Annotated in this window: 52 protein-coding genes (2 of these 52 cut by a window edge); 33 read left to right on the forward strand and 19 right to left on the reverse strand. The window is 72.6% G+C overall.

What is annotated here, in order from left to right:
- Positions 1-48, reverse strand: partial view of an SGNH hydrolase domain-containing protein gene (locus AC3EUJ_RS14420; protein WP_431961590.1) — the start only. The gene continues 729 nt to the left of window position 1, outside the view; only the first 48 of its 777 coding nucleotides appear in the window; the start codon lies at positions 46-48; its stop codon lies off the left edge, out of view.
- Between the two features lie 140 nt (positions 49-188).
- Between AC3EUJ_RS14420 and AC3EUJ_RS14425 the strand changes: the two genes are divergently transcribed.
- Positions 189-641: a universal stress protein gene (locus AC3EUJ_RS14425; protein ID WP_431961591.1), complete on the forward strand. Its 453-nt coding sequence runs from the start codon at positions 189-191 to the stop codon at positions 639-641.
- A 477-nt stretch (positions 642-1118) separates the two neighbouring features.
- Here AC3EUJ_RS14425 and AC3EUJ_RS14430 read toward each other — a convergent pair whose 3' ends face one another.
- The 3 genes from AC3EUJ_RS14430 to AC3EUJ_RS14440 form a co-directional block, all read right to left on the reverse strand.
- Positions 1119-1319 (reverse strand): helix-turn-helix domain-containing protein, encoded by a 201-nt coding sequence (locus AC3EUJ_RS14430; RefSeq protein ID WP_431961592.1) that lies wholly within the window; start codon positions 1317-1319, stop codon positions 1119-1121.
- A 652-nt stretch (positions 1320-1971) separates the two neighbouring features.
- Positions 1972-3426, reverse strand: coding sequence for a dihydrolipoyl dehydrogenase family protein (locus tag AC3EUJ_RS14435; RefSeq protein WP_431961593.1), 1455 nt, complete (start codon positions 3424-3426; stop codon positions 1972-1974).
- A gap of 158 nt (positions 3427-3584) precedes the next feature.
- Positions 3585-4028 carry a VOC family protein gene (locus AC3EUJ_RS14440; RefSeq protein ID WP_431961594.1) on the reverse strand — a complete coding sequence of 148 codons (444 nt, stop codon included), beginning with the start codon at positions 4026-4028 and terminating at the stop codon, positions 3585-3587.
- A gap of 180 nt (positions 4029-4208) precedes the next feature.
- Between AC3EUJ_RS14440 and AC3EUJ_RS14445 the strand changes: the two genes are divergently transcribed.
- Both AC3EUJ_RS14445 and AC3EUJ_RS14450 read left to right on the forward strand, forming a co-directional pair.
- Positions 4209-4970 (forward strand): GNAT family N-acetyltransferase, encoded by a 762-nt coding sequence (locus AC3EUJ_RS14445; protein ID WP_431961665.1) that lies wholly within the window; start codon positions 4209-4211, stop codon positions 4968-4970.
- A gap of 269 nt (positions 4971-5239) precedes the next feature.
- Entirely contained in the window at positions 5240-7537 is a 2298-nt protein-coding gene (locus AC3EUJ_RS14450) for a SpoIIE family protein phosphatase (RefSeq protein WP_431961595.1), read from the forward strand.
- A gap of 496 nt (positions 7538-8033) precedes the next feature.
- On the opposite strand, the gene wrbA is transcribed toward AC3EUJ_RS14450, so the two are convergent.
- Positions 8034-8645 (reverse strand): NAD(P)H:quinone oxidoreductase, encoded by a 612-nt coding sequence (gene wrbA / locus AC3EUJ_RS14455; protein WP_431961596.1) that lies wholly within the window; start codon positions 8643-8645, stop codon positions 8034-8036.
- Between the two features lie 474 nt (positions 8646-9119).
- Between wrbA and AC3EUJ_RS14460 the strand changes: the two genes are divergently transcribed.
- Both AC3EUJ_RS14460 and AC3EUJ_RS14465 read left to right on the forward strand, forming a co-directional pair.
- Complete coding sequence (locus AC3EUJ_RS14460) at positions 9120-10118, forward strand: helix-turn-helix transcriptional regulator (RefSeq protein ID WP_431961597.1); 999 nt, start codon at positions 9120-9122, stop codon at positions 10116-10118.
- A gap of 226 nt (positions 10119-10344) precedes the next feature.
- Entirely contained in the window at positions 10345-14808 is a 4464-nt protein-coding gene (locus AC3EUJ_RS14465) for a S8 family serine peptidase (protein ID WP_431961598.1), read from the forward strand.
- Between the two features lie 196 nt (positions 14809-15004).
- Here the strand turns inward: AC3EUJ_RS14465 and AC3EUJ_RS14470 are convergent, their stop codons facing one another.
- Positions 15005-16030 (reverse strand): cytochrome d ubiquinol oxidase subunit II, encoded by a 1026-nt coding sequence (locus AC3EUJ_RS14470; RefSeq protein WP_431961599.1) that lies wholly within the window; start codon positions 16028-16030, stop codon positions 15005-15007.
- On the reverse strand, positions 16027-17457 hold the full coding sequence (locus AC3EUJ_RS14475; RefSeq protein ID WP_431961600.1) for a cytochrome ubiquinol oxidase subunit I: 1431 nt from the start codon (positions 17455-17457) through the stop codon (positions 16027-16029). Before AC3EUJ_RS14475 ends, AC3EUJ_RS14470 begins: the two co-directional genes overlap by 4 nt.
- A gap of 279 nt (positions 17458-17736) precedes the next feature.
- On the opposite strand from AC3EUJ_RS14475, the gene AC3EUJ_RS14480 reads away from it, so the two are divergent.
- Positions 17737-18840: a hypothetical protein gene (locus tag AC3EUJ_RS14480; protein WP_431961601.1), complete on the forward strand. Its 1104-nt coding sequence runs from the start codon at positions 17737-17739 to the stop codon at positions 18838-18840.
- Positions 18837-20147, forward strand: coding sequence for a hypothetical protein (locus tag AC3EUJ_RS14485; RefSeq protein ID WP_431961602.1), 1311 nt, complete (start codon positions 18837-18839; stop codon positions 20145-20147). Before AC3EUJ_RS14480 ends, AC3EUJ_RS14485 begins: the two co-directional genes overlap by 4 nt.
- A 122-nt stretch (positions 20148-20269) precedes the next feature.
- Here AC3EUJ_RS14485 and AC3EUJ_RS14490 read toward each other — a convergent pair whose 3' ends face one another.
- Positions 20270-20926 (reverse strand): TetR/AcrR family transcriptional regulator, encoded by a 657-nt coding sequence (locus tag AC3EUJ_RS14490; RefSeq protein WP_431961603.1) that lies wholly within the window; start codon positions 20924-20926, stop codon positions 20270-20272.
- 116 nt (positions 20927-21042) lie between these two features.
- On the opposite strand from AC3EUJ_RS14490, the gene AC3EUJ_RS14495 reads away from it, so the two are divergent.
- Positions 21043-22053: a hypothetical protein gene (locus tag AC3EUJ_RS14495; protein WP_431961604.1), complete on the forward strand. Its 1011-nt coding sequence runs from the start codon at positions 21043-21045 to the stop codon at positions 22051-22053.
- 345 nt (positions 22054-22398) lie between these two features.
- Here the strand turns inward: AC3EUJ_RS14495 and AC3EUJ_RS14500 are convergent, their stop codons facing one another.
- Both AC3EUJ_RS14500 and AC3EUJ_RS14505 read right to left on the reverse strand, forming a co-directional pair.
- On the reverse strand, positions 22399-22791 hold the full coding sequence (locus AC3EUJ_RS14500) for a dienelactone hydrolase family protein (protein ID WP_431961605.1): 393 nt from the start codon (positions 22789-22791) through the stop codon (positions 22399-22401).
- A 206-nt stretch (positions 22792-22997) separates the two neighbouring features.
- The gene (locus AC3EUJ_RS14505; RefSeq protein WP_431961606.1) at positions 22998-24425 is read right to left on the reverse strand and encodes a cellulose binding domain-containing protein; all 1428 of its coding nucleotides are present in this window, start codon (positions 24423-24425) and stop codon (positions 22998-23000) included.
- Positions 24426-24657: 232 nt separating this feature from the next.
- On the opposite strand from AC3EUJ_RS14505, the gene AC3EUJ_RS14510 reads away from it, so the two are divergent.
- The 5 genes from AC3EUJ_RS14510 (at position 24658) to AC3EUJ_RS14530 (ending at position 27338) form a co-directional block, all read left to right on the forward strand.
- A complete protein-coding gene (locus AC3EUJ_RS14510) occupies positions 24658-25500 on the forward strand; it encodes a GntR family transcriptional regulator (RefSeq protein WP_431961607.1) in 843 nt (280 codons plus the stop codon).
- Positions 25501-25599: 99 nt separating this feature from the next.
- Complete coding sequence (locus tag AC3EUJ_RS14515) at positions 25600-25842, forward strand: hypothetical protein (protein ID WP_431961608.1); 243 nt, start codon at positions 25600-25602, stop codon at positions 25840-25842.
- A gap of 14 nt (positions 25843-25856) precedes the next feature.
- A complete protein-coding gene (locus tag AC3EUJ_RS14520) occupies positions 25857-26588 on the forward strand; it encodes a PhzF family phenazine biosynthesis protein (protein WP_431961609.1) in 732 nt (243 codons plus the stop codon).
- Between the two features lie 21 nt (positions 26589-26609).
- Positions 26610-26738: a DUF5959 family protein gene (locus tag AC3EUJ_RS14525; RefSeq protein ID WP_431961610.1), complete on the forward strand. Its 129-nt coding sequence runs from the start codon at positions 26610-26612 to the stop codon at positions 26736-26738.
- A gap of 183 nt (positions 26739-26921) precedes the next feature.
- Positions 26922-27338 carry a hypothetical protein gene (locus tag AC3EUJ_RS14530; protein WP_431961666.1) on the forward strand — a complete coding sequence of 139 codons (417 nt, stop codon included), beginning with the start codon at positions 26922-26924 and terminating at the stop codon, positions 27336-27338.
- A gap of 186 nt (positions 27339-27524) precedes the next feature.
- On the opposite strand, the gene AC3EUJ_RS14535 is transcribed toward AC3EUJ_RS14530, so the two are convergent.
- Complete coding sequence (locus AC3EUJ_RS14535) at positions 27525-27908, reverse strand: hypothetical protein (protein ID WP_431961611.1); 384 nt, start codon at positions 27906-27908, stop codon at positions 27525-27527.
- A 178-nt stretch (positions 27909-28086) separates the two neighbouring features.
- On the opposite strand from AC3EUJ_RS14535, the gene sigJ reads away from it, so the two are divergent.
- Positions 28087-29040: an RNA polymerase sigma factor SigJ gene (gene sigJ / locus AC3EUJ_RS14540; RefSeq protein WP_431961612.1), complete on the forward strand. Its 954-nt coding sequence runs from the start codon at positions 28087-28089 to the stop codon at positions 29038-29040.
- Positions 29041-29049: 9 nt separating this feature from the next.
- Here the strand turns inward: sigJ and AC3EUJ_RS14545 are convergent, their stop codons facing one another.
- From AC3EUJ_RS14545 to AC3EUJ_RS14560, 4 genes are all read right to left on the reverse strand, one after another.
- Positions 29050-29409, reverse strand: coding sequence for a nuclear transport factor 2 family protein (locus tag AC3EUJ_RS14545; RefSeq protein ID WP_431961613.1), 360 nt, complete (start codon positions 29407-29409; stop codon positions 29050-29052).
- Between the two features lie 77 nt (positions 29410-29486).
- Entirely contained in the window at positions 29487-31139 is a 1653-nt protein-coding gene (locus tag AC3EUJ_RS14550; RefSeq protein ID WP_431961614.1) for a M4 family metallopeptidase, read from the reverse strand.
- Between the two features lie 242 nt (positions 31140-31381).
- Positions 31382-32155: a crotonase/enoyl-CoA hydratase family protein gene (locus AC3EUJ_RS14555; RefSeq protein ID WP_431961615.1), complete on the reverse strand. Its 774-nt coding sequence runs from the start codon at positions 32153-32155 to the stop codon at positions 31382-31384.
- Positions 32156-32191: 36 nt separating this feature from the next.
- Entirely contained in the window at positions 32192-33388 is a 1197-nt protein-coding gene (locus AC3EUJ_RS14560; protein WP_431961616.1) for an alginate lyase family protein, read from the reverse strand.
- A 294-nt stretch (positions 33389-33682) separates the two neighbouring features.
- Here AC3EUJ_RS14560 and AC3EUJ_RS14565 point away from each other — a divergent pair, with 294 nt between their 5' ends.
- Positions 33683-34477 carry an SDR family NAD(P)-dependent oxidoreductase gene (locus AC3EUJ_RS14565; protein WP_431961617.1) on the forward strand — a complete coding sequence of 265 codons (795 nt, stop codon included), beginning with the start codon at positions 33683-33685 and terminating at the stop codon, positions 34475-34477.
- Positions 34478-34591: 114 nt separating this feature from the next.
- Here the strand turns inward: AC3EUJ_RS14565 and AC3EUJ_RS14570 are convergent, their stop codons facing one another.
- Together AC3EUJ_RS14570 and AC3EUJ_RS14575 are read right to left on the reverse strand one after the other, a co-directional pair.
- The gene (locus AC3EUJ_RS14570; protein WP_431961618.1) at positions 34592-35029 is read right to left on the reverse strand and encodes a subtilase-type protease inhibitor; all 438 of its coding nucleotides are present in this window, start codon (positions 35027-35029) and stop codon (positions 34592-34594) included.
- A 311-nt stretch (positions 35030-35340) separates the two neighbouring features.
- Positions 35341-36909: a cellulose binding domain-containing protein gene (locus tag AC3EUJ_RS14575; protein WP_431961619.1), complete on the reverse strand. Its 1569-nt coding sequence runs from the start codon at positions 36907-36909 to the stop codon at positions 35341-35343.
- A 262-nt stretch (positions 36910-37171) separates the two neighbouring features.
- On the opposite strand from AC3EUJ_RS14575, the gene AC3EUJ_RS14580 reads away from it, so the two are divergent.
- The 18 genes from AC3EUJ_RS14580 (at position 37172) to AC3EUJ_RS14665 (ending at position 53914) form a co-directional block, all read left to right on the forward strand.
- Positions 37172-38887 (forward strand): hydrogenase maturation protein, encoded by a 1716-nt coding sequence (locus AC3EUJ_RS14580; RefSeq protein WP_431961620.1) that lies wholly within the window; start codon positions 37172-37174, stop codon positions 38885-38887.
- A 222-nt stretch (positions 38888-39109) separates the two neighbouring features.
- Positions 39110-40195, forward strand: coding sequence for an NADH-quinone oxidoreductase subunit B family protein (locus AC3EUJ_RS14585; protein WP_431961621.1), 1086 nt, complete (start codon positions 39110-39112; stop codon positions 40193-40195).
- Positions 40196-40259: 64 nt separating this feature from the next.
- Entirely contained in the window at positions 40260-42044 is a 1785-nt protein-coding gene (locus AC3EUJ_RS14590; RefSeq protein ID WP_431961622.1) for a nickel-dependent hydrogenase large subunit, read from the forward strand.
- Positions 42041-42562 carry a hypothetical protein gene (locus tag AC3EUJ_RS14595; RefSeq protein WP_431961623.1) on the forward strand — a complete coding sequence of 174 codons (522 nt, stop codon included), beginning with the start codon at positions 42041-42043 and terminating at the stop codon, positions 42560-42562. Before AC3EUJ_RS14590 ends, AC3EUJ_RS14595 begins: the two co-directional genes overlap by 4 nt.
- Entirely contained in the window at positions 42559-43206 is a 648-nt protein-coding gene (locus tag AC3EUJ_RS14600) for a DUF5947 family protein (protein ID WP_431961624.1), read from the forward strand. The genes AC3EUJ_RS14595 and AC3EUJ_RS14600 overlap by 4 nt, the downstream gene beginning before the upstream one ends.
- On the forward strand, positions 43203-43850 hold the full coding sequence (locus AC3EUJ_RS14605; RefSeq protein ID WP_431961625.1) for a DUF6084 family protein: 648 nt from the start codon (positions 43203-43205) through the stop codon (positions 43848-43850). The genes AC3EUJ_RS14600 and AC3EUJ_RS14605 overlap by 4 nt, the downstream gene beginning before the upstream one ends.
- Positions 43847-45211 carry a hypothetical protein gene (locus AC3EUJ_RS14610; RefSeq protein ID WP_431961626.1) on the forward strand — a complete coding sequence of 455 codons (1365 nt, stop codon included), beginning with the start codon at positions 43847-43849 and terminating at the stop codon, positions 45209-45211. Before AC3EUJ_RS14605 ends, AC3EUJ_RS14610 begins: the two co-directional genes overlap by 4 nt.
- Complete coding sequence (locus AC3EUJ_RS14615) at positions 45208-45726, forward strand: hydrogenase maturation protease (protein ID WP_431961627.1); 519 nt, start codon at positions 45208-45210, stop codon at positions 45724-45726. The genes AC3EUJ_RS14610 and AC3EUJ_RS14615 overlap by 4 nt, the downstream gene beginning before the upstream one ends.
- Positions 45727-45778: 52 nt before the next feature.
- Positions 45779-45883 carry a DUF6893 family small protein gene (locus AC3EUJ_RS14620; protein WP_431961628.1) on the forward strand — a complete coding sequence of 35 codons (105 nt, stop codon included), beginning with the start codon at positions 45779-45781 and terminating at the stop codon, positions 45881-45883.
- Positions 45884-46056: 173 nt separating this feature from the next.
- Complete coding sequence (locus AC3EUJ_RS14625; RefSeq protein WP_431961629.1) at positions 46057-46455, forward strand: hydrogenase maturation nickel metallochaperone HypA/HybF; 399 nt, start codon at positions 46057-46059, stop codon at positions 46453-46455.
- 5 nt (positions 46456-46460) lie between these two features.
- Positions 46461-47258 carry a hydrogenase nickel incorporation protein HypB gene (gene hypB / locus AC3EUJ_RS14630; RefSeq protein ID WP_431961630.1) on the forward strand — a complete coding sequence of 266 codons (798 nt, stop codon included), beginning with the start codon at positions 46461-46463 and terminating at the stop codon, positions 47256-47258.
- Positions 47258-49630: a carbamoyltransferase HypF gene (hypF, locus tag AC3EUJ_RS14635; protein ID WP_431961631.1), complete on the forward strand. Its 2373-nt coding sequence runs from the start codon at positions 47258-47260 to the stop codon at positions 49628-49630. Before hypB ends, hypF begins: the two co-directional genes overlap by 1 nt.
- Positions 49630-49929 (forward strand): HypC/HybG/HupF family hydrogenase formation chaperone, encoded by a 300-nt coding sequence (locus AC3EUJ_RS14640; RefSeq protein WP_431961632.1) that lies wholly within the window; start codon positions 49630-49632, stop codon positions 49927-49929. Before hypF ends, AC3EUJ_RS14640 begins: the two co-directional genes overlap by 1 nt.
- Positions 49926-51050 carry a hydrogenase formation protein HypD gene (gene hypD, locus AC3EUJ_RS14645; RefSeq protein ID WP_431961633.1) on the forward strand — a complete coding sequence of 375 codons (1125 nt, stop codon included), beginning with the start codon at positions 49926-49928 and terminating at the stop codon, positions 51048-51050. Before AC3EUJ_RS14640 ends, hypD begins: the two co-directional genes overlap by 4 nt.
- A gap of 79 nt (positions 51051-51129) precedes the next feature.
- On the forward strand, positions 51130-52119 hold the full coding sequence (gene hypE, locus AC3EUJ_RS14650) for a hydrogenase expression/formation protein HypE (protein WP_431961667.1): 990 nt from the start codon (positions 51130-51132) through the stop codon (positions 52117-52119).
- A gap of 95 nt (positions 52120-52214) precedes the next feature.
- Positions 52215-52472, forward strand: coding sequence for a hypothetical protein (locus AC3EUJ_RS14655; RefSeq protein ID WP_431961634.1), 258 nt, complete (start codon positions 52215-52217; stop codon positions 52470-52472).
- Between the two features lie 307 nt (positions 52473-52779).
- Complete coding sequence (locus AC3EUJ_RS14660) at positions 52780-53205, forward strand: hypothetical protein (protein WP_431961635.1); 426 nt, start codon at positions 52780-52782, stop codon at positions 53203-53205.
- A gap of 247 nt (positions 53206-53452) precedes the next feature.
- Positions 53453-53914 (forward strand): DUF5709 domain-containing protein, encoded by a 462-nt coding sequence (locus AC3EUJ_RS14665; protein ID WP_431961636.1) that lies wholly within the window; start codon positions 53453-53455, stop codon positions 53912-53914.
- A gap of 22 nt (positions 53915-53936) precedes the next feature.
- Here AC3EUJ_RS14665 and AC3EUJ_RS14670 read toward each other — a convergent pair whose 3' ends face one another.
- Positions 53937-55511 (reverse strand): MFS transporter, encoded by a 1575-nt coding sequence (locus tag AC3EUJ_RS14670; RefSeq protein WP_431961637.1) that lies wholly within the window; start codon positions 55509-55511, stop codon positions 53937-53939.
- Between the two features lie 645 nt (positions 55512-56156).
- Positions 56157-56399: the 3' portion of a hypothetical protein gene (locus tag AC3EUJ_RS14675; RefSeq protein ID WP_431961638.1), read on the reverse strand. Its footprint extends 180 nt past the window's final position; the window shows 243 of its 423 coding nt (coding positions 181-423); the start codon falls outside the window, past its right edge — the gene reads right to left on this strand; it ends in the stop codon at positions 56157-56159.

Genomic DNA, 56399 nt, shown 5'->3' on the forward strand with positions numbered 1-56399 from the left:
TGGCGGGGCGGAGGGTACGGCAGAGACCGGGCACGAGGGCTCCGCCACGGACGGCCCCGCCGGTCGGCGCACACTGTGAACGGAATATTCACGCCATACGACAGCGCTGGTCAGGGATGCCCCACCAGCGCGGGCCTCCACTGAGTCCGCGAACCCTGTTCAGCCCTGGAAGAAGAGAAAAGGTATCCATGTACCAGCGCATCCTGGTTGCCGTCGACTCGAGCCCCTCCCGCCAGACCGTCCTGCGCACGGCCGGGGACATGGCCCGGCTTACCGGCGCCGCGGTGCACGTCGTGCACGTGCTCGCCTCGACGGTCGCCTTCGACACCGTCATGGACCTGGAGGAGGACTCGGCCGCCGGCGCGGTGGTCGACGAGGCCGTCGCCACGCTGCGCGGCATGGGCGTCGAGGAGGCCGACGGTGAGCTCGTCCGCGACGTGACCACGCAGGAGGTCGCCCGTGCGATCTCCGCCGCGGCGGAGCAGTTCAAGGCAGACCTCCTGGTCCTCAGCCCCCACCACCGGGGTTCGTTCGCGGCCCTCTTCAACCCCCGTGTCAGCGACGCCGTCGCCCACACCAGCCGCATCGCGGTGCTGCTCGTCCCCGAGGAGCGGGCCGAGGGCGACGGCTCAGCCGCCTGACCAGCCGGGTCGCCCCGTCCGGCTCCGGCGGGCCGGACGGGTGGGCCCGGGTCAGCGGCGGCCGCGCCGCCGGGTGCCGCGGATGAGCCGCCGCGCGGCGAGGTGTCCCGAGCCGCCGAGGCCGGGGCCGGGTGGGCGGAGGCGCGGATGTGCCACAGCCGGGGGACGGGTGTGGCGTGCCGGGAGGCGCCGGGCAGCGGGCGCCGCAGGAGGCTCTGGTCGATTTCAGCGGAGCCTCCGCAGGGGTCGCCTGACACCGCGTCGGGGTTGTGGCCCACAAGGTCGGCGGGAGTGACGGTGTCCCAGGCGAGCACCTTCCCGGGCAGGTCGGAGGCGTGGCGGGCGACCCGGGCCAGGACCCGGTCCGCGTAACCCTCGGTCAGCGCCTTGGTCCAGCCGCCGGGGTGCGCGCGGGCCTGGACAGCCGCGATGTCGAACACGCCGCGGCGCGGGGTGGCCGGCGCGCGCCGTCGGGGCTCACAACCAGCCGCGCCGGGCCGCCGCGAGTCCGGTCTGGAAGCGGGTGGCCGCGCCGAGTTCGGTCGTGAGCCGGTGAATGCGGCGCTGGGTGGTGCGTGTGCTCCAGCCCCGGGTACGGGCTATCGCCGTGTCCGTGAGCCCCGAGGCCGGCAGGGTCAGCAGGGTCCGTTCGGCGGGCACGGCGACGAGTTGGTCCACGGAAGGCTGATGAACTCCGTCCAGCTGGACCCGGCGACCCGCTGAGCGGGGGTCCGGGGCGGGAGGCGACGGGTACCGCCTCCCGCCCCGGCCACGGCGCCCGCGCCGGTCCTCAGGCCGGCGCGGGCTCCGGGCCCGCGGCGCGGCACCTGCGGGCCGGGCCGCGGGCCGCCCACTCGTGGACCGGCCCTACGACCGGCCAGGCGAACGTCCAGGCAAACGTCCGGACGACCGTCCAGGGCGCGCGCACGCAGGCCAGGAGCCCGCTCGGGCGCGCCCGGCGGCGAGGGTGGGCGCGCCGGTGCGTGTGGTGTGCGCCGTACGGCAGTGCGGGGTCGGGGTTCATGGGGATCACCTCGTCGTGGCCGGGCCGTCGTCTCGGGTGTTGCCTGGCCCCAGCACACAGGGGACGGACGGTGCTGTCATGCCCCGCGATCGCGTGGCTTGATGGGCCTCCGCCGGCCTGGTAAGCCCTGTCGTCCTGGCCCCGCCTCACGGGGAGGTGCCCGCCCCCGTCCGCGGAGCGTCGCACGTTCGACAACTCTCCCGGTGAGGACCGGTAGGGTGCGTGCCCCGGCGCACCTCACGGATGGCTCAGTGCGGCCAGCGGGCGGCGCCGCCACCGCTCACCCCGGGTCACTCCGGTGCGGCGTCAGGCCTTGCGCATGTCCCGGTAGGTCTCCAGCACACGCAGCCAGACCTCGCTGATCGTCGGGAACGCCGGGACGGCGTGCCACAGCCGGTCCACCGGGATCTCCCCGGCGACGGCGACGGTCGCCGAGTAGAGCAACTCCTGCACTCCCGGGCCGACGAAGGTGACGCCGACCACCGTGCCGCGGTCCGGGTCGATGAGGACGCGGGCCTTGCCCCGGTAGTCCTCGGCGTACTGGACGGCCCCGGCGAGCCGGCCGATGTCGTAGTCCACGACGTCCACGCGGCGTCCCGCCGCCTGTGCCTCGCGGGTCGTCAGGCCGACGGAGGCGATCTCGGGGTCGGTGAAGACGACCTGCGGCACGGCATCGGTGTCGGCGGTCGCGACGTGCGCGCCCCACCTGCGGTCGTCGACGGGCTCACCCTTGGCCCGCGCGCCGATCACCGCACCCGCGATGCGCGCCTGGTATTTCCCCTGGTGCGTCATCAGGGCGCGGTGGTTGACGTCGCCCGCCGCGTACAGCCAGCCCTCGGCGACGGCCGTCACCTGGAACGTGTCGTCCACGGTCAGCCAGTCGCCGGGGGTCAGGCCGACCGTCTCCAGGCCGAGGTCCGTGGTGCGCGGGGCGCGGCCGGTCGCGAGGAGTATCTCGTCGGCGAGCACCGTCCCGCCGTCCGCCAGCGTGACGCGCACCGGGCCGTCCGGGCCGTCCTCGCGCGCCACGGAGGCCACGGAGGCACCGAGGCGTACGTCCACACCGGCCTCGCGCAGGGCGTCGGCGACCATCTCCCCGGCGAACGGCTCCATCCGGGCCAGCAGTCCGCCGCTCCCCCGGACCAGCATGGTCACCTCGGAGCCCAGCGCCCGCCACGCGGTGGCCATCTCGACGGCGACGACGCCTCCCCCGACCACGACCAGCCGGCCCGGCACCGCGTGGGCGCTCGTCGCCTCGCGGTTGGTCCACGGACGGACGTCGGCGAGCCCCGGCAGATCCGGGAGCAGCGTCGTCGTCCCGGTGGCGACGACGACGGCGTGCCGCGCGGTCAGCCGGACCGCACCGCCGTCCGGCGTGTCCACCACCACCTGCCGGGGGCCGTCCAGGCGGCCGTGACCGCGCACCAGGTCGACGGATACGGAGTCCAGCCACTCGACCTGGTCGTCGTCCTTCCAGTTCGCGGAGAGCCGGTCGCGGTGGGCGAGGACCTCGGCCACGTCCAGCGGTCCGGCGACCGCGTTCCTCAGGCCGGGTATGCGGCGGGCGTCGGCCCGTGCCACCACGGGCCGCAGCAGTGCCTTGCTGGGCTCGCACGCCCAGAACGAGCACTCGCCGCCGAGCAGTTCGCCCTCCACGAGCACCGTGGCCAGTCCGGCGGCACTCGTCCGGTCGGCGACGTTCTCGCCGACCGGGCCGCCGCCGATGACGACGACGTCGTATTCCCGGGAAGTGCCGCTCATCGCTTGACCCGTCATTTCGTCGGACTTCATGGCCTGCTTCCAAAGGGGCGGGAGGAGACCCGGTCACGGCCCGCGGTGCCGCGTAGGGGGATCCGCGGCACCGCGGGGGACCGGGGGGAGGGTCGGTCGTCGGGGGGAGGCGGGGAGGGCGGGCGGGGTCAGCGACCCGGCAGGCGCTCCGTGACCTCCTGGAGCGCCCAGCCGTTGCCGTCCGGGTCCGTGAAGGTCGCGAAGGAGCCGTAGCTGGCGCGCTTCGGGTGCGGGCCGGCGACCCGGGCGGTCTCACCGGCGTGGTGGAAGACGCCGCCCGCGTCGTGGAAGACCTCGCTGATGTCGACGCCGCGGGCGGCCAGCTCCGCGCGGGCCGCCACGATGTCCTCGACGATCAGGTGGAGGCCCTGCACGGAGCCAGGGGCGGCCGTGGTCACGCCGTCACCGAAGAGGATCGAGGCCCCGGATCCCTCCGGCGTGAAGTGGACGACGCGGTAGCCGTCGTCGCCGACGTAGTCGACGTCCAGCCGGAAGCCCAGCGCCGCGTAGAAGTCCTTCGCCCGGTCCACGTCGGACACGGGCAGCACCACAACCTCAAGCTTCAGATCCATCGAGTTCTCCCAGTTCTGCATAACGTCACCGCTTTGACTGGTGACGAGCATGGCCTAGCGATTCGTAACCTGTCAAGGCGGTGACGCCTCCCGGGCGTGCCGCCGCGTGCCCAGGTCCGAGGCGCGGGCGGCCGCGTGGCCGCACAGGCGGGTCCGGGTATCCTCCGGGGCGTGACCGAGATGATCAGCAGTGCCGCGGTGGACGCCCTGGACGGGGCCATGGAGCGGCTGACGGACTTCCTGCCCGGCGCGTTCACGCGGCAGGGCCCCAAGGGCGGGCGACTGGTGTGCACCGGCCTCCCGGTGGCCCTTCTCAACACGGTCCGCACCGGTCCGGGACAGGACCCCCGGGAGACCGGGTCCCTCGCCGAGGAGCTGTCCGCGACAGGGCTGCCCTGGAGCATGCAGGTCCGCGGCGAGGCCGACCCGGAGCTGACGACGCTGGCGGCCCGGTTCGGCCTCACGTCCACCACCAGGCTCCCCCTGCTGGCGTGGGACGCGGCATCGCTTCCCGGGCTGCCCGCCGCGCTGCCCGCGGACGGCACGGTGCGCAAGCTCAGCGGGGAGGACTCCGGACGGTACTCCGCCGCGCTCGCGGCGGGATTCGGCATGCCCGGGGAGATCGCGGACGCGTTCGCCCTGCCCGCGCTCCTCGACGCCCCCGGCATGACCGCGTTCACCCTCGACGTGGCCGGCGAAGCCGTCGCGACCGGGTTCAACGTCCTGGTCGGCGGCCACGTGGGGATGTTCAACGGCTCCGTGCCGCCCCGTCACCGGGGCAACGGTTACTACCGCGCGCTCGTCACGGCCCGGCTCCGGGACGCCGTCGCGTCCGGGGCCCGCCACGCGGTCACGCAGAACTCCCCCATGTCCCGCCCCCTCTACGAGTCCCTGGGCTTCCGGCTCGTGGAGACGTGGACGTACCTCACCCCCGCGGGCTGACCCCGCGCCCGGTGGCCCGGCGGGCGTCGCCGCCGCTCACAGGGGTCACGGTGACGGATCTTCACATGGCGCATCCACGACGACGGCGACAGCAACGGCGCATCAACCGAACGGCGGCCACGGGCACCGGGACGGGGCGCCCCCGCGCTCCCGGGCGCTTGCTGGTACGGGGGTACCCGGGAGGGCTGAGCCGATCGGCGGAGCTGTCGCGCGGGCGGGCCTGCCGCCGGTACGGCGCGGGCAGGCATGGAGCCGGAGGTGCGTGGTCCATGCCCAGCGGTGACGTGCTGGTTCTCGTCGGCGAGGACGGCCGGGTGGTCGAGTGGGGACGTCCGGCCGAGCGGCTGTTCGGGTGCTCCGCCGAGGAGGCCGTCGGCCGGCCCCTGGGCACGCTGCTGCACAGGATCGCCGCGGGCGCCGGAACCCACCGCGCGGAGTTTCCCGGCGAGGTCGCGGTACGGATCGAGCCGGTGCTGCGCGGCTCCTCGGTGCAGTGGCGCGTCCTCACGGCGGGGGACCCGGCCCTGTCGGAGCAGGACGTGGCGATCCTGAGGACCGTCTTCGCCCACACCCCCATGGAACTGCTCGTGCTCGACCGCGCATTGCGCGTGGTCCGCGCGAGCGCCGCCTTCGGCACGGCACGCGGCGCGCGGGCCGGGAGCCCGCTGGGGCGGCACTTCACCGAGGTGTACGACCTCCACGGCCCCGAGGAGGAGGCCGACGTGGCACGGCGGGTCCTGGAGAGTGGGGAACCGGTCCTGAACCGGCTCGTGCACGGCGCCGGGTCGCCGGACCGGCGCGCGTGCCGTGTCCGCTCCGTCTGCTATTTCCGCCTGGAGGACTCCCGGGGTGAGGTGCTCGGCCTGGTGGCGTCCGCGGTCGACGTGACCGACCGGGAGAAGGCGCAGGGCCGGCTGGACCTCATCGAGCGGGTCCGTACGCGGATGGGCCACGTACCCAACGTGGGCCTGGTCTGCCAGGAGCTGGTGGACGCGGTCGTGCCGGCCCTCGCCGACACGGCCGTGGTCGAGTTGGTCGACGACGTCGTCCGCGGGGAGGAACCGCCGAAGGTGCCCGTCCACCCCGACGTCCCCCTGCGGCGGGCCGCGTTCCGGGGCCGTCTGCCGGCGTACCCCGTGGGCGAGGTGCGCCCCCTGCCGCCCGGCACGCCGTTCTCGGCCGTCCTGTCCGAACCCAGGGCCCGCCTGGTGCCCATCGACGAGCACGCCCCGTGGCTGGCCGCCGACCCGGCCCGGGCGGACGCCATCCGGGGAAGCGGCGCCCACTCCCTGATCGTGGCCCCGCTGGCCCTGCGCGACCAGGCCCTCGGCGTGGTCCACTTCTACCGCCACCAGAACCGGGAGCCCTTCGACCAGGACGACGTCACGGCGGCCTCCGCCGTGTGCGCGCACGCCGCCCTCTGCATCGAGAACGCCCGGCGGTACATGCGCGAGTGGATCATCGCCTCGACCCTCCAGCGCAGGCTGCTCCCCGGGCAGCCGGGGGGACGGCCCACCGTGGAGGTCTCCCGGCTGCACCATCCCGGGCCGGAGGGCGGCGGGGCGTGGTCCGACGCGATCCCGCTGCCCGGCGCGCGGACCGCGCTGGTCGTGGGCGACGTGGCCGGGCAGGGGATCGTCGCGGCCATCACGATGGGGCTGGTACGCACGGCCCTCCACACCCTCGCCGCCCTGGACCTGCCCCCGGACGAATTGCTGGCCCGGCTGAGCGAGACGGCCGCCCGCCTCGCCGCCGCGTCCGCCGCGCTGCCGCAACTGGGCCGCGAGCCGCTCGACATCGGGTGCGCCATCGCGGTGTACGACCCGGTGGAACTCACCTGCACCGTCGCCCGGGCCGGTCTGCCGGAGCCGGTCGCGGTCCTCCCGGACGGCACCTCGGCCACCCTGTCCGTCCCCGCGGGTCCGCTGCTCAGCGGACAGGATGACGCCCCCTTCCCCACGACCACCGTCGAACTCCCCCCGGGGAGCACCCTGGCCATGGCGACGACCTCGTTCGCCGAGCGGTTCCTGGCACCGTCCGCTCCTCTGCGCCCGCTCCTGGACGGCGCGGGCACCCGGCCCCTGGCGGACGTGTCCGGCGCCATCGGGTCCGCGTTCGCCGGCCCGGAAGAAGGCGACGAATCGGCGATGCTCCTGGCCCGTACGAAGGCGCTGCCCTCGGACCAGGTGCTGACCTGCGCGCTTCCGCCCGGCGCCGAGGCCGCGCCGATCGCCCGCGCGGCGGCCCGACGGCAACTGGCGGCCTGGGGCGTGGCCGAGGAGACGGCGTTCACCACCGAGGTCATCGTCAGCGAGTTCGTCGGCAACGCGGTGCGTTACGGCGCTCCGCCCCTGCAACTGCGCCTGGTCCTGGAGCAGATGCTGACCTGCGAGGTCAGCGACACCGCGGCCGGCGCCCCGCACGTGAGACACGCGCGCACCGTCGACGAGAGCGGGCGGGGCCTGTTCATCGTCGCCCGCCTCGCGGACCAGTGGGGCGTCCGCTACCGGGCCCAGGGCAAGACGGTGTGGGCCCAGCAGCCCATCGAGCCCAGGGGCGGGCCCTGACCGGTCCCAGCGTCACCTCTGCCCGCGCTGCCCTTCCCCCGGGGGCGAGGGAGCCGTGGAGCGAGGAGGGGCGGGCCACTGCCCGGCCGCGGCGCACGTACCTCATGGGCCCCCGCCGGGTCCGAGGGTCTCGCGGATCCTGGGCTGCGACGCCTTCCACCTGGCCGAGGACCTTCTCACCCAGCCGGTACTGATGGGGGCAGGCGACGCGGCCGCGCGGTGGGCGACCACCGGGCTGCACACCCGGGGAGCTCGCGAGACCCGGGAACGGAGCAGGCCCGAGACCTCCCAGGACACCGAGATCGACGGCGTCGAGGTGCGCCGCCTGCGGCGGAAACCACTGGGGTCCACCTCGCCCGCCCCTGCGCCTGACGCACACGGGTGCCGACGGGGACGGGTCGGTGGCGCCTCCGGCACGACGGAAGGAGGCGCCGCCGAGTGGGCGAACGGCGCACCCGCGACGTACCGTCCGAGCGGGTGCGCCGTCAGCGTGGGATCAGCCCGCGAGGCCGCGGTTCAGCGCGGCGGTGAGCTTGATGACGCGCTCGGTCTGGATGCGGGCGGCGGTGCGGGTGGTCTCGTTGACCGGGTTGTTGCCCTGGGCGTCCACGTGGGAGGTGCCGTAGGGGTTGCCGTCGACGAACTTGGCGGGGTCGGTGTAACCGGGGGTCACGACGATGCCGCCGAAGTGGTGGATGGAGTTGTAGAGGGCGAGGAGGGTCGACTCCTGACCGCCGTGGTTGGTGGCGGTGGAGACGAAGCCGCTGTACACCTTGTCGGCCAGCCTGCCCTGCGCCCACAGGCCACCGAGGGTGTCGATGAACTGCTTGAGCTGCGAGGACATGTTGCCGAAGCGGGTGGGGGTGCCGAAGATGACCGCGTCCGCCCACTCGACGTCGCCCGGGGTGGCCACGGGGATGTCGGCGGTGGCGGCGTGGTTGGCGGCCCAGGCCGGGTTGGAGTCGATCGCGGCCTGCGGGGCGAGCTCCGCGGCCTTGAGCAGCCGCACCTCGGCGCCGGCCTTCTCCGCGGTCTCGGCCATCTCCTTCGCGATCTCGGTGATGGTGCCGGTGGAGGAGTAGTAGACGATCGCAAGCTTGATCGACAAGGTGGTTCCTTTCGAGGAGGACCTTCCCCACGCATCGAGGGTGCACGGTCCAGGGATCCCGCGGCCCGTGGGGCGGGCCGCGCTTCACTGGTTGAAGAATAAACAACATTGGGGCACCCCTGTCCACCGGCCGCGGTGCGAGGAATGTCACGCCGCCCACCCAGGGGACCCGTGAGCCCGAGGCCAGTGACCCCGAAGCTGTCCGCGGCGGCACGGCGAGCCGGACGGCCGTGGGATGCCCCGGAGGGCGGGACGCCCCGGGGCCGCGTCATCGCTCGCACGGTCGGCAGGCGACACGGAATCGCGCCGCGCCGGCCGCCGCCTCCGGCCAGGAACGGCGGGTTGTGCGGGTGCGTCGCCCTCGCCTGCCCGCGGGGCCCCGGCCCGGGGCGGCCGGCCGGCGCTTTGAAGTTGTCGCCCGTTCTTGGTTCGATCTCGTCGGCGGCGTGGTGGACGGCAGGAATGGATGCTCTCGTGGAGAATGACGCACCGCTCGCGTGGGTCGGGGTGGACGCGGTGGCGGAGCGGGCCTACCGCCTCCTGCTGGCCCGCGACAGCACGACCGTCGACGACGTGGTGGCCGCCCTCGGCGTGACGGCGGACGAAGGGCTGGCGGTGCTGGAACGGCTCCACCACGCGGGGCTGATGAGCCGTCGCTCCTCCGGGGAGTTCTTCACGGTCGACCCCCGGCACGCGCTGCGCGCCCTGGTCGAGTCGCGCGAGCGCCAGTTGGCCGCGGTGCGCAATGCGGCCGGCCCGCTCGGGGCACTCTTCGACGCGGCCAGGAGGGCACGGGACGGCGGCCCCGGCACCGGCGTGATCAGCGGCCTGGAGGCCGTCGGGGATCGCTACTACCGGCTGAAGCAGACCGCGCGGACCGAACTCTGCGCCCTCGACCGCCCGCCCTTTCTGCTTGCCCCGAACGAGCCGCTCGACGAGGCGGCGGTACGCCGCGGCGTACGGGTGCGCGCGGTCTACGCCGCCGCCAGCTTCGAGGCCGACGGCGGGTGGCAGGAACTGGGCAACCTGGTGTCGCGCGGGGAGGAGGCCAGGGTCGTGCCGGCCTTGCCGATCAAGCTGGCGATGGCCGACCGGTCGGCCGCGATGGTGTCGCTGAGCCTGTCGGTCGGGAGCGCCGAGTACCTCTACACCGAATCGCCGCCCCTGCTGGAGGCCCTGGGTGAATTCTTCGAGAACTACTGGTCGGTGGCCTCTCCCTTGACCGAGGGCACCGACTGCCGCACGCTGCCCGGTGAGACGGCGGCCGGCACCGACCGGGCACGTCAACCCACCGACGAAGAACGGACGTTGCTGGCACTCTTCGCCGCGGGAGTCAAGGACGAGGCGATCGCCCGTCAACTCGGCATCTCACCGCGGACGCTGCGCCGCAGGATCCAGGACCTGTTCGCCGAACTCGGCGCCACCAACCGCTTCGGAGCGGGGCTCGCCGCGGCCCGCCGCAACTGGATCTGAACGGCGTCACTGGCCCCTTCCGGCCACTGGCCGGTATCGGCAGCGCAAGTCCTTGGTCACCAAGGAATCACCCGGCTAGAACTGGTGTGCGCCCGCACGGCGTCCCCCTCGGCCGGGATGCCCGGCCACCCCGCACGAAGGAGCCTTGGTGGCACCACCTGCCCATCATCCCCCGCGCCGTCCGGCGATACCGCGGTCCCTGACGGCGCTCATCGCAGGCGTCGGCGTGACCCTTTCCACCGCCGCCGGCCTGACCCCGGCCGCCGCCGCGCCGCTTCCCACCCCGCCCGCCCTCGTGGCCCAGCACACGGGACAGGCACCGAAGTCCGGCGAAGCGCCCGCTGCCGGACGGTACATCGTCACCCTGCGCGAGCCGTCCGCGGCGACGTACACCGGAGGCGTGGTCGGCAAGGCCCGCACCGCGCCTCGCGACGGTGAGGGCCTGAAGGCCGGCTCGCCCGCCGTGAAGGCCTACCGCGGCTATCTGCGGGAGCGCCAGGCCGACACGGCCGGCGCGGTCGGCGCCCGGGTGATCTCGTCCTACTCCGCCGCTCTCAACGGCTTCACGGCCGAGCTGCGGCCGCGGCAGGTGGAGGAACTCCGCGCCGACCCCACGGTGGTGTCGGTGGTCAAGGACGACCTGCGCAAGCCGCTGGCCGCCGTCAACTCCACGGACTATCTGGGCCTCAGCGGCGAGAACGGGGTGTGGGCCGGCAACGGCGGCGTCGCCGGCGCCGGCAAGGGCGTGGTGGTCGGCGTCATCGACACCGGCATCGCCCCCGAGAACCCCTCGTTCGCCGGAGCCCGGCTCGGCACCGAGCCGGGTCCGGAACCATACCTGGACGGCTCCGCCATCACCTTCCGCAAGGCGGACGGCGGCACCTTCACCGGCACCTGCACCGCGGGTGTCCAGTTCACCGCCGCGGACTGCTCCACCAAAATCGTCTCCGCGCGCTACTTCGTCGACAACTTCGGCGCCACCCACATCGGCGGCGCCGAGATCGGCGAGTACCTGTCGCCTCGTGACGGCGAGTCGCACGGATCGCACACCGCCAGCACGGCGGCGGGCGCCAACGGCGTCGAGGCCGAGGTCGCCGGGAAGCCGCAGGGCACGATTTCCGGTGTCGCGCCGGCCGCCAAGGTCGCGGCCTACAAGGCTTGCTGGAACGGTCCCGACCCGAGCGAGACCAGCGACGACGGTTGCGCCACCGGTGACCTGCTGGCCGCGATCGACGCGGCCGTCGCCGACAACGTCGACGTCATCAACTACTCGATCGGCGTCGCCGACGGCGCCGGCAGCACCGACTCCGTCGTGGACGAGGCGTTCCGCAACGCCGCCGTGAGCGGCATCTTCGTCGCGACGGCCGGCGGCAACTCCGGCCCTTCGGAGAGCACCGTCGACAACGCCTCGCCGTGGATCACCACCGCGGCGGCGAGCACCACCCCGACCCGCGAGGCCACGGTGGAGCTCGGCGACGGGCAGAACGTGCTCGGCGCGTCCATCTCGCTCCCGGCGAACGGCGCCAAGGTGACCGGCCCGCTGGTGGCCGCCTCGGCCGCCGGGACCGCGATCGCCACCCGTCCGCGGTTGTGCGGTCCCGGCAACCTGGACGGCGCCAAGGTCAAGGGCGCCATCGTGTTGTGCGAGCGCGGCACCTACGACCGGATGGCCAAGTCGGCTGAGGTCAAGCGCGCGGGCGGCATCGGGATGATCCTGGTGAACCCCTCGCCGGATTCGACGGACCTCGACGCCCACGCCGTCCCGACCATCGCCGTCGACGCGGACGGCTACGACGCGCTGCTCTCGTACGCCGGCACCGAGGCGCCCAAGGCGACCCTGGTGGACGGCAACCCGCACCACCTGACGTCGGCCGCGGTGCCGCAGATCGCCGGCTTCTCCTCCCGCGGCCCGCTCCGCGCCGACGGCGGCGACCTGATCAAGCCCGACCTCGCGGCGCCGGGCGTGGGCGTCCTCGCCGACGGCGCCAACGCCGCCGGCCAGAAACCCACCTTCACCTTCATGTCGGGCACCTCGATGGCGTCCCCGCACGTGGCCGGTCTCGGCGCGCTCTACCTGGGCCTGCACCCGCGGGCGACGCCGGCCGAGATCAAGTCCGCCCTGATGACCACCACCCGGCCCACCCTGACCGGGACGGGCGAGGCGTCCGGCGACGTCTTCGCGCAGGGCAACGGCCAGGTGGACGCCACCCGTTATCTGCACCCCGGGCTGCTGTACCTCAACGGCCCCGAGGACTGGACGCGGTACGTCGCCGCGATCAAGGGTGACACCACGGCACCGGCTCCCACCGACCTCAACCTGGCGTCGATCGGCGTCGGCACGCTCGCCGGCCGGCAGACCGTGACCCGCACCGTGACCTCCACCGGGCCCGGCACCTACACCGCCGACCCGGTACGGATCCCCGGCGTGGACACCGTCGTCGAGCCGAAGTCGCTGACGTTCACCAAGGCGGGCCAGTCCGCGACCTTCAAGGTGAGCTTCACCCGCACCACCGCCCCGCTGGGCGAGTACGCCACGGGGTACCTGACCTGGCGCGACGGTGCGCAGAGCGTGCGCAGCGCGGTCGCGGTGCGACCGGTGGCGCTGGCCGTGCCGACGACCGCCGCCGCTTCCGGCAGCACGGGCCGGACGACCGTGAACATCAGCGGCGGTGAGGACCGCGACGTGCCGCTGAAGCTCACCGGGCTCGCCCGGGGCCTGCGGGAGCAGGGCTCGGGCACGGTCGGCGGACCCGCGCGGACGCACGTCGTCGAGGTTCCGGCGGGAGCGGATTATGCCCGGTTCACCCTCGACTCCGCCGACGACACGGCCGACTTGGACCTGTCGGTGTACAAGCTGAACGAGTACGGCGACACGGCCCTGGTCGGGCGGTCCGCCACCGACTCCGCCGACGAGCAGGTCGAACTGGGGAGCCCCGAACCCGGCTTGTACGAGGTCGAGGTGACCTTCTTCGGCGGGTCGGGACCGCTCGACTTCACCGTGTCCAGCTTCACGCTGGGCGGCAAGGGCGCCGAAGGCTCGTTCACCGCGCAGCCCACCACGGCGCACCTGAAGGCCGGAAGCACCACCCCGGTCGCCCTGTCCTGGAAGGGCCTGCGGGACGGGTCCGTCTACCTCGGGCGCGTCGCGTACGGGGACACCGGGCGCACCACGTACCTGACCGTGACCGCCGACCCGCGCACCGGGCCGCCCCGCGCTCCGGGGGGCCGTGCCACGGTCACCGTCAAGCCCGCCTACGCGGTGCCGGGTCAGTCCGCCGTCGTCTGGGCGACGGGTCTGACCCCGGCCGTGGACTTCCAGATCCGGGTGAAGGGCTCCGGCAAGGTCCTGGCGAGCGGCCGCACCACCGACGACGGCGGAGTGGGCCGTCTGGTGACCCTGCCGTCCGACATCGCCACCGGGAGGCAGACGCTGGAGGTGAGGTACGGCAGCCGCCGCACCGGCGGCTCCTTCACCGTCAGCAAGCTGGTCGTGGGTGACGTCGGTCACGGCGACGCCCACGCGTTCGACGGCAACCCGCTCGCCTCGATGACCGGCGCCATCAGGGGCAAGGGCACAGTGCGCGTCACGGTCCGCGGGACCTCCGGCACCTACCTGGACCGGACCCTGCCCATCGACGCGAGCGCGCTGAACTGGTACGGCTGGGCGTCCGACCCGGTGGAGACCAGGGCGGAGAAGCTCACCGCCACGCTCACCGTGGTCGCTGACCACGGCCGCCCCGGGCAGAGCACGTCGGTGACCTGGACGCCCGCGGCGATCAAGGCGAGCACCGCGTCGATCACCGAGGACCGCGCGGCGAAGCACACCGCGAAGGTGACCTACACCAACAACTCCGAGGTGGTGGTCTTCCCGACCCTGCGCTACAAGCTGACCAACGGCGACCTGGTCTTCGCCACCCTGCCGACCGATCCGCAGGACACGCTCACCCGCTCCTATGACACGACCGGGGTCGACCGCCTCGACCTCGTGCTCGACGGGGCGACCGTGGCGACGTACCTCAACAAGGACAGCGCCCGGAAGAGCGGCAAGCCCGCGATGGCGGAGCCGTTCTACGCGACCTTCCCGCACGGCGGCACGGGCAGGCACCACGGCGGGCCCGCGCAGCTGGAGATGACGGTGACCAACCGCCCGGCCGCGTACAGCGCCGGCTTCGGCCTGACGGTGGGTGAGGGCCCGGAGGTCTACGCGGGCACGTCGCTCCTGCTCAACGAGCCCATCCCCACGCCGGTCAGCGACAAGGAAGGGGCGCCGGTCTCCCGGACCGTCACGGTGCCCGCCGGGCAGCCGCTGTGGGCCACCGCCTACTTCGAGATCAACGGCCCGATCTTCCAGGCCCTGGTCGAGCGGCGGCTCCTCGTGCCGGCGGTCGACGCGGACGACCTCGAACCGGTGCGCGGCTCCGGGTCGCGACCGGCCTTCGTCGTCGACGCGATGCCGAGGGAGGCCACCGTCCGTTCCACCGTCTCGGTCACCGCGGCGGGCCTGTCACCGCGGGAACGCTTCACGGTGCGGCTCGACGGACGGGTCGTCGGCTCCGGCCGGGCGACGGAGGAGGGCTTCGCCCACGCGTTCGTCACCGTCCCGAACGGCCACGCGAAGAGCCTGACGGTCCGGGTGACCGGCACCGGCGAGGGCCGTACGGGCGAGACCGTGCTCGGAGTCTCGCACTAGCCGGAAGACGGCTGAGACTCTTGTTGTGGGGCCGCCCCGGCCGGAGGCCGGGGCGGCCCTTACGAGCTGTTCCGCCGCCGGCAGCGGGACGGCACCTGGCATCGGATCCTCACCGCCCTGCGGGCGGCGACGGCCCCGCTCCCGGCCGGCCCGTGCTCTTCTTCCCCGCTCATCTGACGGCCCGGCACCCGGGCGCTCAGCGCCCGTGTTCGGACACCTCCTGCTCCGGCGGCCGCAGAGCGCCCCGGTTGGCGAGCCGGAAGAGGAGCGCGAGGGAGGGGAAGATCAGGAGTCCGGCCACGACCGCGACGCCGATCGTCACCGCCAGCGTGGCCTCGGGGGCCGCCGCCGCGCCGATCTCGACGTGGGTGCCGAGCAGGTACGGGTACTGGGCGACGCCCCAGCCGAGCACGACCAGGGCGACGGCGGCCGCGGCGAGCCCGCGCAGGAACCTGGTCCGCTCACGCCACATCATGACCATGGTCGCGACCCCGCAGAGGGCGGCCAGCAGCACCAGCGGCAGGGCGCCGTGGCTGAGCCGGCGGAACAGGTGCGGGGAGTCCTGGCGCAGGACGAACACGCCTGCGATGCTGACGACTCCGGTCAGCGCGGCGGCGAGCAGGGCCCTGCCGCGGAAGTACCTCTGCAGGGTGTGGTCCCGCTGCTGACGGGCCGCCACGTACAGGTAGGCGGCGGCGAGGTAGGCGCAGACCAGGACGGCCAGCACGCCGCCGAGCACGGATGTGGGGTTCAGCCAGCTGGTGACGGGGTCCCCGTTGCCCGCGGTGGGCACGCGTCCGGAGGCGATGCCTCCGGCGATCGACCCGAAGCAGTACGGGGTCAGGACCGATGACGCGGCGAACGCCACACCGTACAGGCGCTGCTCGGGGGTGCGCAGCGAGGCCTTGCGGAAGGCGAAACCTGCGCCGCGCAGCACGATGCCGAGCACGGCGATGCCCAGCGGGATGTAGAGGGTCGTGGTGATGGCGGTGAACGCGCTCGGGAAGCCCGTCCAGAGGAAGACCAGGCAGTAGATGAGCCAGGTGTGGTTGGCCTCCCACACCGGGCTGAGCGAGGTGTCGATCAGGTGCCGGGGGCGCCTGCCCCGCTCGGCCCCGCCCGCCGTCAGGTCCCAGAACCCGGCGCCGAAGTCCGCCCCGCCGAACAGGCAGTACGCGATGACCCCGAGGAAGAGGAAGGCGGCGACGGCCTGCGGCATCATTCCTCCGTCCCGGCGCGCGCGCCGACGGGTTCCGGTCCGGTGCGGGGTCCGTAGGGGACGTCCACGCTGTCGTCGCCCTCGGCCTGCCAGCGCCGCTTCATCGACAGCAGCACCGTCACCGCGCCGACGCCCACGGCCGCGTAGATGACGATGACCGACCCGAAGAACGGCCACAGGTTGCCCTGGGTGGTCACCGCGTCGCGGGTGAGGAGGTGCCCGACGACGGTCCAGGGCTGGCGGCCGACCTCGGTGACGACCCAGCCGCTCTCCAGGCAGGCCACGGCGGCGAGTCCGCTGACCGCACAGCACCGCAGGAACCAGCGCTGCCGTTCCCAGGAGCGCCTGCGCCACCACAGCCAGGCGAACCACACGGCGAGCGCCAGCAGGGCGAAGGTGAGCCCGACCATGACGTCGAAGGCGAGGTGGACGGTGCTGACGGCCTGGTCGGAGGGGCGCACCTGCGCGGGGATCGCATCGAGCCCCTTGATCTCGGTGGAGGGGCGGAAACCGGCCAGCAGCGAGGCCATGTCGGGGACGGGGAGCCCGTATCTGACCTGTCCGTCGATCAGCACGCCGCCGAGTGTCTCGGGGACGTGCGTGCCGGTGTCCGGCAGCAGCTCGATCGCGGCGAACTTGGCGGGCTCGGAGTCGTAGACGTAGCGGGCGATGGTGTCCCCCACCACGATCTGCAGGGGCAGCGCGACGGCGGCGGTCACGAACCCGATGAGGAACCCGGTGCGGTGGTAACGCGAGGTGCGGCCGCGCAGCATGCCCACCGCGTAGACGCTCGCCACCGCGAATCCGGCGACGATGTAGGCGGCCAGCAGCATGTGCAGGAACTCCCATCCGAAGGCCCCGTTGAAGAAGACCTCCGCCGGCCGGACGGCCACGATCCTGCCGTCGCGCATCGTGAAACCGCCGGGCTGGTTCATCCAGCTGTTGGCCGCGATGACGGCGCCCGCGCCCCCGATGCTCGACAGCGCCACCGGTACGCCCGTCCAGAAGTGCGCCCAGGGGGACAGGCGGTCCCAGCCGTAGATGTAGATCGAGACGAAGATCGCCTCGAGGAAGAAGAACAGCCCCTCGATCGCGAACGGGAAGCCGAACGCCGGGCCGTATCCGCGCATCAGGCCCGGCCAGAGGATGCCGAGCTCGAAGGAGAGGACGGTGCCGGTGATCGCCCCCACGGCGAACAGCACCGCGGCCACCTTGGACCAGCGCCGCGCGAGCCGCATGGCGTCGGCGTCCCCGCGGCGCAGACCACGGTGGTTCGCGATGAGCATCAGTGTCGTGAGGGCGACGCCGAACGGCACCAGGATGATGTGGAAGCCCAGGGTGAAGGCCATCTGCTGACGGGCCGGGAGCAACTGGGCGGGATCTCCCGCCGCCGCGAGGCCCTGAGCCAGCGCGTTCCAGCCCCCCGTCACCCTCCGTACCGCCCGTCAGCGCGCGGCCGACGATCCGCACCACCCGTCCACGCCATCGCCATCACATCGACCACGACCCTTTCGCGACAGAACGATCACGTTAGGCCACGACGATCGGTATAGGTGGGAATGCGCACTGCGGGCGGGAGGCAATGACCCGTTCGGTGGTCGCGCGCCTTGCCGTCGACGAACAGCGGGAGGGCGGACCGGTCCGGCCGGTTCCGCGTCGCGGTGGCGGGCCCCGCCGCGGCCTGCCGCCGAACTGAGGTGGCGGGACCCATGGTGATCAGCGAATGCGTCCGCTGCCATGGCTGGGGACCGGTCCGTCCGCTGGGCAGCTGCCAGACCTGCCTCAACTGGACGCCCCGCGGCGGTTACAAGGGCCGCTGCCATCGGTGCCGGCACGAGGGCAAGGTCAACCGCGACGGGCTGTGCCGGCTCTGCATGCTGGAGATCCGCATGGTCCCCGATCATGAGTGGGCCGACGCGGCAGCCAGGCGGAAGCTGGGCCCCGTCCGGGATTTGCAGCTGCCGCTGCTGCTGGAGGGTGTCCGGCCTCCCGTGGTCCTTGCGCGCCACCATGACCGGCCGCTGGTGCGCGAGCGGCTGCGGACCGAGCGCTCGGCAGGCCCCTGGTCCTGGGCCAAGAAGGGCGATGACCTGCAGGTCTGCCCTCCGCAAGTCACCGGCCAGCTTCCGCTGCTGCCCCGCCTGCCCAGGACGTTCACCCGCCAGCACGGCTACCGGATCGCCGCCCACGACTTCCCCGAGTGGGCGGACGTCCTGCAGGCCGCCGAGCGGGTCCGCGTCCGGCGCGATCTGTCCGCAGGGTGGAGCGAGAGCGTGGTGCAGATGATGCGCCTGGCGCTGGCCTCCCGGGAGGCCAGCGAGCAGCTGGTCGACGAGTACGTCGTCGCCGAGCTGCCCCGGATGAGGCCTGCCGTCGCCGAGGTCCTGCGGGAGGCCGGGCTGCTGCTGCGTCGACTCGGCTCCGGACTCGCTCAGAACGGCTACCGGCGTGAGCGCCGGCGCATGGTCTCCTGCGAGCACTGCCTGGCCTGGAGCGGGGATGCCAGGCCGCTGTGTGACTCGTGCCGGGAGTGGGCTCGTCAACCGGACCGGGCGATCGGCCCCTGCCTGCGGTGCGGCAGCACCTGGCCGCTGAAGGACGGACAGTGCCGGTTCTGCCACCTGGTGCTGAACGAACACGTCGGAGACGGCCCGGCGGTCGAGCAACTCTGGTTCGGAGCCGGCCTAGGCCACGGCCTCTACACGAAGCAGCCCGGCGACTACAGCCAGGGCGGCCGAAGAGCCACCGGCGGGAACTGGATCGTCGGGAAAGGCAGACCCGGCAGGCCGACCGCAGACTGTCCCCGCACTTGATCAACCCACACCAGCTGGAGCTGTTCCCGCCCCCGGCGCGTGTCTGGAAGCGGGCACGGTACATCCAGCTGCCCACGATGACACCAGAGGCCGAACAACTCGTCGCCGATTTTTGGCAGTTCACAGCCGACCAGCACTGGACCACCCCCTCCCGGGACATCAACGTCAAAGTCCTGCGGCTTCTCGTCGCCTGGCTCGGTATCGACGCCCCCCTCCTCGAGGCCGACGTGCGCGCCGTCACCAGACTCGGCCCGAACTGGTCAGGACGTCGCGTCGCAGCCTTCCTCGGCCAGCGCGGCCTACTCGTTCCCCTGGAGCGGACGGTCCCGGATCAGGCCGCGCTCGAACGGCTCCTGCAGGGTGTTCCCGATCACCTGCGGGACGAGGCGGACGCCTGGGTCCGCGTGCTCCGCGGAGAAGGCCGCAAGCCCTCCCTCACGATGAACTGGGTCACCATCCGACGCTATGCGCACTACAAGGTCCCGGCCCTGCAGCAGTGGGGCCAGTGGGTCAGCAGTCTCCGTGAGATCACCCAGAAGGACATCGAGGACATACTCAGCAGCCGCACGGGAGAACAAGCCCGTTCGCTCCACGCAAGCCTGCGATCGCTCTTCCGCGCATTGAAGCGCGAGCGCGTGATCTTCCGTGATCCAGCCCGCGGTGTCTCCGTGGCCTCCACCGTCAACGCACCCCGGCGCATCGCGTCGGACCGGCTCGTGGGTCTGCTGGACAAGGCACCGACCGCGACGGCGAAGGTCGTCGTTGCTTTGGTGGCCATCCACGCGCTGGGGCCACAGGAGATCCGCCATCAGCTCCTGACCGGCCTCGACCGTCCGGCAGGGCGCTTGGTCGTCCGCCGCCGCTTCGGTGATCACGTCGTCTATCTCGACGAACTGACCATGAAGCTCCTGAGCGACTGGCTTCGCGCACGGGCTGAGCGCTGGCCCCGCAGCACCAATCCGCGCCTGATCGTCACGCAGGTCACCGCGGTCGACCCCAACGGCCCTCCGGTGTCCAAGGACGGGCTGCGGTTGGTGTTCAGAAAGCTCGGTATCCAGCCCCGGAGGCTCCGCATCGACCGGCTGCTCGATGAGGCACACGAAACTGCCGACCCCGTGCACCTGATGCGCGTCTTCGGGATCTCCGACACGACCGCACTGAAGTACGTCAGAGCAGCCCACCCACCGATTCGGGCCAGAGCCCACCCAAGCCTGATCGGCAGTCCCGAACCCGGGTACAGCCGAGATACGCACCAAAGGGGCAATCAGTTGATCTTGATGCGACTTCGCGCGTGGTCAGCACAGTGAAGCCGCAGTAAATGAGGATCAGCCGAGGTACGGCCGAAAGGGATAGCAGGACCCCGGCGGTGTGATTGTTGGGGTCCTCGTCTTGGGTCGAGTAGGAACCACACAGACCGGTTGAGTCGACTTCACGGTTGGGTTCGTCGCTCGGCGGCCTCGAACGCGGGCGCGAGCGGGGCCAGCGCCACGCGAAGCTGGTCGGGCAGTGAGCCGGAGGGCACGACCAATCCTCCGGCGCCGAAACTCTCGATGGCCCCTGTGTTCCCAGTCGGCCGGAGCCAGCTTTCCAACGCGATGCGAACCGCCGCGGCCACGCTCGCCGCGAGAACGCGGGCTGTGTGCGCCCCGGCATCGCCCAGGCGTTCGGCGATCACCGACGTGAGAGGGGGCTCGATACCGGCGGTGGTATCGAGGAACGCGTCGCGCAGCGTGGTGCGGGTGGTGATCAGCAGCAGCGCCTCGTGTTCACGCTCACTGGTGTTCGTGTACTGCTCGACCACTGCTTCGGTGACGGCGTCAGCCAGGCGTACTCCTGCGGGCCGGGCTGCGACCGCTGCCGCGATCCGCGCCTCCCGGTCCGCCGTAACAGCGGAGACAATCGCCTGCTCACGGCTGGCGAAGTAGTTGTTATAGGTACGCGGCGAGACCCCGGCCGCGTCGGCGATGTCCTCGACCCGCACCTGGTCCGGTCCCCGCTCCACGGCCAGACGCAGGGCCGCCTCGCGTAGCGCCTCGCGCGTGGCCTGCTTCTTCCGCTCCCGCAGCCCTGGTGGTGGTGTCGTCACGGTGTCAGCATTCCACAGAAGAATGCGCGCACGCAAACTTGCGTACGCGCACTTTTACTGTCAGCCTCGACCCGAACCGAGACCGACAGAGAGGCGTCACCGTGCGAGCAAGAGGCATGACCTACGACACCGGATTCGTCGTGCATGGCCAGACATCCCGCGAGCACTTCGACCTCGCGGTGGTCCGGCGCGAGCTCGCCATCATCCGCGACGACCTGCACTGCAACGCGGTCCAGATCATCGGCGGCGACCCGGACCGACTGGAGGTAGCCGCCGGTGCCGCCGCCGAGCTCGGCCTGGAGGTCTGGTTCTCGCCCTATCCGCTAGAGCTGGATCCGGAGCAGATCCTCACGCTCTTCCGCGACTGCGCCGAGCGAGCGGAACGGCTCCGGCAGCAGGGGGCCACAGTCGTGTTCGTCGCAGGGGTCGAGCTGAGCGTGATGAACCGCGGGTTCCTGCCCGGAGAGAGCCCCGAGGAGCGGGTCGAGCAGCTGATGAGCCAACCCGAGCGCCGGGCCGAAGCGATGCGCGAGCTCGGCGTGCGCATCAACACATTCCTCCGCGACGCCGCGGCCACGGTCCGCGAGCGCTTCCAGGGCAAGCTCACCTACGCATCCATCCAGTTCGAGCAGGTCGACTGGACTCCTTTCGACATGGTGACGTTCGAGCTGATCCGCTCCGCCGGCGTCGCCGACCGATTCCGGGACGCGGTGCACACCCTGGCCCAAGGTCCCAAGCCGCTCGCTATCACCGGGTTCGGCACCGCGGCCTACCGCGGCGCGGGAGACCGAGGTGGGCGGGTGCTGGAAGTGGTCGAGCACGATCCAGAGACCAAGGCCCCTGTACGGCTCAACGGCATATACGAGCGCGACGAGGCCGGCCAGGCCGCATATCTGAGCGAACTGCTGGAGATCTTCGAGGCAGAGGGCGTGGACAGCGCGTTTGTGTTCTTGTTCTCCTTGCCCGGCTACCCGCACCGCCCGGACGGCGACCCCAGGGACGATCTGGACCGGGCCGGCCTGGGCATCGTCAAACTCCTCGAAGGGCGCCGGGGGCAGACCTACCCCGACATGGAATGGGAACCCAAGGCCGCCTTCGCGGCAGTGGCGCAGCGGTATCGGAGGTGACAGGCCCCGCGCACGGTGACCACGGTTCGGGATCTGCACTGTGGCGCAGCGCAGATCCCGAGCAAATGGAAGAGGTATTCGCCGAACCCGGCCCAGACCCCTACGACCAGGAGCGGGCGCGGAGGATGCGTACACCTCGCCCTGGCGGCCGAAACGGACCGCCGCAGATCGCGACGATCATGGCAGGGGCTCCGTCGCAGTAAATCCGTTATTTACTGCGGCAGTTGCGAACGCTTCTCTGTGATCGAGCATCCGCTCGAATGTGGTTCTGCTGTGCGGACTTGAAGGGAGGGGACTGTCAGTGCACGACGCGAGCCAGGCCTGGCGCCAGGCTGGTTGCCTGGGTCATGCCCGCAGATCTTCCGTCACGGGCAGGCACTCGGCGAGCAGGTCGACGACGTCGCGCCAGGCTCGCTGCGCGTGCTGTGGGTGGTAGCCGACGGCGGCGATCCGATCGGGGTCGGTCCGGGGCTCGGTGCGCAACTCGTTGAGTGCCGCGTGGCCGATGCGCCGCATCCGGTCGGGATCAGCGAGCAGTGGCATGCACCGGGCCAGCATCTCCTCGGGGTCGCCCAAATAGCGCCTGCCGTGAAGGTCGAAGGCCAGCGCTACGCATCCCAGCTCGGCGAGAGCATCGGCCCGGCGGCGCTCGACGTCGCTGAGTCCCATGCCCTCTGGTCCGAGCAGCACCGCGGGCCGGCGGTCGATAGCTGCCGGGAGCGCGAGGTGCCCGATCATCGTCAAACCGTCCGCCGGGTACTCGACCGTACGCGTCGTGGCTTGGCAGTGCGAGGACCGCGAGTACGCCGCGGGCATCGCCTGGACCGGCCGCTTCGGTTCCTCCCGTACCCCGGACGCGCTGTACTGCCGGTCGCTTCCGTAGGGACGGTCCGTGCCGCCGCCCACCGCGCCCCTGTGGCGGTGGGCGGCGGCACGGGGCCCGGTCAGCCGCCCGGGACGGTGTCGGTGAAGACGGTCCCCGCGCTGCGGTAGGCGGCCACCTTGGCCGCCACCTGTGCGGGGGTCAGCACCTGGTCCTTGACGAAGTAGACGTAGTCCACCTGCTGGTCGTACGAGCGCGTGGTGCCGCCCGTCTGGCCGGTGAGGTCGATCAGCCAGTGGTTGAAGTCGATCCACTGGCTGGTCTCGGGCAGGTAGGGCTCGCCGTGGGTGCCGAAGACCTGGCCGTCGATGGAGTAGGTGATGGCGCTGTCGTCGACGGTGATCTGCAGGTCGTGCCACCCCTCGTAGCTCTGGCGGTTCTCGGAGTGGGTGTTGACCGCGTTCCACGGGTCCGGGTTGTAGGTCTCCCAGGACGTCGTGTACATGATGTTGCTCGGCTCGCCCCAGCCGCCGTTGGGCAGGTACTCGAAGTCCTGCTCGCTGTAGTTCGGGTCCATCGGCGCGTTGAGCGGCGTGAAGGCGAAGAAGGTCTGGACGACGTGGTCGCCGTCGGGACCGCCGGTGGGGGTGTCGTTGAAGCGCACCCGGGCGGCGTAGGTGCCGTTGCGGAACTTGCGGGCGGTGGTCTGGATCTCGCTCTCCTTGGTGCCGGCGGCGGTGCCGTCGGTGGTGAGGCGGAGGTTCATGACCTTGTCGCTGCCCGTGCCCGCCACGAAGGTGACGTCCTGCGGGGACCAGGTGGCGCCCGGCACGCCGGGACCGCCCTGGCCGGACTTCACGGTCCAGCCGTGGCTCTGCAGCGCGGGGTCGCTGCTCGAGGTGTAGTCGAAGTCGTCGAAGAGCGCGGGCGCGTTGGGGTCGGCCGGCGGATCCGTGGGCGGGTCGGTGGGGTCGTTGCCGGCGGGCGCGGTGCCCCAGACGACCGAGCCGCCGCGCTGCACGGTGACCTTGTCCCAGTCGGTGTAAGAGGTCTGGGAGCCGTTGAAGGAGTAGTCGTCGGACTGCGTCAGGCGCTGCCAGTCCGCGCGGTGGAAGCGCAACTGCATGTCGCCTGTGTTCTGCCCGGGGGCGAGCGAGCCCGCGCCGGAGGTGAAACCGATCTCCAGGTAACGGTCGGCGGTGGCGGTGGGGTTGGCGAGGTTGCCGAACGTGCCGGTGATGTTGGCGCACCCCTTGACCGCCCAGGAGCACGCGAAGCGGTACGCGGTGGTGGGGCTGTCGGCCTCGAAGTAATAGCGCAGGGTCACCTCGCTGAGCGGGACGGACGAGGTGCCCCGGTTGGTGATCTCGAGCCAGGGCTCGACCTGGTCCGCGGTGGCCCCGGACGCGCTCGTCCGGTACTGCGCGGTGAGCGTGGCCGCCGCGGCGGACGCGGGCGGCGCGACGAGCCCGGCACAGGCGAGACCCGCCGTCACACAGGCGGCCATCGCGGTGCGGACCCGGGCGGTGGTGCGGAACGGTCCTGACATGGGGACCCCTTCCAGTCGGGTGGAGCGCGTGGGGGAGGGCTTACCACTTGGCAACTGGTCTTCCACTGGTAAGGCAAGGTGGCATAGCCCGGATGAGGGGTCAAGTCCGCGAACTAGAAGGGAATTCAGGGCGTCGGAGCCTCTTGTGATACCTGAAACTCTGGAGAACTGGTCAGCAACTGGATAGCCTCATGGACACGGCACTGCACGGCCATGGAGAGGGGCGAGGCGCATGACGGGGGAAGCACCGCGGTCGCCACTGAAGCGCGAACGGGTCCGCGACCACCTCCTGGAACTCGTCGAGTCACAGGCACCGGGCACCCCGATCCCGTCGGAGCGCGCCCTGTGCGAGCAACTCGACGTCTCCCGTCCCACTGTGCGCTCGGCCGTCGACGAGCTGGTCACCACCGGTCTGCTCGTCCGGCGCCACGGGAGCGGCATGTTCGTCGCCCCCGCGAAGATCACCCAGGAACTCGCCCAGGGGGAGAACGCCTTCAGTCTGCCGCAGGCCTCCGGCCACTGGCTCAGCCGCGTCCTGGAGTTCGCCACGGTGCGGGCCGGCGCCCGCGTCGGCCGCAAGCTCCGGGTGTCGCCCGCCGCCGAGATCGTCTACATCGCCCGGCTCCGCCTCGTCGACGGCGAGCCGATGGCCGTCGAGTATCTGCACGTCCCGGCGGAGCTGGTGCCGGGCCTGCGCGCGGCCGACATGGAGTCCGGGGACTTCTACGACCGGCTGCGCGAGCGGTACGGCATCCGGGTCCACGAGGCCGTGCAGTCCATCGAACCGACGGTGGCCAACGAGGAGGAGGCCAGGCTGCTGGGCGTGCCCGTGCTCTCCCCCGCGCTCCTCTTCGACCGGCTCACCAGCGACGCCGCCGGGCGCCCCGTGGAGTACGTGCACTCCCTCTACCGCGGCGACCGCTACCGCATCGTCTCCCGCTTGTCCCTCGCCGGCTCCGCGTCCGCGGGGCTGCCCGTGACGGCGGGCCACCACCCCGGCATGCCCCCCGACGAACGCGCCGCCCCGGCCGGCACGCTCGCCCACGTGGTGGGGGACGTACAGCCCCGAGGATGAGGACCCGTAACCCGTACACACGTGCGCCCCTCAACCCCTATGATCACTCCGCTCCCGTGTCCACCGGAGCCGCGCACGACCCGAGACAGGCCATCCACCATGTCCAGCAAGCCCCCCACATCCCCCTTGCCGCTTGCCCGCTGCGCGCAGGCGGCGACAGCCGCGGCCGCACTCCTGGTGGCCACGCACGTGGACCCCTGGTCGCCGGCCTTCCTCGTCGCCGCGGAGACGTGCATGCTCGCCGCGGCCGGCCTGGCGGCCGTCGTCATCGAGCGCATCACCCCGCTCCGGAGCGCGGCGCTGGGTGCCTCGCTTCCCCTCTCCCCCGTCGCGCAGTCATGAGGCAGGCTGCGGCCATGACCGGCTACGACATAGTGCGGGTCTTCTGCGGACCCGACGGCGACCACGGCGACCGGCTGGCCGTGGTGCGTGACGGAAGCGCCGTCACCGACGAGCAGGACCGCGTGACGTTCGCGCGTCGATCGGGCTTCACCGAGACCGTGTTCGTCGACGACCCCGAGCGGGGCATCATCGACATCCGCTCCGCGGACGGTCGGCTGCCCTTCGCCGGCTCCCCCTGCATGGGCGCCGCCTGGCTGCTGGACGCCCCAGAACTGATCACCCCCGCCGGCGTCGTGGGCGTCCGCCTGGACGGCGAGTTCACCTGGCTCGAGGCCAGCCCCGCCTGGGCCCCGCCCCGCACGCTCCGGCAGTACGACTCCCCCGAGGAGGTCGACGCGCTGCCCGTACCGCCCCCCGGCGAGTGGGTCTACGCCTGGGCCTGGGAGGACGAGCCCGCCGGACGCGTGCGCGCCCGCGGCTTCCCCGGCCGCGGCGACGGCGTCGACGAGGTCGAGGCCACCGGCTCGGCGGCGCTCCTGCTCACCGACCGCCTCGATCGCGCCCTCAACATCGCCCAGGGCCGCGGCTCCCAGATCCTCACCGCCCCCGCTCCGGACGGCCTGGTCGAACTCGGCGGCCGCGTCCACCTCGAGCGTGCCGTCCCCGGCGCCCCCACCAGAACCCGCCCCGCGATCACCCTCGGCAGCCCCTCGTCCCGCCGCCGCATCCATCTGCTCGACCTGTGACACAAATGTCTCCCCTTCCGGGTGCTGGGGCGGCACATGCCCGGTGTGCTGCCCCGGCACGACTTCCTGGACGCCGGGATCACCGTGACGAACGCGTTCGTCCGGGGCCGCCTGGAACCGTGCCTCGACCCGGACGACCTGGACGCGTGATCCGGGGCTGTGGCCGCGCTCGCCGTCGGCGACGACGCCCGCTGGATGGACGAGGGACGCAACCCCGGGAGCGGATTCCGTCACGCCCGGGTTCGTCCGTAGGATCACGCCATGCCCGCTGACGCACGCGTGACCAGGTCCACGTTCTCCCGCCGCATCCATCCGATATCGGCTCCTCATCCGTTGCCACAACTGCCCCAGCGGATCTGGTCGGACGAGGACTGGGAGCGGATCCAGCGCGGCTACGCAGCGCGGGACATGGACGAGAAGTGGAACGTCTTCACGGAGGGCGAGGTCGCCTTCCTGCATCGAAGCTGGACCGGTCGCGGAGTCTTCGCGGCCACCTTCACGCCGGTCGACGGCGGCGGACGGCGAATCACCCATGCCGTGGTCGAACGTGATCCCGATCGCTATCGAGGCACGAACGACGACTACGACTGCCTGATGCTCGAGTTGGTGATCAGTGCCATCGTGCTCGGGGAACCGGCGACTGACCTCCGTTCGCGGCTGGTGGAGTTGACGCGTGCGCGGCCGGGCTCCGCTGACGCGCCCGCCGGGGTCATCCAGCACAGCGCCTTGGGGCTGCGCTCCGACTCCTAGTCGATCATGCGGGGGCGGCCGGGCCGCCCGTCCGGTGCCGACCTCCGGCACGCGCCGGAAATTCCCTGGCCCATGCATGGCCGAACGGTGACGGAAAGCCCAGGCGCGAACTCGGCATCCCGCTTCCGGACGAGGAGACCGCCGGCAGGCACGTGCTGCTCGACGCTGCGCAGCGGCTCGGGCCGGCTACGACCGGCGGGTGTACAGCGCGTGGCCCAGCGCCAGGACGCTCAGGCCGAACATCAGGACGCCCAGGGGGACGTGGACAGACGGCTTGTGGGCGATGCCCAGCACCACCTGTACCGAGGCGAGGGCCAGGAAGCCGGAGGCGTACAGGATGGGGCGGGGCGATCCGCCGCCCGGTCGCCACGCGAGGATCGCCGCGAGCACGTACAGCATCGAGGCCCCGTACATCACGCGCGCTCCGGCGCTGTGCAGCACCTCGCCGTGGGACGAGGACAGCAGCAGCCCGGCGGTGGCCGCCTGGAAGAAGATCGCCGAGGTCTGCAGGGCGACCGCTGTCCGAAGGAACGTGAGGCTGCGGTGTTCTGCCGTTACCCGTGTGGCCATGGTGTGAGGTCCCTCTTCTGTCTCGCGGCGGCGGATCGGTACTGTCCCGTCACTCCGACGAGACGGGCCCGTGAACTGTCAGGCGATGCGCCGGCTGACGAACGGCGGCCGTGTTCCGTCGAAGTGGCGAGAGCGCAAGCGGACGGGACGAACGACGAACCAGGGAGCGGTCGCGACCATGAGCACCCCATTGCAGCCGGCGCACGACGAGGCCGAACCGGAGCTGAGCGCGGTCATCGGCGAGCGGCGCCATCTGATCAATCTCGCCTACCGGCTGCTCGGTTCGCTGGCCGAGGCCGAGGACGCCGTGCAGGAGACCTACGCCCGCTGGTACGCGATGTCGCGGCCGCAGCAGGAGGCCATCGAGTCGCCTGGTGCCTGGCTGACGACGGTGGCCAGCCGCATCTGCCTCGACCTGCTCGGCTCGGCACGGGTCCGGCACGAGCGCTACGTCGGCTCGTGGATACCCGAGCCGCTGCCGGACCGCTCGGAGTGGACCGTCGGGCCCACCGCCGACGGTGGGGCCGAGTCGGCCGACCCCGCCGACCGGGTCACCCTGGACGAGTCGGTGACCATGGCCTTCCTCGTCGTGCTGGAGTCGATGACACCTGCCGAGCGCGTGGCGTTCGTCCTGCACGACGTCTTCCGGTTCCCCTTCCCCGAGGTGGCCGAAATCGTCGGCCGTACGCCGGCGGCCTGCCGGCAACTGGCGTACTCGGCCCGCCGGCGCATTCGCGACGCGCAGAACCCGGCGGTGCCGGCGGCCGGGCAGGCCGGTGTGGTGCGGCACTTCAAGGAGGCGTGGGAGGCCAGGGACATCAAGGCCCTCGTCGGCCTCCTCGACCCCGGTGCCACGATGATCGCCGACGGCGGGGGGCTGGTCGGTGCCGTCCTCCGTCCGGTGGAAGGCAGCGAGCGCATCGCCCAGTATTTGATCCAGATGGCCGGCAGGACTCCGGGCCTGACGCTGCTGGAGCGGAAGGTCAACGGCCGGCCCGGCCTGGTCGCCCGGCACGCCGGGACGACGGTGACGGTGGCGGCGTTCGGCATCACCGGCGGCCGCGTCTCCCGCATCTGGGCGATCCGCAACCCGGACAAGCTCCGGCCGTGGACGGAGCGCGGTTCGTCCTGACGCCGCCGCTCAGGCCACGTCCGCGCTGCCCTCCCGGTAGACCTTCGCAGAGGCGATGCGCCCGTCCCTGAGCAGGTAGAACGCGGCGATGGGGCAGGTGCGGCGCTCACCGCGGTAGGTGAGGGTCTCGGTCATCTGGCAGGCCGCGCGGTCGCCTTCGGTGACGAGGTCGTGGACCTCCAGCGTGGGGAGCAGCCCGCGCATCGCCTCGTCGAAGAGTTCGGTCAGCGCGGCGCGGCCGCGCACCGTGGTGGTGCCGGTGATCCATACGGCGTCGTCGGTGAAACCGGTCAGGAGCGCGTCCAGGTCGCGGGCGTTGAAGGCCCGTACGTGCGCGTGTATCGCCGCCGACGCGTCGGTTGTGGTCACGGGGACCAGTATGGCAGGGGCCCGTGGGACCGGCCTGGCGGTGGCCGGTCCCACGGGTCCAGGGATCCGCCCGGGTGTCAGTTGACGCTGACGGCGGACCAGGCGGCGGCCACGGCGGCGTACTCGGCGCCGGTGGAGCCGTAGAGGTCGGTGGCGGCCTTGAGGGTGGCGGTGCGGGCGCCCGCGTAGTTCGTGCCGGAGGTCATGTAGACCGTGAGGGCGCGGTACCAGATCTTGCCGAGCTTGTCGCGGCCGATGCCGCTCACGGTGGAGCCGTCGCAGGTGGGGCTGTTGTAGCTGACACCGCCCACCGTCTTGGCGCCGCTGCCCTCGGCGAGCAGGTAGGCGAAGTGGTTGGCGACGCCGGAGGAGTAGTGGACGTCGAGGTTGCCGACGCCTGAGCTCCAGCAGTCGACCGAGCTGCCGTCCTTGGAGGGCTTGTCCATGAAGCGCAGGGCGGGCTCGCCGAATCCGGACTTCACGATGCGCTCGCCGATGAGGTAGTCGCCGGTGTCGGAGGAGTTGCCGGCGTACCACTCCACGAGGGTGCCGAAGATGTCCGAGGTGGCCTCGTTGAGGCCGCCGGACTCCCCGGAGTAGGTGAGCGCCGCGGTGCGCGAGGTGACACCGTGCGACATCTCGTGCCCGGCGACGTCGAGAGCGACCAGCGGCCCGAAGGTGGTGCCGTCGCCGTCGCCGTAGGTCATGCAGAAGCAGCTGTCGTCCCAGAAGGCGTTGTTGTAGTTGCTGCCGTAGTGGACGCGGTTGTACGAGCCCTTGCCGTCGCCGGCGATGCCGTTGCGGCCGTGGACGGTCTTGTAGTAGTCCCAGGTCTCGTTGGTGCCGTACTGGGCGTCGACGGCGGCCGTCGCGCGGTCGGCGGTGGTGCCGGTGCCCCAGTGGTTGTCGGCGTCGGTGAACAGGACCGCGGGGGCCCGGGAGAAGCAGATGCCGAAGATGCACAGGTCGGTCTTGTTCTGCGCGTCGCCGGTGTAGGTGTTGCCGCGGGTGGGGTCCTTCAGTTGGTAGGTGCCGGCGCTGAGGGTGGTCTCCAGGGACACGGTGCCGCCGTACAGGGACTTGCCGTCGCCGGTGGCGGTCTCCAGGGCGTCCCAGGCGTCGATGCGGGCACCGGTGCGGGCGTCGGTGAGGACGACGCGGGCGGCGGGGTTGCCCAGCCTGTCGAGGCCGACGGCGGTGGTGCGCCAGGCCAGGCGGGGCGTGCCGTGCAGTGCGTCGACGACGAGCTGCGGCTTGGCCTTGGCCTGCCGGAATACGGTCCCGCGGTGGGCGGAACGCAGCGCCGCCAGGCCCTGGTCGGCGGCGCCGGCGGCCTTGACGGCGGGGGTGGTGCTCGGCACGGCCAGGTCGGAGCGGGTCGCCCGCTCGGCGCCCTCGTAGGCCCCGCCCGGCGCGAGGTGGACGACGAGGTCGCCGCCGAGGACGGGCAGTCCGCGGTAGGTCCGGTCGTAGCGGATGTGCTGGGCGCCGTCCGCGTCGGTGACGACGTCGCGGACGGTACGGCCCTGCGCGGAGGTGACGGAGAGCCTGGTGGCGTTGGCGGTGACGGCGGCGTCGGCGCGGGCGACGCCGGTGGCCCGGGTGGGCAGCTGGCGACCGGACCCGGACGCCGCGGACGCCGCGGACGGCGTCAGGAGGGCGGCGGTGACGGCGGTGGCGGCCAGCGCCGCGGATATCGCGGTCGCGGCACGTCTGGTGCTGGGCTGCATCGTGCTCCTCTGGTGGGGGGCGTGCGCGGTCCCCGCATCTGCGTCCGGCCACGGTGGGGCGGGCCCGGGTGCGGAGGTGAGGCGGTGCCAGATTTAAGTGCCCATGACATACGGATGTCCAGAGCGCGTCCGTGGTCCACACACGGGAATCCGCCGAAGCACACACGACAGGCACGTGATGGGCGCGGGTCGGCAGCCGGGTGACCGGCGCGGATCGGCCCCCGTCGGTCGTTCCGCGCCGGTCAGCTCCCGTCGAACGCGCCATGCCTACCGGCCCCCGCCGAGAAGCGCGCCGCACCCTCCCCCGCTTCCGCGAGGGACACCCGGCCGTGCCGCAACTCCGCCTCGAGCGCGGCCGTTTCCTCCAGTCCCCCGGCCTCCAGCACCGCGAGCCGGTCGTGCCGCAGGCAGGTCTGCGGGAAGGCCGCGATCTCCGCGGCGAGCCTTTCCGCCGCGTCCCGCGCCCCGCCGGGCGGGACGACCCGGTTGACCAGACCCATGGCGTACGCCTCCGCCGCGTCGACCGGACGCCCCGTCAGGATCAGGTCCATCGCCCGGGAGGTGCCGATCAGCCGCGGCAGCCGTACCGTCCCGCCGTCGATCAGTGGCACGCCCCAGCGCCGGCAGAACACCCCGAGCACCGCGTCCTCCTCCGCGACCCGCAGATCGCACCAGAGGGCCAGTTCCAGGCCGCCGGCCACCGCGTGGCCCGAGATCGCAGCGATGACCGGCTTGCCCAGCCGCAGGCGGGTGGGCCCCATGGGGCCGTCCCCGCCTTCCGCCACATCGGTCACCTCGTTGCCGCGAGGGGTGCCGATGGCCTTGAGGTCGGCACCCGCGCAGAAGGTGCCGCCCTCGCCCCACAGCACGGCGACGGATGCGCCGGCGTCGGCATCGAACTCACGGAAGGCGTCGGCCAGTTCCCGCGCCGTCGGGCCGTCCACGGCGTTGCGCGCCTCAGGGCGCGAGAGCACCACCGTGGTGACGGGTCCGCTGCGCTCGACACGTACGGGCATGGCCTGTTCCCTCCGTCGCCGCTCACCTCTGCAGGATCAGGAGAGGTTATCGCCGTGGGTCAGGGTCTCCCAGGCGACGAAGAGGTTGTTGCTGCCGGCCGGGCGCTGGGACTCGGTGAGCGCCTGGGTGTTGGTCATGGCGTAGCCGAGCCGGTTGTGCATCGCGTTGTAGCCGACCTCGGTGACCGGCCCGAGCCCCAGGTTGAGGTGCCCGCCGCAGAGCCAGGAGGGCACGGCCGCGCCCCGCTGGTACTTGGACTGGAAGCCGAGCGCCTGCCGCAGCCGCTCGCCCACCTGCGGGTAAAGGTCCTCGCCCTGGATGCGGCTGGTCTCCGCGACGTGCGAGATCGACGAGATCCCGTAGCCGGTGTGCGTGAAGTCGCGGCAGGTCTCCTGGGTCAGGCCGGTCACGAAGGTGGACTGACCCTGCCAGTAGCCGACGATCTCGTCCCGGGTGTCGAGCCCGCTGCCGGGCACGGTCTTGGGCAGCGCACCGTCGGTGTCCAGGTAGACGTACGCGGCGACGCGGTTGAGGTAGCGCGTGACAGCCTTGTCGTAGGAGGCGCGGTCGTCGAGGAAGACGGAGATGCCGACGGCGGCCTCCATCATGCTGAGCTCCCAGTTGCCGTTGCTCTTGGACCCGTTGATGACCTCCGGGAGGTAGACGTTGCGCAGCATGGTGGCGAAGCGGTTCACGTTCGGCCAGCTGGTGTAGGTGTAGCGGATGATCTCCGCCGCACGCGGCCACACCGAGCCCGCCCAGCCGGTCTGCAGCGGGGCGTTGCTGTTGGTGTGGTCGGTGATGGTGGCCGACCAGGCGTCCATCAGCTGGATCGCCTTCTGTGCGTACTTGGCGTCCCGGGTGATGTACCAGGCCAGCGCGTTGGTGTAGGCCGCGATCGCGTCCTCGCGCTCGTCGGTGCAGCCGTAGTTGGGGTTGGAGTAGGAACCGCACTCGACGACCGCGCGCGGCTTGGGGGTTCGCGACTGCGAGGCGTAGTTCGACGCCATCATCTGGTCGTACGCGCTCTTCCAGGGCTGCGCCCCGGCCTGCACCTTGCCGCGTACGAAGTCGAGTTGGGTCCGGCTGACCAGGACGCCGGGGTGGCTGAAGGCAGCCGGCGCGGCGGCGGCACGACCGCTGCCGGGCAGCGCGGCCAGGAGGGCGGCGACCAGCGCCGCGACGAGGGCCAAGATTCCCTTGGTGAGGAGGGCTTGTGATCTGTGGGACATGGGGGGACGCCTTCCCAGGAGACGGCATGTTCACATGGATGAACCATGGATGCACCCGTGAACATTGCGATGGACGCATGACGGTAGGACTAGACCAATGCCCCGTCAAGTCCCCTGCCGCACACGGTCGATACCGCTACCGCACACCGCACGGCGCTCCGGCGCCAACAGGGCGTCAGGACACGTATCCGACCCCACCCTCACACCCCGCACCCACCCGGCGGCGCTCCGATGGCGACTCCGCCAGCCGTCCCCCAGGCTCGGTACCCACCCGCCCATCCCGAAGGGGACCCCATGGAACTGCAACTCCAGGACAAGGTCGCGGTCGTCACCGGGGCCGGCAGGGGCATCGGCCTGACGGTGACCCGGACGCTGGCACGTGAGGGCGTCCGCGTCGTCGCGGGCAGCCGCAGCGTCACCCCAGAGGCGGAAGCCCTTCGGGACTCCTACGAGGTGACCCCCGTGGCGGTCGACCTCTCCACCCCGGACGGCCCCGCCGAACTCGTGCGGCAGGCCGCGGAGCGTCACGGGACCGTCGACATCCTGGTGAACAACGTGGGTTCCGGGAAGCCCCGCAGCGGCTTCCTCGAGGTGGACGACGAGGAGTGGGCGCGCGTCTTCGAGATCTCCTTCTTCAGCGCGGTCCGCGCCACCCGCGCCGCGCTCCCCCACATGGTGGAGGCGGGCGGCGGCGCGATCGTGAACGTCACGTCCATCAACGCGCGCCTCCCCTTCCCCATGGTCGTGGACTACTCGGCCGCCAAGGCCGCGCTGGCGAACCTGACGAAGTCGCTGTCCGAGGAGTTCGCCCCGCGGGGCGTCCGCGTCAACGCGGTCGCCCCCGGCCCCGTCCGCACGCCCTTCTGGACCGCCCCGGGGGCCTTCGCCGACCAGACGGCCGCGGCCGCGGGAACCACCGCCCAGGAGGCCCTGGACGAGGTCGTGCCGCGCAGCATGGGCATCTCCACCGGCCGCATCACCGAACCGGAGGAAGTCGCCGCCCTGATCGCGTTCCTCGTCTCCCCCGTCGCCGGCAACGTGACGGGCGCCGAGTTCACCATCGACGGCGGCCAGATCAAGACGACCTGACGCCGGACGGCGCACACGAAACAGGGGCGGCCGACCCCGTCCCACGAGTCGGCCGCCCCCTCACAGGGCTCTCCCCCACGGTGAACCCCGTGGCCTTGGTTCACGGCATCAACGTCAGAAGGCGAAGACGCCGGCCGCGTCGCTGCCGCGCAGCATGCACGGGTTGCCGAAGGTCCGCGCGAAGGTGACGCGCCGGCCTTCCCACACCCCGTCGGCGGTGACCACCACCGGGTCCCAGATCCGGGTACAGGCCGCACCCTCCGCGTCGGCGGTCATGGCCGCGAGGTCCCCGCCCCCGGCCGCGAGTTCCGCGCAGGCGGCCACCGGGTCGGGGTGGTCGCCGTACGGGGTGGGCCTGCAGCGCAGCACCACCGCGCGCTGTATCGTCGCTGTCGCGGGGTCTTCTCCCTTCCCCACGGACAGGACGAGCGCGGACGGCGCGTACAGGCTCGTCGCCCCGGTCGGCCGGGCCTCCGCCGAGCCGGCCGCGACCCCCGCCGAACACACCGCCGCCATCAGGGCCAGGCAGGTCCCCACCGCACTGATCCGCATAGCGAACACTCCTTCGGCACTAGATCCGGATATCGGACGTCGAGGAGTCTTGTGCATCGAACGCCCGCTCGTCACATCGCTCCGCGACTTTCGGTCACCGGTTGTTCACGATGTGTACTATCCGTTGTGTCGCACTTGCGGTGAGCTGGGCGTCCGGGTGAATGGACTCAGTGGAACCGCGGCCTCCGTGAAAGCGCCTTCACGGATCGACGACATCGTCTCCACATCGGCCGGAAAGCAGCGGGCCGCCGCCGCGTTCCGCACACGACGACGGCCCGTGGGGACCGCCCCGGGGACCCCCGGGGGAGGCGCTATCCGGTGTAGCCCGCGAAGATCCGCGAGAACTCGTACGGGGACTGGGGGATGTTGGTGCACATGTAGAGCGCGCCGCTGCAGGCGTTGCGGTCCCGGGTCGTCTCCCAGAAGGCGAGCAGGCCGAGGTGCTTGCCCTGGGCGAAGCTCACCAGCTGACGGGCGTCGGCCTGGTCGTAGATCCGGCCGTCGTCGTTCTGGCCGAGCATCGGCGTGACGCCCACCATCGCCCACACCTGGGCGTCGGACTTGCCGGGGTAGAGGGACTTGAGCTGGGCGAAGGTGCTGTTGGCGGCCTGGATCGCCGCGTCGCCGTAGTCGGCGCTGCGGTAGTAGTCCATCGCCATGATGTTGATGACGTCGAGGTTCACCCCGGCGTCCCGGGCCGACCGCACGACGCCCAGGCCGTCCTCCGTGAGCCCCTCCGGCAGGACGGGCAGGGTGAGCGAGATCCGCAGTCCCGGGTGGGCCTGCTGGAGCCGGGCCAGCGCCTGGGAACGGCGGACGACGGACGCCGGGTCGGCGGTGGCGGCGCCCTCGATGTCGAAGTCCGCGTACGTCAGGCCGTAGGCGTTGACCACCGCGTCATACTCGGCGTACAGCGCGTCGACCGAGCCGCAGGCCTGTGCGAGTTCGATGCCGGAGGCGCCGCCGAAGGAGATCTTGACGTCACCGCCGGCCGCGCGGATCGCGTCGATCTGGTCCTTGTTCCAGGCGTCGCGCGGGTCGTAGGCGTTGAACCACATCGCCTTGCAGGACGAGGCGGTGATGAAGGCCATGGTGAAGCTCTTCAGGCCGCTCGCCGAGGAGAGCGTGGTGAGGCCGGGCGTCGGCCAGGCGCCCATGTCGACGTACGGCGCGGTGCGCACGCCGCCCGGGGGCGGGTTGGTGCCGCCGGAGGTGGTGGTCCCGGTGACGGCGCCGCTGTAGGCGGAGGTGTTGCCGGCCGCGTCCTTGGCGCGGACCCGGAAGGAGTAGCCGGTGCTCGCCTGCAGCCCGGTGGCGGTGTACGAGGTGCCGGTCACGGCGACGGGCGCGCCGCCGTCCCGGGAGACCTCGTAGCCGGCGACGCTGCCGGAGTCGTCGGTGGAGGCCGTCCAGCGGACGGTGAGGGAGGAGGAGGTGGCCGAGCCGACGGTCACCCCGCCGGGGACGCCGGGCGCGGTGGTGTCCGGGCCGCCGCCGGAGCCGGTGCAGGAACCGCCGTTGAGCCTGCAGTCCTCGGGCACGCCCGTGCCCGAGGAGACCCACCCGAATACGGCGCTCGCGCCGGGCGCGAGGGTGCCGTTGTACTCGCGGTTCTTGAAGGTGTAGTGGCTGCCGTTCCGGGTCATCAGGGTGTCCCAGTACGAGCCGACGCTCGTCCCCGAGGGCAGGTCGAACTCGACGGTCCATCCACTGAGTGTCGTGGTACCACCGTTGGTGATCGTGTACTGCCCCTGGTATCCGGTGTCCCAGGTGGCCGTCTTGACGAAGGCCGCGCTCGGGGCGGCCGCCGCGGCGGGCGGGGCGAGGAGCAGGACGAGCGCTCCGACGAGCGCCGTGACCAGGGCCAGAGTTCTTCGCATCCGGGCCTCCCGTGGGGGGAACGCGCAAATGGTCTGCACCAAATGCATCTGGTATAGACCTATCGAGTTGATGCGTTCGCGTCAATACGTGAGACGGCCCGGGACAGCGCGGCGGCCCGGCCCGGCGGCGGGCCGCCCGGGGGCGATCGGGTGAACCGGCGGCCGGGCGCACCCGCAGGCGCCCGCGGGGCAGGCATCATCGCTGAAGGCCGGGGCCGGTGCTCCCCCCTCCCCGACGTGCCGGGCGGCCCGGGAGGTCGTCATGCACATCCTGCTCATGGCGTCGGCGTTCAACAGCCTGACGCAGCGCGTGTACGCGGAACTCGGCGAGCTGGGCCACACCCTCGCCGTGGAGGTGACACCCGACGGCGACGCCATGCGCGCGGCGATCGCCCGCCATGAGCCGGAACTCGTCATCGCGCCCATGCTGAAGACGGCGATCCCCGCGGACGTCCGGACCGCCCGCACCTGCCTGATCGTGCACCCCGGGCCGCCCGGGGACCGCGGCCCCGCCTCCCTGGACCGCGCCGTGCAGGAAGGCGTCGCCGCATGGGGCGTGACGGTCCTGCAGGCCGAGGAGGAGATGGACGCGGGCCCGGTCTGGGCCTCGGTGGACTGCGAGGTACCGCCGGTCGGCAAGAGCGACCTGTACCGGGGCGAGATCTCGGACGCGGCGATGGAGGCCGTCCTGCTGGCCGTCGACCGGTTCGCGTCGGGTGCGTACGCCCCCCGGCGGCAGAGCGACCCGGCCCTCGGGGCGCTCGTCCGCGTCCGCCCCGCCCTCCGCCAGGACGAGCGGCGCATCGACTGGGCCGCCGACCCGACCGCCACCGTGCTGCGCAAGCTGCGCGCCGCCGACTCGCGGCCCGGCGTCCTGGACGAACTCCTGGGCGCCCAGTGGTTCCTGCACGGCGGCCACCCCGAGGACCGGCTGCGCGGCGAGCCGGGCCGGCTGCTGGCCACCCGCGCGGGCGCGGTGTGCCGGGCCACCCGCGACGGCGCCGTGTGGATCCCGCGGCTGCGGCCCCGTCCCGCCCCCGGCGGCCCGCCCACCTTCGCGCTGCCCGCCGTCACCGCCCTCGGCGGCCTCCTGTCGGCGCTGCCGGAGGACCCGCTGCCCCCGGAGCTCGCGGGCGACCGTGACACCTGGGCCGACATCCGCTACCGCGAGGACGGCGCGGCGGGCGTCCTGTCGTTCACCTTCGCCGGCGGTGCCATGTCCGCCGCCGACTGCCGCCGGCTCCTCGCGGCGTACCGCCACGCCTGCACGCGCCCCACCTCGGTGCTGGTGCTGGGCGGCGCCCGGGACGTCTTCTCCAACGGCATCGACCTGAAGGCCATCGAGGCGGCAGCGGACCCCGGCGCCGAGTCCTGGGCCAACATCACCGCCATCGACGACCTGGTCGAGGCGGTCCTCACCACCGGCGACCGCCTGGTGGTCGCCGCCCTCGGCGGCAACGCGGGCGCGGGTGGCGTGATGCTCGCCCTCGCCGCCGACGAGGTCTGGTGCCGCCAGGGCGCGGTGCTCAACCCGCACTACCGCCTGATGGGCCTGTACGGCTCGGAGTACTGGACGTACACCCTGCCCCGCCGGGTCGGCCCCGCCATGGCCGCACGCCTGATGGAGCGGGCGCTCCCGGTCGGCGCGGCCGCCGCACTGCGCATCGGGCTGGTGGACCGGCTGCTGATGTGCGGCCCGCAGGAGTTCGGCGCCGACGTCGCCCGCCTCGCGGCCCGCCTGGCCCGCACGGCGGGGACGCGGCCCAGGATCGCCGCCAAGAAGGCGGAGGCCGAGCGCCGCGAGGCGGAGCGTGTCCTGGCGTCCCACCGCGCCGAGGAGCTGTCCCGGATGCGTGAGGCCTTCTTCGACCCCCGGTCCCCGTATCACGCCCTCCGTTCCGCCTTCGTCCACCGCCGCACCCCCGCCGGCACCCCGCCGCACCTGCGGGTGGCCACGCCGGCGGCCGCCTGCCCGTAAGGCCCGCCCAGCGACAGCCGCGCGGCATACAGACGCGCACAGCCGCCTCCGCCACGCCACCGTGCGCGCCGGCCGCCTTGGCCATGGTTCGGGGCGGGGCCCACGGATCGCGGGGCGGTCACCGTGTTGGCCCTCTTCGACGTCCCCTCCCGGCGAGCCAGTCGCTATCAAGGGGATAGATGCCTTTATGTGGCATTTGTCGCTCGATGAGGAGGCATCCCGATGGATGCGACTGCTTCGACCAGGAACGACGTCGCGCGGACCCCGGCAGCCGGGGACGGGCAGGCCCCGATCCACATTCTCTGGATCAACGCGGGGCTCAGTTGCGACGGCGACTCGGTGTCGCTGACCGCCGCGACGTTGCCGAGCATCGAGGAGATCGCCCTCGGCGGCCTTCCCGGACTCCCCGAGATCCAGGTGCACTGGCCGCTGATCGACTTCGAGTGCGGTCCGGTGGGGGGCGCCGACACCTTCATCGAGTGGTTCTTCAAGGCGGAGCGCGGCGAGATCGATCCGTTCGTCCTGGTCGTCGAGGGGTCCATCCCCAATGAGGCGATCAAGGCCGAGGGTTACTGGTGCGGCTTCGGAGACAACCCCGAGACGGGCCAGCCGATCACCACCAGTGAGTGGATCGACCGTCTCGCGCCCAAGGCCCTGGCCGTGGTCGCCATCGGCACGTGTGCCACCTACGGCGGCATCCATGCCATGGAGGGCAACCCGACCGGCGCCATGGGCGTGCCGGACTACCTGGGCTGGGAGTGGAAGTCGAAGGCGGGCATCCCGATCGTCTGCGTGCCCGGCTGCCCGATCCAGCCGGACAACTTCGCCGAGACGCTGACGTACCTGCTCTACCAGGCGGCCGGCTCCGCGCCGATGATCCCGCTGGACGACAAGCTGCGCCCGGCGTGGCTGTTCGGCGCGACCGTGCACGAGGGCTGCGACCGCGCGGGCTACTACGAGCAGGGCCAGTTCGCCGACCGCTACGACTCGCCGCAGTGCCTGGTGAAGATCGGCTGCTGGGGCCCGGTCGTCAAGTGCAACGTCCCCAAGCGCGGCTGGATGGACGGCATCGGCGGCTGTCCCAACGTCGGCGGCATCTGCATCGCCTGCACCATGCCCGGCTTCCCGGACATGTTCATGCCGTTCATGGACGAGCCGCCCGGCGCACGGCTGTCCAGTACCGCCAGCGGCGCGTACGGCGCGGCGATCCGGCGGCTGCGCTCCATCACGGCCAGGACCGTGGACAAGGAGCCCAAGTGGCGTCACACCGGCCGGAAGCTCACCACGGGCTACAAGGCGCCCTGGTGACCTCACGGCACCGGCCCGGCCACTGACCCCCACCTCCCCGCTTGACGAAGGGCACGCACACACCATGGCTCCGAAGACGAAGACGGCCGGAGACGGCAGTGGCCTGATGGAGATGTCCTGGGATCCGATCACCCGGATCGTGGGCAGCCTCGGCATCCACACGAAGATCGACTTCAAGCAGAAGCGCGTCGCGGAGTGCTACAGCACCTCGTCGGTCTTCCGCGGCTACAGCGTCTTCATGCGGGGCAAGGACCCCCGCGACGCGCACTTCATCACCAGCCGGATCTGCGGCATCTGCGGCGACAACCACGCCACCTGCTCGGTCTACACGCAGAACATGGCGTACGGGGTGAAGCCGCCGCACCTCGGGGAGTGGATCATCAACCTCGGCGAGGCCGCGGAGTTCATGTTCGACCACAACATCTTCCAGGAGAACCTGGTCGGGGTCGACTACTGCGAGAAGATGGTCCGCGAGACCAACCCGGGCGTCATGGACCAGGCCGACCGCACCGAGGCCCCGCACGCCGCCGAGCACGGCTACCGCACCATCGGCGACATCATGCGCTCGCTCAACCCGCTCGAGGGTGAGTTCTACCGCGAGGCGCTGCAGGTCAGCCGGTACACCCGGGAGATGTTCTGCCTGATGGAGGGCCGGCACGTCCACCCCTCCACCCTTTACGCGGGCGGTGTCGGCACCATCGCGTCGGTGCAGTTGTTCACCGACTACCTCACCCGGCTGATGCGCTACGTGGAGTTCATGAAGCGCGTCGTGCCGCTCCACGACGACCTCTTCGACTTCTTCTACCAGGCCATGCCCGGCTACGAGGAGGTCGGCCGCCGCCGCGTCATGCTCGGCTGCTGGGGCGCGTTCAACGACCCGGAGCACTGCGACTTCACGTACGCCAACATGACCGACTGGGGACGCAAGATGTTCGTCTCCCCCGGCATCGTCGTGGACGGGAAGCTGGTCACCAACGACCTGACGCAGATCAACCTGGGCATCCGCATCCTCCTGGGCAGCTCCTACTACCAGGACTGGGAGGGCCTGCAGCAGTTCGTCACGCACGACCCGCTCGGCAACCCCGTCGACCCGCGCCACCCGTGGAACCAGCACACCATCCCCGCGCCCCAGAAGCGTGACTTCGGCGACAAGTACAGCTGGGTGATGTCCCCGCGCTGGTTCGACGGCAAGGACCACCTGGCGCTGGACACCGGTGGCGGCCCGCTCGCCCGTCTGTGGTCCACCGCGCTCAACGGCCTGGTCGACCTGGGCTATGTGAAGGCCACCGGGCACAGCGTGGTGATCAACCTGCCCAAGACGCTCACCAAGCCGGAGACCACCCTCGAGTGGAAGATCCCGCAGTGGAGCAACGCCCTGGAGCGCAACCGGGCCCGCACCTACTTCCAGGCCTACGCCGCCGCCTGCGCCCTGCACTTCGCCGAGATGGGGCTGGAGGAGGTGCGCGCGGGCCGCACCCAGACATGGGAGAAGTTCGAGGTGCCGGACGAGAGCATCGGCGTGGGCTTCACCGAGGCGGTGCGCGGCGTGCTCTCGCACCACATGGTCATCCGCGACGGCAAGATCGCCAACTACCACCCGTACCCGCCGACCCCGTGGAACGCCAGCGTGCGCGACACCTACGGCACCCCGGGCCCGTACGAGGACGCGGTGCAGAACACCCCGATCTTCGAGGAGAACTCCCCGGAGAACTTCAAGGGCATCGACATCATGCGGGCCGTGCGCAGCTTCGACCCCTGTCTGCCGTGCGGCGTGCACATGTACGTCGGCGGCGGGCGCACCGTGGAGAAGCTGCACGTGCCCACCGGCCTGAGCGGAATGGCGGGATGAGCGCCGAGCAGACGGCGCGGCGCGTCGAGGAGATCCTCGACGCGTTCGCGGCCTCAGGCGACGGCGAGACGGCGCGCGCGGCCGAGGAACTGGTGCGCACCCTCATGGAGTTCTACGGCGCGGGCCTGACCCGCGCGGTCACTTTGCTGAAGAACAGCTCGACCGACCCGCTCGCCGTGCTGATGGCCGACGAGATGGTGGCGGGCCTGCTGACCCTCCACGACCTGCACCCCGAGGACACCCTGACCCGGGTCGGGCGCGCCGTGGAGGCGGCACGCGCCGGGGCGACGGTGGGCATCGAGCACTTCGACCCCGAGACCGGCACGCTGCGGCTGAGCGCCCGCGAGGACGGCGGCTGCGGCTGCCCCAGCACCATGGACGCCACCCGGGAGCGCATCGAGGCCGCGCTGTCCTGCTTCGCCCCGGAGGTGGCGGTGGTCGAGATGCCGCGCTCGGGTCCGGCCGCGGGCGAGCCCGCGCTGCTGCAGATCGGCAACCGCCCGCCGGAGGCGCCGTGAGCCCGCAGACCGCCGGGGGCGGACTGCGCCGTTTCGTGGCGCCCCGCCAGCCCGCGGTCGAACGCTGCGAGCTGTGCGGAGTGGACCTGACGGGCCCCCACCGGCACCTGGTCGACACCGGCAAGCGCGCGCTGACCTGCGCCTGCGTGCCGTGCGCGCTGCTCTTCGAACGGCCCGGCGCGGGCGGCGGACGCTTCGCCTCGGTGCCCGACCGGGTGCTGAGCGACCCGGGCTCGGTGCCCGACGCGGCCTCCTGGCAAAGGCTGCGCATCCCCGTCTCGGTCGCCTTCTTCTTCCACAACTCGGCGCTCGACCGGCCCGTGGTCCTCTACCCGAGCCCGGCCGGCGCCACCGAGAGCGAGGTCGATCCCGGCACCTGGCGGACCGTGTTCGGCCACTCGCCCCTGGCCGGCGTGCTGCGGCCGGACGTGGAGGCGCTGCTGGTCCGCAGGGACGGCGCTGGGGGCGCCGGCGGCGAGTGCTTCCTCCTCCCGGTCGACCGCGCCTACGAACTGGTGGGCCGGCTGCGCCTGAACTGGCAGGGATTCGACGGCGGTTCCGGCGCCCGCGCCGAACTGGCCGCCTTCTTCGACGACGTACGACAGCGGGCCGCACCGGCGCCGCGGGAGGGGTTGCCGACGTGACCGAGCTGGACTTCGGCTGCACGGGCGTACGGGCCGATCCGTACGCCGCAGGACCGACGCTGGTCTTCCGGCTGCGGATCACCGCCCCCGGCGGGGAGCGGGTGCACGCCCTCGCGCTGCGCTGCCAGTTGCGCATCGAGCCGGCGCAGCGGACGTACGGCGACGGGGAGGCGCGGGGCCTTCGCGACCTGTTCGGCGAGCGCGCGCGGTGGGGCACCACCCTGCAGCCGCTGCAGTTCGCGCAGGTGTCGTTGATGGTGCCGGGCTTCACCGACGAGACCGAGGTGGATCTGCCGGTGCCGTGCACCTACGACATGGACGTCGCCTCGACGAAGTACTTCGAGGCCCTGGCGGACGGTGAGGCGCCGCTGCTGCTGCTCTTCTCCGGCACCGCCTTCGTCGGCCCCGGCGGCTTCCAGGTGCGGCCGGTGCCCTGGGACAAGGAGGCCGTGTGCCGCATGCCGATGGCGGTGTGGCGCGAGACCATCGACGCCCACTTCCCGGGCTGCGGCTGGATCCGGCTGCCGCGTACGGCGCTGGAGTCGCTGCGGTCCTTCCGCAGCGCGCACGCGCTGCCCTCGTGGGAGGCGACCGTCGAGGCCCTGCTCGCCGGCGCCGGCGCACCGGCCGGGGGTGCCCGGTGACGGCCGCCACGGAACGTTTCGCGACCGCGCGTCAGGCCGCCGACGCCGTCCTGTTCGAGGGCTACGTGCTCTATCCGTACCGGGCGTCCTCGGCGAAGAACCGGATGCGCTGGCAGTTCGGGGTGCTCGTGCCCCCGATGTGGGCGGCCACGTCCGGCGAACCCTTCCTGCAGCGCACCGAGATCCTCATGGAGCCGCGCGCGGACGCCGCGCTCCACGCGGAGCTGCGCTTCCTGCACGCCCAGCGGCGCACGGTGGAACGGGCCCTGAGCGACGGCGGGTTCGAACCCACCGACGAACTCCGGCTGCCGGACCGGGTGCTGGTTCCGTGGGACGAGGGCGTGGAGGAACGCGTCGAGGTGTCCGTCGACGTCGCGGCGCTGACCGCCGAGGACGTCGTCCTGCCGTTCACCGTCCCCGCGACGGAGGAGACGGAGATCGTCCCGGGGGAGGACGGCGCCACCGTCGGGCGCGTGACGCGCCGCCGGGCCCGCGTCGAAGGCGTCCTGCGCCTGTCCGCGGAGGAACTGCCGGGGCCCTACCGGGTGCTGAGGCTCACCGCCGTCGCGGAGAACACCGGGTGCGCCCTGGTCTCGGACCGGGAGGAGGCGCTGCCGCACGCGCTGGTCTCGGCCCACCTCATGCTCGGCCTGACCGCCGGCTATTTCGTGTCGATGACGGACCCGCCGGAGTGGGCGAAGGCCGCCGTCGCCGAGTGCCGCAACGAGAACACCTGGCCGGTGCTGGCGGGCGACCACGCCGCGGCGAACGTGGTGCTCTCCTCCCCCATCATCCTGGAGGACCATCCGCGGATCGCCCCGGAGAGCCCGGGCGCGCTCTACGACGCCACCGAGATCGACGAGATCCTGGCACTGCGCACCGCCGCCCTCACCGACGAGGAGAAGCGGCAGGCACGCGGCACGGACGACCGGGCCGCCGCGGTGATCGACCTGGCCGATTCCATGCCGCCGGAGGTGATGGAGCGACTGCACGGCGCGGTGCGCGCGCTGCGCGAGGTCACCGGGCCGCGGGCCGAGCCCGCCGCGGTCCCCGGGACCCCCTGGTGGGACCCGGGCGCCGACGCCTGCGTCGACCCGGTCCGGGACCGCGTCCTGGTCTGCGGCACCTGGGTGGCCGCCGGCAGCCGGGTCGTCCTGCGCCCGGGATCGCGGCGCACCGACGCGCAGGACCTGTTCCTGCACGGGCGCAGCGCCCAGGTGGAGGCGGTGCTGCACGACGTGGACGGCGGAGTGCACCTCGCGGTCACCGTCGACGGCGACCCCGGCGCGGACATCCGCCGCGAACAGGGCCGCTTCCTGTACTTCCAGCCCGACGAGCTCGCCCCTGTGGAGGACGCGTGAGCACCGGAGGCGTGCTGGTCGCCGGCATCGGCAACATCTTCCTGGGCGACGACGGCTTCGGCGTCGAGGTGGTGCGGCGGCTGTCCGGGCACCAGCTGCCCGACGGCGTCCACGTCACCGACACCGGCGTACGGGGCGTGCACCTGGCGTACCAGCTCCTCGACGGGTACCGCAGCGTGGTCCTCGTGGACGCCGTCGCACGCGGTGGCCCCCCCGGCACGCTGCACCTCATCGAGGCGCCGCCACCCGGCACCGACGGCCCCGGCGAGTCCCTCGTCGACGGGCACCGGATGACCCCGGACAGCGTGCTGGCACTGCTCGACACCCTCAGCGCCGGAACGGGATCCCCCAAACCCTCCCGGGTCCTGGTGGTCGGCTGCGAGCCGGCCTGCCTGGAGGAGGGCATCGGTCTGAGCGCTCCCGTGGCCGCCGCCGTGGACAAGGCCGTGCGCCTGGTGCTGCGGGTCGTCGGCGAGGAGTGCGACCGGCCCTCGGACCCGCACGCGGTGGCCTGACGGCCCGCCGCCGCCGCACAGCGCAGCAACGAGCAGAAAGGAGCACCCCGCCATGTGGAAGATCGCCCTCAGCGCGGTGGGCGCGGCCGTGGCCGCCCTCGCCATGTCCCGCGTCCTGCCCGACGTGAAGCGCTACATGCACATCCGGTCCATGTGAGGCCGAACGGGTAGGCCGTCACGGGCCCGGCGGCGTGGCGGGCCGCCCGCCCCGGGCGCCGGGCCTTCAATGGAGCCGCGTGAGCCGCCGGCACCGCCCACCGGGCTCACCGGGCTCACCGGGCTCACCGGCAGCCGGGTCCGGCCGGCACCCGCACACCGGAGAAGAGACCGATGCACGAGATGTCCATCGCAATGGCGGTGGTGGAGCAGGTCGAGGAGGCCGCCGCCCGGCTCGCGGACGGCACCGAGGCGGCGCCCTCGGCGCAGTCCGTCCACCTGGAGGTCGGCGAACTCGCCGGTGTCGTGGCGGACGCCCTCGCCTTCAGCTTCGACCTCGCCTGCGCCGGCACCGTACTGGAGGGCGCGGCCCTCATCACCGAGACCGTCCCGGGCCGGGCCCGCTGCGCGCGCTGCGTGCGGGACTGGCCCACCGGCATGCCACCGCGGCTGAGCTGTCCCGGCTGTGACAGCGCGGCGACGGAGCTGCTGTCCGGACGTGAGCTGCGGATCACCGAGGTGCGGTGGGCCGAGCAGCGCCGGCCGGCCGCCACATTCCCCGAGGAGCGCTGAGCGCCATGTGCAAAGTGACCGATCTGCGACAGTCCGTACTCGCCAGGAACGACCGCGGCGCACAGGACCTGCGGGAGGAGCTCGTCGCGCGCGGAACCGTCATGGTGAACCTGCTGTCGAGCCCGGGCAGCGGCAAGACCGCGCTGCTCGAGTCGGAACTGGGGCTGGCCCGGCTGCGCGGGGTGCCGGTGGCGGCGCTCACCGCCGACCTGGCCACCGAGAACGACGCGACCCGGCTGGCCCGCTCCGGTGCCCCGGTGCGGCAGGTGCTCACCGACGGGCTGTGCCATCTGGAGTCTGCGATGGTGCGCTCGCACGTCGACTCGTGGCTGCCGGAGGGCACGCACCTGCTGTTCGTGGAGAACGTCGGCAACCTCGTCTGCCCCGCCTCGTACGACCTCGGCGAGTCGCTCCGCGTGGTGTTGGCCTCGGTCACCGAGGGCGAGGACAAACCGCTGAAGTACCCTACGGCCTTCGGCCTGGCGCATCTGGTGGTCGTGACCAAGCACGACATCGCCCAGGCGGTCGGTTTCGACGAGCCGGCCTTCCTCGCGGCCGTCGCCCAGGTCAACCCGGGTGTGGAGGTGGTCGTCACGTCCTCGCGGGACGGTGAGGGCGCGGGTGTGCTGCTCGAGCGGGCGCTGGCCGTGCACGCGGGCGCCGCGGTGCACCGCCCGGTGATGGCGCGCACCGCCGTGGACCACGGAAACCCGCACCCACACGGGCACGGACATACGCACCCGCACCCGGACCCGCGCGAGGACGGCGCCGGGGACACCCACTCCGTGGGCCACACACACTGATGCCGGGTCAGCCGGGGCCCGCGGCCCGGACCGCGCAGCGCCGCCAGGTGCTGGTCCGGGGGGTCGTGCAGGGGGTCGGCTTCCGGCCGTTCGTGTTCGGCCTGGCCCGTGAGCTGGGGCTCGCGGGCCATGTCGGCAACACCGGCGACGGGGTGGTCGCCGAGGTCGAGGGCGCTCCCGGCGCGGTCGCGGCCTTCTGTGACCGGATCGGCTCCGAGGCGCCGCCGCTGGCGGTGGTGGAGTCGGTGTCCCACCGTCCCGTCCCCCTCGCGGGCGGCACGGACTTCACCATCAGCCCCTCGCGTCCCGGCGGCGCGGCCTCCCGCACCCTGGTCTCCCCCGACACGGCCACCTGCGAGGCGTGCCTGGCCGAGCTGCGCGACCCCGCGGACCGCCGCCACCGGCACCCGTTCATCACCTGCACGCACTGCGGGCCGCGCTTCACCATCGTCACCGGCCTGCCGTACGACCGCCCCAACACCACGATGGCCGGCTTCCCGATGTGCGCGAAGTGCCGGGCCGAGTACGAGGATCCCGCCGACCGCCGCTTCCACGCGCAGCCGGTCTCCTGCCACGACTGCGGTCCCCGGCTGCGGCTGGTCCTGCCCGGCGCGGACGGGGTCGGCGGCGCGGGGCAGGAGGGCGAACCGGTCGCGCTGGCACGGCGGCTGCTGGCGGCGGGCGCGGTCGTCGCGGTGAAGGGCCTGGGCGGCTACCACCTGGCCTGCGACGCGGGCAACGAGGAGAGCGTACGACTGCTGCGCACCCGCAAGGACCGCGGCGACAAGCCGTTCGCCCTGATGGCGCGGGACCTCGCGGACGTCGAACGGCTGGCCCACCTCGGCCGAGCGGAGCGGGCGTTGCTCACCGGCACCCGCCGGCCGATCGTGCTGCTGCGGCGGCGGCCGGGGGTGCGTGAGGTGGCGGAGGCGGTGGCACCGCGGGTGGCCGACCTCGGGGTGATGCTGCCGTACACGCCGCTCCACCATCTGCTGCTGGGGCTGCCGTGCGATCCCCCGGGACCGCGGCTGCTGGTGATGACCAGCGGCAACCTGGGCGGTGAGCCCATCGTCACCGACGACGAGCAGGCGCTGGAGCGGCTGGCGGGCCTGGCCGACGCGTGGCTGACGCACGACCGGCCCATCCATGTGCCGTGCGACGACTCGGTGGTGCGGATCTGCGACGGCGAGGAACTGCCCGTGCGGCGCTCGCGCGGCTACGCGCCGTTCCCGGTGCCGCTGCCCGTGCCGGTGGCGCCGGCACTGGCCGTGGGAGGCGACCTGAAGAACACCTTCTGCGTGGGCGAGGGCCGGCACGCCTGGCTGTCGGCCCACGTCGGCGACATGGACGACCTGGCGACCCTGACGGCCTTCACCGACGCCGAACGGCAGTTGGAGGCGATCACCGGGGTCAGGCCCGTGCTGCTGGCCGCGGACCGGCACCCCGGCTACCGCTCGGTCGGCTGGGCGCGGCGATCCGCGGGCGACCGGCCGCTGCGGCAGGTGCAGCACCACCACGCCCACGTCGCGGCGGCGATGGCCGAGGCGGGGCTGGACGGGACGCGCCCGGTGATCGGCGTCGCCTTCGACGGCACCGGCCACGGCGACGACGGCGCGGTGTGGGGCGGCGAGTTCCTGCTCGCCGGCTACGACGGCTTCCGGCGGCCCGCGCATCTGGCGTACGTGCCGCTGCCCGGCGGGGACGCGGCCGTGCGCCGCCCGTACCGGATGGCGCTCGCGCACCTGTGGGCGGCCGGACTTCCCTGGGCGCCGGACCTGCCGTGCACGGCCGCCTGCCCGGAGGACGAACGGGTCGTGCTGGCCACCCAGCTGGAGCGCGGGCTGCACTGCGTCCCGACCTCCAGCATGGGCCGGCTCTTCGACGCCGTCGCCTCGCTGACCGGGGTGTGCCACGAGGCGGGGTACGAGGCACAGGCCGCCGTCGAGTTGGAGGCCGCGGCCGTGGCGGCGGGCGGTCTGCCCGCCGAGGGCTACTCCTTCGCGCTGCGCGCCGGCGCCGGCGGGGCGACCGCCTGCGACCCGGCCCCGGTGCTGGCGGCCGTCGTCGCCGACCTGGGCGCGGGCGTGCCCGCCGGGGTGATCTCGGGGCGCTTCCACCGGGCGGTGGCCGACCTCGTGCGGCGGGTGTGCGCCGCCGTGCGGGAACACGACGGCATCACGACGGTGGCGCTGAGCGGTGGCGTCTTCGCCAACGCGCTGCTGTCCTCAGCCTGCGCACGGGACCTGCGCACGGACGGGTTCACGGTGCTGCGCCACCGGCTCGTACCGCCCAACGACGGAGGCCTGGCGCTCGGCCAGCTGGTCGTCGCCGCCCGTGGCCTCCCCCACCATCCACAGCGAGGAGACAGCTGATGTGCCTGGCGGTACCCGGCAAGGTGCTGGAGATCGAGGAACGTGACGGCACCAAGATGGCGACCGTCGACTTCGGCGGCGTGGTGAAGGACGTGTGCCTGGAGTACCTGCCCGACCTGCGGGTCGGCGAGTACGCCATCGTCCACGTCGGCTTCGCGCTGCAACGGCTCGACGAGGAGTCGGCGCGGCAGACGCTCGCCCTCTTCGGGAACCTCGGGCTGCTGGAGGAGGAGTTCGGCGACCCCTGGAAGCAGGCGGCCGCCGAGGTGGCAACGACGGCGGAGGCGGACAACAGGTGAAGTACATCGACGAGTTCCAGGACCCGGAGCTGGCCCGGAGACTGCTGGACGACATCCACGCGACGGTGACCAGGCCGTGGGCGCTGATGGAGGTGTGCGGCGGCCAGACCCACACCATCATCCGGCACGGCATCGACCAGCTCCTGCCGAAGGCGGTGGAACTCATCCACGGCCCCGGCTGCCCGGTCTGCGTGACCCCGCTGGAGGTCATCGACAAGGCACTGGAGATCGCCTCCCGCCCCGGGGTGATCTTCTGCTCCTTCGGTGACATGCTGCGCGTCCCCGGCACCGGGCGCGACCTCTTCGGCGTCCGCGGCGAGGGCGGTGACGTACGCGTCGTCTACTCCCCGCTGGACGCGCTGCGGATCGCCCGGGAGAACCCTGACCGCGAGGTCGTCTTCTTCGGCATCGGCTTCGAGACCACCGCCCCGCCCAACGCGATGACCGTCCACCAGGCGCGGAAGCTCGGCATCGCCAACTTCAGCCTGCTGGTGTCCCACGTCCGCGTCCCCCCGGCCATCGAGGCGATCATGCGCTCCTCCGACTGCCGTGTGCAGGGGTTCCTGGCGGCCGGTCACGTGTGCAGCGTGATGGGGACGGAGGAGTACCCGGAACTGGCGGAGGGCTTCGGCGTGCCCATCGTCGTCACCGGCTTCGAGCCGCTGGACATCCTGGAGGGTGTGCGCCGCGCGGTGCACCAACTGGAGCGCGGTGAGTACCGGGTGGAGAACGCCTACCCGCGCGCCGTGCGCCCCGAGGGCAACCCGGCGGCCAAGGCGATGCTCGCGGACGTCTTCGAGGTCACCGACCGCTCCTGGCGGGGCATCGGCGTCATCCCCGCAAGCGGCTGGCGGCTGTCGGAACGCTACCGGGAGTACGACGCGGAGCACCGGTTCTCCGTGACCGGCATCACCACGAAGGAGCCGGCCGCCTGCCGCAGCGGCGAGGTGCTGCAGGGCCTGATCAAGCCGCACGAGTGCGAGGCGTTCGGCGGTGTCTGCACGCCCCGCACCCCGCTCGGCGCCACGATGGTCTCCAGCGAGGGGGCCTGTGCCGCGTACTACCTCTACCGCCGGCTCGGCGGGACCAGCGCACCCCTGGAGGCGAGCCCCGTTGGCTGACATCGCCAAGACCCTCGCCGCGCCGGACTTCTCCGGCTGGACCTGTCCGGCGCCACTGCGCGACCAGCCGCGGGTGGTGATGGGCCACGGCGGCGGAGGCACGCTGTCGTCGGAACTCGTCCGGCACGTCTTCGCCCCCGCCTTCGGCGGCGAGGTGCTGGCCGGTCTCGCCGACTCCGCGGCCGTGACGCTGGGCGGGGCCCGGCTGGCGTTCTCCACCGACTCCTACGTGGTGCGGCCGCTGTTCTTCCCCGGCGGCAGCATCGGCGACCTCGCCGTCAACGGCACGGTCAATGACCTGGCGATGAGCGGGGCCAGGGCGGCCTATCTCTCCTGCGGCTTCATCCTGGAGGAGGGCGTGGAGATGCCGCTGGTGGCGCGGGTCGCCGAGGCGCTCGGCGCGGCCGCGCGCACCGCGGCGGTAGAGGTCGTCACCGGCGACACCAAGGTCGTCGAGGCCGGTCACGGCGACGGGCTGTACGTCAACACCGCGGGCATCGGGCTGATCCCGGACGGCGTCGACATCCGCCCGCAGCGTGCCGCACCGGGCGACGTGGTCATCGTCAGCGGGGAGATCGGCGCGCACGGCGTCGCGGTGATGAGCGTGCGCGAGGGCCTGGAGTTCGGGGTCGAGATCGAAAGCGACACGGCGGCACTCGGCGGGCTCGTCGAGGCCGTGCTGCGCGTCACGACGGACGTGCACGTGCTGCGCGACCCCACTCGCGGCGGTCTGGCGGCCGCCCTCAACGAGATCGCAGCCGCCTCGGGGGTCGGTGTCGTCCTCCAGGAGCGGGCGGTGCCCGTGCCGCCCGCGGTGGCCAACGCCTGCGCGGTGCTCGGGCTGGACCCGATGTACGTCGCCAACGAGGGCAGGCTCGTCGCCTTCGTGCCCCGCGCGGTCGCCGAGGAGGTGCTGGCCGCGATGCGCGCCCATCCGCTGGGCGCGAGCGCGGCCGTCATCGGCGAGTGCGTTCAGGACCACGCGGGCATGGTCGTCGCCCGTACGGGCCTGGGCGGGACGCGCGTGGTGGACCTGCCGCTGGGCGAGCAGCTGCCGCGCATCTGCTGACCGCCCCGGCTCCGGCCGGCCCGCGGACGCGGACCGGCCGGGCACGGCCCGCGCACCGCACCGCCGCATCTCGGCGAGCACCCCGGGAGCACGGCGTGGCATTCCGGCATCCCGCCGAGCGGAGCGGCGACAAAGACGAACGGGGCCGGTTCGAGCGGCTCGCCGACGCCGCGTCCAACTTCACCGCGTCGCCGCTCTTCTGCGGCGTCTGCCTGCTCCCGGCGGCCGGCTTCCTCGTCGTCCACGCCCTCCAGCCGCCCTTGAACTGGCAGCTGTCCGCCGCGGATCTGACGACGGCGGTCACCCTGCCGCTGCTCGCCCTCCTCAAGAACGCCGAAAGCCGCGCTGCGTGAGGCGACCGGGCTCCACAAGGACGCGTGATCGCCCCGGGCTTTTTGATTGTCCGTCAATAATCCTGTTGCACAAGAGATCTGTCGTTCCATCACCTGTTTGCGGGTAGGCCGGGACACTTTCGCGGTTGACTGGGCACATGGCGTGTGACCTGCGGTGACCGGCCGGCCCCGGCCCGCGTGGGGCCGCGTTCGGCGCTGTGTGCGCCGCCTTCGAGTGGCAGGCCCCACGGGGTCCTGTTTTGCTCCGCGTGGAGCCGACCGCCCTGGAACCGCTCCTCTCCCTGTCCGTTCGACCTGGAGCTGCCTCATGCCTACATCACGCGTACTTGGCGGCGTCGCCATGGCCGCGGCCGTCTTCGGTCTCACTGTTCCCACAGGCTCTGCCTCCGCCAGCGACTTCTCCGATGCGTGGGTCGCCCCCTACTACGCCGTCCCCGGAATGCGGCTGACGGTCATGACCACGGCCTGCGGCCGTGACGCCAACTACTCCAAGGGCCAGTCCGAAGCCGGCGGCCAGGTCAACCTGCTGCCCCTGGGCGGGGGCGGCCTGCTGGCCGGCAGCTTCCGGGTGCCGAAGCACACCCGGCCGGGCTGGTACACCGTGACGCTGCGGTGCCCGCCGCGCATCCAGGTCAAGGCCTCCTTCCGGGTGGTCCGCGGATTCGCTCACGGGTTCTCCGGCCTGGACTGCGACGACTTCGGTCCCGTCGGCCGGCGGTCCGCCAAACGCTGACCCCCGGTGCACGAATCTTCGGATCGCCGCCCCGGCCGCCGGGAGGGATGACGGTGGCGCGGCCGGGGCGGCGGGGGGCACCGGCACCGGACCGCGGGTGAAGGTCCGGGAGACGCTCTCGCACCGATCTTTTTCACGCTTCCGGGTGGCGGTCGGCGTCCGGACGGAAGAGTGTGGAGAAAAGAGGGGGCGCGCGGCCCGCGAGGCGGCGCCGAGGCGGTGGCGGCGCGTGAGCGAGGAGACGGACATGCGAGAGAACGAGATGGGTGACGCGGTCTACCAGCCGGACGGGTCAGAGGTGCAGGACGACGCCGGGCTGCTGGAGCCTGAGGACACTCTGGACTACCACGGCGTCGACCAGATACTCGACGAGGGCTACTCACCGCCGGAGCGGCCCTGGGCGGTGAACAAGCCCGCCACCACCGCGGCGGGCCGCCTGCGGGGCGAGACGCTCGACGAACGCCTGGCCGAGGAGCTCCCGGACCTGCCGATCCCCGAGGGGGACGGCATCGGTGACGCCTGGGACACCGACGGGGAGCTGATCGACGGCGAGGTGGGCGGGCCGCGCGCCGGGCGGCTGGTCGCCCCCGACGAGGGCGCGCACTACGACATCGATGGCATGGTCGCCCAGGACATCGGCATCGACGGGGCGGCCGCCTCCGCCGAAGAGGCCGCGATGCATCTCGTTCCCGAGTCCGAGGAGTACTGACCCCGCCCACCGCTCGCGCGGCTCACACCGCCGGGGGGCGTTCCTTGCGCGTGCCGGGCCCACCGCCGGCCGCCGTCCCGGGCGCGGGCCGCACACCGCACTGCAGGGGCGGGCCGCCGATGGCGCAGTAGTGCTTGCACGGCGGGGCCGGCTTGACCGGCTCTTCCAGGGTCTCGCGGAGCACATCGGAGCGGATGCCGAGCCAGGCCAGGAGCGAGCCCACCGCCAGCATCCCGGCGCAGATCACGACGGCGATGCGGAAGCCCTGCCCGAAGGCGGCCGGGTCCTCGTAGTCGTCGCCGGAGAGCCCGGCCATCAGCGGCAGGGCCGCCACCGCGAGCAGGCCCGCCGCACGCGCCACGGCGTTGTTCACGCCGGAGGCGGTGCCCGCGAGCCGTACGTCGGCGGCGCCCAGGACGGTGGCGGTGAGCGGGGCGACCGTGGTCGCCAGGCCCAGGGCGAAGACGCACACCGCGGGCAGGACGTCCGCGACGTACGAGGCGTCCGCGCCGATCCGCAGCATCAGCAGCAGGCCGACGGCGGAGATCGCCGGGCCCACCGTCATGGGGATGCGCGGCCCGATGCGCTCGGCGAGCCGGCCCGCGCGCTCCGATAGCGCCAGCATGATGACGGTGACGGGCAGCAGCGCCGTCCCGGAGGCCAGGGGGGAGTACCCGGACTCGGTCTGCAGCTCCAGTACGAGGAAGAAGAACACGCCGCCGAGCGCCGCGTAGACCGCGAAGGTGACCAGGTTCGCGGCGGTGAACTGGCGGTTCGAGAAGAGCCGCGGCGGCAGCATCGGGTGTGCGCTGCGCCGCTCGGTCACCACGAACCCGGCGAAGGCGGCCAGGCCCACGACGCCCGAAACGCAGACGGCCGCGATGTCCGGGTGACTTCCCCCGGCGGCGATCAGGGCGTAGGTGACCCCGGCGAGGCCGACCGCGCCGAGCACCGCGCCCGCGACGTCGAAGCCTCCGGTGACGCTCTCGTCGCGGCTCTCCGGGACGTGCCGGGCGGCGACGGCGATGACCAGGGCGGCGAGCGGGAGGTTGATGAAGAACACCCAGCGCCAGCTGACGGCGTCGACCAGCCAGCCGCCGAGCAGCGGCCCAAGCGCCCCCGCGATGCCACCGAGGCCCGACCACACGCCGATCGCCCGGGCCCGGTCCTGGGACGCGAAGGACGCCTGGATCAGGGCCAGCGAGCCGGGGGTGAGCAGCGCCCCACCGACGCCCTGCAGGGCGCGGGCGCCGATCAGCAGCTCGATACCGGGGGCGATGCCGCACAGCAGGGAGGCCAGCGCGAACCAGACCGTGCCGATCATGAAGATCTTGCGCCGCCCGAAGCGGTCGCCGAGCGAGCCTCCCAGCAGGATGAGCGCGGCAAGAGTGAGGGTGTAGGCGTTGATCGTCCACTGGAGGCCGGCGAGCGTGGCGTCGAGGTCCTTGCCGATCGTCGGGAGGGCGACGTTGACGACGGTGCCGTCGAGAAGGGTCATGCCCGATCCCAGGACCACCGCCGAGAGGACCCATCGCCCGCTCGCCCCGCCCAGCGTCAGCGTCCCGGCCCGGTCCGTCGCGCTCGCGGCTTCCGTCATCGCAGCCTCCGCCATCCCCCGCCGTCCCCCGCGGGTCCTCACCGAATCTACTCCGGGGGGCGGGGCGCCGCGTGACAGCCGGGCGCGTCCGCACGCCGTGCCCCGTCGGCGCACACCCGGACCGAGGGGTACGGGCGCGGGCCAACGTGTTCCCCCTGACCCGCGCCCCCGGCGTGCCGCGGCCGGGCCGGCAGATGCGTACGGCGTCCTCGCTTCGAAGGTGCCCTCTCCGCGCCGGCGCCAGGGCGGCCGGTGCGGCACCGGTGCCGGTGCTCCCGGCCGGGTGAGCGTAGTGGGAAAGGGTCGGGTGATGTGACGAAGGGGCCCGCCGGCGCCGTGAGGAAGCACCATGGCACACAGCCCCCGGCCGAAGCGGGGCCGGGGCCAGGCCGGGGGCGGCGTGGCCGTGCGGTCGCCGCAGCGCGCTCTGGACCGGCACCGGCTGCGGCACCTGCTGGACGCGGTCGGCGCGGTCAGTGCCGACCTGGACACCCGGAGTGCCGCGGCGCATCGTGGCGGCGGCCGCCGACCTCGCCGCCGCGCGCCACCAGCCTGCGCCCGCCGGGCGACTCACGTGATCCCGGCGGGACACCGCGACCGAGACGAGAGTCGCCCGGCGGCGGGGACCCTGGCGGGCAGTCGCCCTCAGGCGGCCTGCCGCGGCGGAAGGAAGGCGCCCGCGCTCTCCGGTGCGGGCCACGGGGTCACGGTCTCTCCGGCGACGAGCCAGCCGTGGGCACCGCCCCGCTTCAGGCGCAACTCGTAGAGGAAGGGCGCGGCGGTGTCGCTCATGCGACGGTAGAGCAGCGCCGTCGCGTACTCGCCCTGGTCCTCGGCGTGCAGGATCTCGTACTCGGTGGACAGGGGCGCCTCGCCCGCCTCACCGCG

The sequence above is a fragment of the Actinacidiphila sp. bgisy160 genome, from assembly GCF_057707815.1.

Excerpts from the sequence above, each read along its gene's own strand:
- AC3EUJ_RS14555 (WP_431961615.1), bottom strand. The coding sequence starts at position 32,155 with ATGCCCGTACGTGTCGAGCGCAGCGGACCCGTCACCACGGTGGTGCTC.
- AC3EUJ_RS14670 (WP_431961637.1), bottom strand. The coding sequence starts at position 55,511 with ATGACGGAAGCCGCGAGCGCGACGGACCGGGCCGGGACGCTGACGCTG.
- AC3EUJ_RS14625 (WP_431961629.1), top strand. The coding sequence starts at position 46,057 with ATGCACGAGATGTCCATCGCAATGGCGGTGGTGGAGCAGGTCGAGGAG.
- AC3EUJ_RS14665 (WP_431961636.1), top strand. The coding sequence starts at position 53,453 with ATGCGAGAGAACGAGATGGGTGACGCGGTCTACCAGCCGGACGGGTCA.
- hypF (WP_431961631.1), top strand. The coding sequence starts at position 47,258 with ATGCCGGGTCAGCCGGGGCCCGCGGCCCGGACCGCGCAGCGCCGCCAG.
- AC3EUJ_RS14440 (WP_431961594.1), bottom strand. The coding sequence starts at position 4,028 with ATGGATCTGAAGCTTGAGGTTGTGGTGCTGCCCGTGTCCGACGTGGAC.
- AC3EUJ_RS14590 (WP_431961622.1), top strand. The coding sequence starts at position 40,260 with ATGGCTCCGAAGACGAAGACGGCCGGAGACGGCAGTGGCCTGATGGAG.
- AC3EUJ_RS14580 (WP_431961620.1), top strand. The coding sequence starts at position 37,172 with ATGCACATCCTGCTCATGGCGTCGGCGTTCAACAGCCTGACGCAGCGC.
- AC3EUJ_RS14595 (WP_431961623.1), top strand. The coding sequence starts at position 42,041 with ATGAGCGCCGAGCAGACGGCGCGGCGCGTCGAGGAGATCCTCGACGCG.
- sigJ (WP_431961612.1), top strand. The coding sequence starts at position 28,087 with ATGAGCACCCCATTGCAGCCGGCGCACGACGAGGCCGAACCGGAGCTG.
- AC3EUJ_RS14495 (WP_431961604.1), top strand. The coding sequence starts at position 21,043 with ATGACCTACGACACCGGATTCGTCGTGCATGGCCAGACATCCCGCGAG.
- AC3EUJ_RS14450 (WP_431961595.1), top strand. The coding sequence starts at position 5,240 with ATGCCCAGCGGTGACGTGCTGGTTCTCGTCGGCGAGGACGGCCGGGTG.
- AC3EUJ_RS14620 (WP_431961628.1), top strand. The coding sequence starts at position 45,779 with ATGTGGAAGATCGCCCTCAGCGCGGTGGGCGCGGCCGTGGCCGCCCTC.
- AC3EUJ_RS14510 (WP_431961607.1), top strand. The coding sequence starts at position 24,658 with ATGACGGGGGAAGCACCGCGGTCGCCACTGAAGCGCGAACGGGTCCGC.
- hypB (WP_431961630.1), top strand. The coding sequence starts at position 46,461 with ATGTGCAAAGTGACCGATCTGCGACAGTCCGTACTCGCCAGGAACGAC.
- AC3EUJ_RS14585 (WP_431961621.1), top strand. The coding sequence starts at position 39,110 with ATGGATGCGACTGCTTCGACCAGGAACGACGTCGCGCGGACCCCGGCA.
- AC3EUJ_RS14505 (WP_431961606.1), bottom strand. The coding sequence starts at position 24,425 with ATGTCAGGACCGTTCCGCACCACCGCCCGGGTCCGCACCGCGATGGCC.
- AC3EUJ_RS14560 (WP_431961616.1), bottom strand. The coding sequence starts at position 33,388 with ATGTCCCACAGATCACAAGCCCTCCTCACCAAGGGAATCTTGGCCCTC.
- hypE (WP_431961667.1), top strand. The coding sequence starts at position 51,130 with ATGGGCCACGGCGGCGGAGGCACGCTGTCGTCGGAACTCGTCCGGCAC.
- AC3EUJ_RS14550 (WP_431961614.1), bottom strand. The coding sequence starts at position 31,139 with ATGCAGCCCAGCACCAGACGTGCCGCGACCGCGATATCCGCGGCGCTG.
- AC3EUJ_RS14565 (WP_431961617.1), top strand. The coding sequence starts at position 33,683 with ATGGAACTGCAACTCCAGGACAAGGTCGCGGTCGTCACCGGGGCCGGC.
- AC3EUJ_RS14515 (WP_431961608.1), top strand. The coding sequence starts at position 25,600 with ATGTCCAGCAAGCCCCCCACATCCCCCTTGCCGCTTGCCCGCTGCGCG.
- AC3EUJ_RS14425 (WP_431961591.1), top strand. The coding sequence starts at position 189 with ATGTACCAGCGCATCCTGGTTGCCGTCGACTCGAGCCCCTCCCGCCAG.
- AC3EUJ_RS14640 (WP_431961632.1), top strand. The coding sequence starts at position 49,630 with ATGTGCCTGGCGGTACCCGGCAAGGTGCTGGAGATCGAGGAACGTGAC.
- AC3EUJ_RS14445 (WP_431961665.1), top strand. The coding sequence starts at position 4,209 with ATGATCAGCAGTGCCGCGGTGGACGCCCTGGACGGGGCCATGGAGCGG.
- AC3EUJ_RS14575 (WP_431961619.1), bottom strand. The coding sequence starts at position 36,909 with ATGCGAAGAACTCTGGCCCTGGTCACGGCGCTCGTCGGAGCGCTCGTC.
- AC3EUJ_RS14660 (WP_431961635.1), top strand. The coding sequence starts at position 52,780 with ATGCCTACATCACGCGTACTTGGCGGCGTCGCCATGGCCGCGGCCGTC.
- AC3EUJ_RS14470 (WP_431961599.1), bottom strand. The coding sequence starts at position 16,030 with ATGATGCCGCAGGCCGTCGCCGCCTTCCTCTTCCTCGGGGTCATCGCG.
- AC3EUJ_RS14570 (WP_431961618.1), bottom strand. The coding sequence starts at position 35,029 with ATGCGGATCAGTGCGGTGGGGACCTGCCTGGCCCTGATGGCGGCGGTG.
- AC3EUJ_RS14500 (WP_431961605.1), bottom strand. The coding sequence starts at position 22,791 with ATGATCGGGCACCTCGCGCTCCCGGCAGCTATCGACCGCCGGCCCGCG.
- AC3EUJ_RS14535 (WP_431961611.1), bottom strand. The coding sequence starts at position 27,908 with ATGGCCACACGGGTAACGGCAGAACACCGCAGCCTCACGTTCCTTCGG.
- AC3EUJ_RS14480 (WP_431961601.1), top strand. The coding sequence starts at position 17,737 with ATGGTGATCAGCGAATGCGTCCGCTGCCATGGCTGGGGACCGGTCCGT.
- AC3EUJ_RS14520 (WP_431961609.1), top strand. The coding sequence starts at position 25,857 with ATGACCGGCTACGACATAGTGCGGGTCTTCTGCGGACCCGACGGCGAC.
- AC3EUJ_RS14435 (WP_431961593.1), bottom strand. The coding sequence starts at position 3,426 with ATGAGCGGCACTTCCCGGGAATACGACGTCGTCGTCATCGGCGGCGGC.